41 protein-coding genes and 4 tRNA genes (1 of these 45 running past the window's edge) are annotated in these 57,671 nt (G+C 67.0%); 17 read left to right on the top strand and 28 right to left on the bottom strand.

What is annotated here, in order from left to right:
* Positions 1-230: the 3' portion of a PLD nuclease N-terminal domain-containing protein gene (locus R2N01_RS02790; protein ID WP_316668230.1), read on the top strand. 10 nt of this gene lie to the left of the window's left edge; the window shows 230 of its 240 coding nt (coding positions 11-240); its start codon lies beyond the left edge, outside the window; the stop codon is at positions 228-230.
* 173 nt (positions 231-403) lie between these two features.
* Positions 404-745, top strand: a complete 342-nt coding sequence (locus R2N01_RS02785; RefSeq protein WP_399553225.1) for a PRC-barrel domain-containing protein — start codon at positions 404-406, stop codon at positions 743-745.
* A 10-nt stretch (positions 746-755) separates the two neighbouring features.
* On the opposite strand, the gene R2N01_RS02780 is transcribed toward R2N01_RS02785, so the two are convergent.
* Together R2N01_RS02780 and R2N01_RS02775 are read right to left on the bottom strand one after the other, a co-directional pair.
* Positions 756-1,220 (bottom strand): dCMP deaminase family protein, encoded by a 465-nt coding sequence (locus R2N01_RS02780; RefSeq protein WP_316668228.1) that lies wholly within the window; start codon positions 1,218-1,220, stop codon positions 756-758.
* Between the two features lie 93 nt (positions 1,221-1,313).
* Positions 1,314-2,228, bottom strand: a complete 915-nt coding sequence (locus R2N01_RS02775) for a cation diffusion facilitator family transporter (RefSeq protein WP_316668227.1) — start codon at positions 2,226-2,228, stop codon at positions 1,314-1,316.
* Between the two features lie 129 nt (positions 2,229-2,357).
* On the opposite strand from R2N01_RS02775, the gene R2N01_RS02770 reads away from it, so the two are divergent.
* From R2N01_RS02770 to R2N01_RS02760, 3 genes are all read left to right on the top strand, one after another.
* The gene (locus R2N01_RS02770; RefSeq protein ID WP_316668224.1) at positions 2,358-3,854 is read left to right on the top strand and encodes a patatin-like phospholipase family protein; all 1,497 of its coding nucleotides are present in this window, start codon (positions 2,358-2,360) and stop codon (positions 3,852-3,854) included.
* Entirely contained in the window at positions 3,847-4,200 is a 354-nt protein-coding gene (locus tag R2N01_RS02765) for a hypothetical protein (RefSeq protein ID WP_316668222.1), read from the top strand. Before R2N01_RS02770 ends, R2N01_RS02765 begins: the two co-directional genes overlap by 8 nt.
* Before the next feature lie 269 nt (positions 4,201-4,469).
* Positions 4,470-5,504: an NAD(P)-dependent alcohol dehydrogenase gene (locus tag R2N01_RS02760; protein WP_316668220.1), complete on the top strand. Its 1,035-nt coding sequence runs from the start codon at positions 4,470-4,472 to the stop codon at positions 5,502-5,504.
* A 411-nt stretch (positions 5,505-5,915) separates the two neighbouring features.
* Here the strand turns inward: R2N01_RS02760 and R2N01_RS02755 are convergent, their stop codons facing one another.
* Together R2N01_RS02755 and R2N01_RS02750 are read right to left on the bottom strand one after the other, a co-directional pair.
* The gene (locus tag R2N01_RS02755) at positions 5,916-6,947 is read right to left on the bottom strand and encodes a hypothetical protein (protein WP_316668218.1); all 1,032 of its coding nucleotides are present in this window, start codon (positions 6,945-6,947) and stop codon (positions 5,916-5,918) included.
* Positions 6,948-7,506: 559 nt separating this feature from the next.
* A tRNA-Lys gene (locus tag R2N01_RS02750) sits at positions 7,507-7,579 on the bottom strand.
* A gap of 544 nt (positions 7,580-8,123) precedes the next feature.
* Between R2N01_RS02750 and R2N01_RS02745 the strand changes: the two genes are divergently transcribed.
* From R2N01_RS02745 to R2N01_RS02730, 4 genes are all read left to right on the top strand, one after another.
* Positions 8,124-9,614: an SH3 domain-containing protein gene (locus tag R2N01_RS02745; protein WP_316668217.1), complete on the top strand. Its 1,491-nt coding sequence runs from the start codon at positions 8,124-8,126 to the stop codon at positions 9,612-9,614.
* A gap of 167 nt (positions 9,615-9,781) precedes the next feature.
* Positions 9,782-9,854, top strand: a tRNA-Glu gene (locus R2N01_RS02740).
* A 158-nt stretch (positions 9,855-10,012) separates the two neighbouring features.
* Positions 10,013-10,086: transfer RNA gene (locus R2N01_RS02735), tRNA-Asp, on the top strand.
* Between the two features lie 14 nt (positions 10,087-10,100).
* Positions 10,101-10,174, top strand: a tRNA-Phe gene (locus R2N01_RS02730).
* Positions 10,175-10,254: 80 nt separating this feature from the next.
* Here the strand turns inward: R2N01_RS02730 and R2N01_RS02725 are convergent.
* The 6 genes from R2N01_RS02725 to R2N01_RS02700 form a co-directional block, all read right to left on the bottom strand.
* Positions 10,255-11,241 (bottom strand): alpha/beta hydrolase, encoded by a 987-nt coding sequence (locus tag R2N01_RS02725; protein ID WP_316668216.1) that lies wholly within the window; start codon positions 11,239-11,241, stop codon positions 10,255-10,257.
* A 166-nt stretch (positions 11,242-11,407) separates the two neighbouring features.
* A complete protein-coding gene (locus R2N01_RS02720; RefSeq protein WP_316668214.1) occupies positions 11,408-11,614 on the bottom strand; it encodes a DUF3073 domain-containing protein in 207 nt (68 codons plus the stop codon).
* Positions 11,615-11,764: 150 nt separating this feature from the next.
* Complete coding sequence (gene purM / locus R2N01_RS02715) at positions 11,765-12,823, bottom strand: phosphoribosylformylglycinamidine cyclo-ligase (protein ID WP_316668212.1); 1,059 nt, start codon at positions 12,821-12,823, stop codon at positions 11,765-11,767.
* Positions 12,820-14,349 carry an amidophosphoribosyltransferase gene (gene purF / locus R2N01_RS02710; protein WP_316668209.1) on the bottom strand — a complete coding sequence of 510 codons (1,530 nt, stop codon included), beginning with the start codon at positions 14,347-14,349 and terminating at the stop codon, positions 12,820-12,822. The genes purM and purF overlap by 4 nt, the downstream gene beginning before the upstream one ends.
* Before the next feature lie 64 nt (positions 14,350-14,413).
* Complete coding sequence (locus R2N01_RS02705) at positions 14,414-15,163, bottom strand: hypothetical protein (RefSeq protein WP_316668207.1); 750 nt, start codon at positions 15,161-15,163, stop codon at positions 14,414-14,416.
* Between the two features lie 111 nt (positions 15,164-15,274).
* On the bottom strand, positions 15,275-16,609 hold the full coding sequence (locus tag R2N01_RS02700; RefSeq protein ID WP_316668205.1) for an NAD(P)/FAD-dependent oxidoreductase: 1,335 nt from the start codon (positions 16,607-16,609) through the stop codon (positions 15,275-15,277).
* 256 nt (positions 16,610-16,865) lie between these two features.
* On the opposite strand from R2N01_RS02700, the gene R2N01_RS02695 reads away from it, so the two are divergent.
* From R2N01_RS02695 to R2N01_RS02685, 3 genes are all read left to right on the top strand, one after another.
* Entirely contained in the window at positions 16,866-17,135 is a 270-nt protein-coding gene (locus R2N01_RS02695) for an ACT domain-containing protein (RefSeq protein ID WP_316668203.1), read from the top strand.
* 3 nt (positions 17,136-17,138) lie between these two features.
* On the top strand, positions 17,139-18,488 hold the full coding sequence (locus R2N01_RS02690; RefSeq protein WP_316668201.1) for a PFL family protein: 1,350 nt from the start codon (positions 17,139-17,141) through the stop codon (positions 18,486-18,488).
* 87 nt (positions 18,489-18,575) lie between these two features.
* Positions 18,576-19,223, top strand: a complete 648-nt coding sequence (locus R2N01_RS02685; protein ID WP_316668199.1) for an AAA family ATPase — start codon at positions 18,576-18,578, stop codon at positions 19,221-19,223.
* Here the strand turns inward: R2N01_RS02685 and R2N01_RS02680 are convergent.
* Genes R2N01_RS02680 through purL form a run of 4 tightly spaced genes read right to left on the bottom strand, consistent with a single transcriptional unit; the run spans position 19,207 to position 24,843 of the window.
* Positions 19,207-20,874 carry a formate--tetrahydrofolate ligase gene (locus R2N01_RS02680; RefSeq protein WP_316668197.1) on the bottom strand — a complete coding sequence of 556 codons (1,668 nt, stop codon included), beginning with the start codon at positions 20,872-20,874 and terminating at the stop codon, positions 19,207-19,209. The genes R2N01_RS02685 and R2N01_RS02680 overlap by 17 nt on opposite strands.
* The gene (locus R2N01_RS02675; RefSeq protein ID WP_316668195.1) at positions 20,871-21,173 is read right to left on the bottom strand and encodes a DnaJ family domain-containing protein; all 303 of its coding nucleotides are present in this window, start codon (positions 21,171-21,173) and stop codon (positions 20,871-20,873) included. The genes R2N01_RS02680 and R2N01_RS02675 overlap by 4 nt, the downstream gene beginning before the upstream one ends.
* Positions 21,174-21,216: 43 nt before the next feature.
* Entirely contained in the window at positions 21,217-22,572 is a 1,356-nt protein-coding gene (locus R2N01_RS02670) for a dipeptidase (RefSeq protein WP_316668192.1), read from the bottom strand.
* 6 nt (positions 22,573-22,578) lie between these two features.
* Entirely contained in the window at positions 22,579-24,843 is a 2,265-nt protein-coding gene (gene purL / locus R2N01_RS02665; RefSeq protein ID WP_316668190.1) for a phosphoribosylformylglycinamidine synthase subunit PurL, read from the bottom strand.
* Positions 24,844-25,628: 785 nt separating this feature from the next.
* Here purL and R2N01_RS11390 point away from each other — a divergent pair.
* A complete protein-coding gene (locus tag R2N01_RS11390; RefSeq protein ID WP_399553224.1) occupies positions 25,629-26,228 on the top strand; it encodes a DUF6531 domain-containing protein in 600 nt (199 codons plus the stop codon).
* A gap of 341 nt (positions 26,229-26,569) precedes the next feature.
* Here R2N01_RS11390 and R2N01_RS02660 read toward each other — a convergent pair whose 3' ends face one another.
* The 9 genes from R2N01_RS02660 to R2N01_RS02620 form a co-directional block, all read right to left on the bottom strand.
* Positions 26,570-28,030: an ABC transporter ATP-binding protein gene (locus R2N01_RS02660; protein ID WP_399553223.1), complete on the bottom strand. Its 1,461-nt coding sequence runs from the start codon at positions 28,028-28,030 to the stop codon at positions 26,570-26,572.
* Positions 28,031-28,045: 15 nt separating this feature from the next.
* Positions 28,046-28,699, bottom strand: coding sequence for an energy-coupling factor transporter transmembrane component T (locus tag R2N01_RS02655; RefSeq protein WP_399553222.1), 654 nt, complete (start codon positions 28,697-28,699; stop codon positions 28,046-28,048).
* 65 nt (positions 28,700-28,764) lie between these two features.
* A complete protein-coding gene (locus tag R2N01_RS02650) occupies positions 28,765-29,352 on the bottom strand; it encodes an MptD family putative ECF transporter S component (RefSeq protein WP_316668184.1) in 588 nt (195 codons plus the stop codon).
* A 1,778-nt stretch (positions 29,353-31,130) separates the two neighbouring features.
* The gene (locus R2N01_RS02645) at positions 31,131-36,605 is read right to left on the bottom strand and encodes a non-ribosomal peptide synthetase (RefSeq protein WP_316668182.1); all 5,475 of its coding nucleotides are present in this window, start codon (positions 36,603-36,605) and stop codon (positions 31,131-31,133) included.
* Positions 36,602-37,705, bottom strand: coding sequence for a Gfo/Idh/MocA family oxidoreductase (locus R2N01_RS02640; RefSeq protein ID WP_316668180.1), 1,104 nt, complete (start codon positions 37,703-37,705; stop codon positions 36,602-36,604). The genes R2N01_RS02645 and R2N01_RS02640 overlap by 4 nt, the downstream gene beginning before the upstream one ends.
* Positions 37,705-38,808 carry a saccharopine dehydrogenase NADP-binding domain-containing protein gene (locus tag R2N01_RS02635; RefSeq protein WP_316668178.1) on the bottom strand — a complete coding sequence of 368 codons (1,104 nt, stop codon included), beginning with the start codon at positions 38,806-38,808 and terminating at the stop codon, positions 37,705-37,707. Before R2N01_RS02635 ends, R2N01_RS02640 begins: the two co-directional genes overlap by 1 nt.
* On the bottom strand, positions 38,805-40,616 hold the full coding sequence (locus R2N01_RS02630; protein WP_316668176.1) for a phosphopantetheine-binding protein: 1,812 nt from the start codon (positions 40,614-40,616) through the stop codon (positions 38,805-38,807). The genes R2N01_RS02635 and R2N01_RS02630 overlap by 4 nt, the downstream gene beginning before the upstream one ends.
* Positions 40,609-41,373: an alpha/beta fold hydrolase gene (locus R2N01_RS02625; RefSeq protein WP_316668174.1), complete on the bottom strand. Its 765-nt coding sequence runs from the start codon at positions 41,371-41,373 to the stop codon at positions 40,609-40,611. The genes R2N01_RS02630 and R2N01_RS02625 overlap by 8 nt, the downstream gene beginning before the upstream one ends.
* Positions 41,370-45,956, bottom strand: coding sequence for a non-ribosomal peptide synthetase (locus R2N01_RS02620; protein ID WP_316668172.1), 4,587 nt, complete (start codon positions 45,954-45,956; stop codon positions 41,370-41,372). Before R2N01_RS02620 ends, R2N01_RS02625 begins: the two co-directional genes overlap by 4 nt.
* A 311-nt stretch (positions 45,957-46,267) precedes the next feature.
* Between R2N01_RS02620 and R2N01_RS02615 the strand changes: the two genes are divergently transcribed.
* Positions 46,268-46,948: a hypothetical protein gene (locus tag R2N01_RS02615; protein ID WP_316668170.1), complete on the top strand. Its 681-nt coding sequence runs from the start codon at positions 46,268-46,270 to the stop codon at positions 46,946-46,948.
* A gap of 40 nt (positions 46,949-46,988) precedes the next feature.
* On the opposite strand, the gene pflA is transcribed toward R2N01_RS02615, so the two are convergent.
* The 3 genes from pflA to R2N01_RS02600 are packed head-to-tail and all read right to left on the bottom strand — an operon-like array spanning position 46,989 to position 50,255.
* The gene (gene pflA / locus R2N01_RS02610) at positions 46,989-47,852 is read right to left on the bottom strand and encodes a pyruvate formate-lyase-activating protein (protein WP_316668168.1); all 864 of its coding nucleotides are present in this window, start codon (positions 47,850-47,852) and stop codon (positions 46,989-46,991) included.
* Positions 47,853-47,866: 14 nt separating this feature from the next.
* Positions 47,867-48,118: an autonomous glycyl radical cofactor GrcA2 gene (gene grcA2, locus R2N01_RS02605; RefSeq protein ID WP_316668166.1), complete on the bottom strand. Its 252-nt coding sequence runs from the start codon at positions 48,116-48,118 to the stop codon at positions 47,867-47,869.
* Positions 48,119-48,149: 31 nt separating this feature from the next.
* Entirely contained in the window at positions 48,150-50,255 is a 2,106-nt protein-coding gene (locus R2N01_RS02600; RefSeq protein ID WP_316668165.1) for a pyruvate formate lyase family protein, read from the bottom strand.
* Between the two features lie 439 nt (positions 50,256-50,694).
* Here R2N01_RS02600 and R2N01_RS02595 point away from each other — a divergent pair, with 439 nt between their 5' ends.
* From R2N01_RS02595 to R2N01_RS02585, 3 genes are all read left to right on the top strand, one after another.
* Positions 50,695-51,978 carry a glycosyl hydrolase family 28 protein gene (locus R2N01_RS02595; RefSeq protein WP_316668163.1) on the top strand — a complete coding sequence of 428 codons (1,284 nt, stop codon included), beginning with the start codon at positions 50,695-50,697 and terminating at the stop codon, positions 51,976-51,978.
* A 158-nt stretch (positions 51,979-52,136) separates the two neighbouring features.
* Entirely contained in the window at positions 52,137-53,081 is a 945-nt protein-coding gene (locus tag R2N01_RS02590) for a BadF/BadG/BcrA/BcrD ATPase family protein (RefSeq protein ID WP_316668161.1), read from the top strand.
* A 337-nt stretch (positions 53,082-53,418) separates the two neighbouring features.
* Positions 53,419-53,586 (top strand): hypothetical protein, encoded by a 168-nt coding sequence (locus tag R2N01_RS02585; protein ID WP_316668159.1) that lies wholly within the window; start codon positions 53,419-53,421, stop codon positions 53,584-53,586.
* Positions 53,587-54,447: 861 nt separating this feature from the next.
* Here R2N01_RS02585 and R2N01_RS02580 read toward each other — a convergent pair.
* Entirely contained in the window at positions 54,448-55,374 is a 927-nt protein-coding gene (locus R2N01_RS02580; RefSeq protein ID WP_316668156.1) for a sugar phosphate isomerase/epimerase family protein, read from the bottom strand.
* Between the two features lie 440 nt (positions 55,375-55,814).
* Complete coding sequence (locus R2N01_RS02575) at positions 55,815-57,485, bottom strand: ribulokinase (protein WP_316668154.1); 1,671 nt, start codon at positions 57,483-57,485, stop codon at positions 55,815-55,817.
* Positions 57,486-57,671: the final 186 nt, after the last annotated feature.

Raw genomic sequence — 57,671 nt, 5'->3', positions numbered from 1 at the left:
TCCTGCCGGTGCTGGTCCTGCTGGCACTGACCATCTACGCGATCGTCGACCTGGCCCAGAGCCGCGACGAGAACGTGCCGTTCATGCCCAAGTGGCTGTGGCTGTTCGTGGTGATCTTCATCCCCGCGATCGGCCCCCTGCTGTGGATCGTCGCCGGCTACGGCGCCCGCCGCGAACCGCCCCGCGATGTGCCGCCCGACGACAACGAGGACTGGCTGCGCCGCCACTGACCCGCGCCGGCCGCCGGGCCCGGGCGGCGGCCCCTCCCCCGCCGGCCGGAACCGCACCCGGAGGATCCACCGGCAGTGCCCGCTCCGGCCGTGGACGGCATGACAGGGGCACCCGCTGTGGCATAGCGTGAGCACGGTCACAGGCACAGGCCGTCGCGGCGGAAAGGAAGCTCATGACGGACGACAACTACGACGATCTGTACAACTCGGACGTCGTCGACCGCGACGGGAAGAAGATCGGCGGCGTCGGCCAGGTCTACCTGGATGACAGGACCGGGCGCCCCACCTGGGTCACCGTCAAGACCGGCTTGTTCGGCACCAAGGAGAACTTCGTGCCGCTGTTCAAGGCCGAGATCGACGACGGCCAGGTCCGGGTGCCCTACACCGAGGCCGCCGTCAAGGACGCCCCGACGGTCGACCCCGACCGCCACCTCGACTCCGACGAGGAGGCCGACCTGTACAAGTACTACGGCATCGCCGCCGTGCGCCCGCCCAGGCCGGGCGCCGCCGACTGAGCGGCCGGCCTCAGCAGCCGAAGTCGACCAGCTCGCCCTCGTCCAGCGAGCCGGCGGGCCACACGGCCCGCACGATGCCGGCCGCGGCCAGCGCCTTGCGGCAGCCGGGGCACGGTTCGTCGGTGACGTAGATCGTCGAGCCCTTGGTGTCGCGCGTGCTGAACAGCAGCGCATTGACCTCGGCGTGGATGGCGATGCAGAAGCCGGGCGCGCCGGGACGGTCGTAGTCGCCCAGGCCGGGCACCTCGTCGTAGCCCAGGCGCCCGCGCGGGCACGCGCCCTCGAGGCAGTCGGGGCGGCCGGGGGCCGCACCGTTGTAGCCGGTGGCGATGATCCGATGGTCGGGGCCCACGAGCACGGCGCCGACACGCCGGCGCGTGCACTTGGCACGCGCCGAGACGGCCTGCGCGATGCCCAGGAAGTACTCGTCCCATCCGGGGACGGGGATCTCCCGGCCAGGTTCCGTAACGGCCATGCCAACCAGGGTACGGCCCGCGGCGGGCCGCCGGATGCCTGGAGCCCGACGGCGGGCACGGCAGCGTCCCGCCCCCTCCCGCGCGGCCGGCTCTCAGATGTCGATGTCCTCGTAGGACCTCGCGTCGTGGAGCGGTTCGACGTGCACGCTGACGCGCAGATCCGGCTCGATGGCCCTCAGCTCGTCGACGAGGTCCTCGGCCAGGTCGTGGCCGGCCTTGACGCTCCACTCGTCGGGTACGAGCAGGTGGAACTCCATGAAGCGCCGGTTGCCGCTCTCGCGGGTGCGCACGGCGTGGAAGGCGATCTCATCCGTGCGGTGGGCCTCCAGCACGCCCTCGAGCCGGGTCTCGAGCTCGGGCGGCAGGGCCGCGTCCATGAGGCCGTCGACCGAGCCCTTGACCAGGCCGACGCCGATGCGCACGATGTTCGCCCCGGCGATGATGGCGACGACGGGGTCGAGGCGCGGCCGGCCGGTCAGCGCGACCAGGCCGACGCCCACCAGGACGGCCGCCGAGGTGACGACGTCGGTCATGAGGTGCCGGCCGTCGGCCGCCAGGGCGGCCGAGCGCATCCGCTCGCCGCGCCGGATGAGCAGCAGGCCGACGAGGCCGTTGATCACCGCGCTCACCGCACTGATGGCCAGGCCGGCGCCGAGCTGCTCGGGCATTCGCGGGTGCACCAACCGGCCGATGGCCTCCCGGACGATCAGGACGGCGGCGACCAGCACCATGAGGCCCTCGGCGCCGGACGAGAAGTACTCGGCCTTGGAGTGCCCGAACCGGTGGCCCGCATCCGGCGGGCGGATCGAGATCTTCAGCATGGCCAGGGCCATGACGGCGGCGCCCAGGTTGACGGCCGATTCGAGGGCGTCGGACAGCAGCGAGACCGATCCGGTCATCGCGGCGGCCCAGCCCTTGAGCGCGATGGTCGCGGCGGCGGCGCCGATGGACGCCCAGGCGTAACGGCTCAGGTCGACGGGCGGCGCATAGCGCGACGGAGAGCTCATGACGCCAGTATGGCCGGCGAATCCCCCGAACGCACCCGAGCAAGGCCTTGCTCGCCAGGGCCACGCCCTCTCGCTGGGACGTATCACGTGGCACCGGTCGGCGGGCCGCGGACCCACTAGGCTGTCCGCATGCCACGTCCAGCATGGTTCGGTCTGCTGCCCTTCCTCGGTCACGGCCGCCCCCATGAGGAGCCCGAGGTCCAGGGCCTGGTCATCACCGGCGGCGGCGCGAAGGCCAGTTTCCAGATCGGCGCGCTGCGCTATCTGTACGGGCACGAGCACATCGCGCCCTCGGTGATCACCACCACTTCGGCCGGATCGATCCTGGGCGCGCTGCTCGCCCAGTTCGAGGACCCTGCCGAGCAGGAGGCCGCGCTGCACCGCATCGAGGACCTGTGGATGTCGATGCAGACCAGCGCCGACATGTTCACCGAACGGTCCTGGTTCTCGCGCCTGCTCGCCCATCAGCACATCCTCGACGCCCTGCGCGAGGCGGAGGGGAGGAGGCCGGGGGGCGCCCACCGGACCCGGGCCCGGCACTGGGCGCCCTGGCGCACCGACGATGAGGGCGACGGACCGCGAGCCGCCGCCGAGCGCCTGGAGCGGCTCGCCCCGCAGGAACGCACCCTGGCGCTCGCCATGGCGGAGGAGCCCGGCGAGCCGATGGAGTTCAACGCCAACCTCGTCTACCGGCTCCTCTCCGGACTGCCCCGTTTCGGCCGCATCGGGTCGGACCTGGCCGCGGCCCTCCGAGGCCTCGAGCGCAACCGATCACTGTACCGCCCGGGTCCGCTGCTGGAGCGCCTGCTGAGCCGTGACTTCTTCTGCTCGGAACTGGTGGGCGCCTCGGGCATCGCCTTCCGCTGCGCCTTCGTCGGCCTCAACAGCGGTGAGCTGCGCTACATGCGCGAGGACGGCCGGATCGTCGACCGCGAGGACCGGCCCCTGGACGGTCCCGGTTTCGACGTGACGATGGGCACGCTGGCGTCCTGCTCGGTCCCCGGCGTCTTCAAACCCGTCGAGATGAACGGCGAGTGGTACATCGACGGCGGCATCCGCGAGAACGTCCCGATCGAGGCCGCGGTCAAGAACCTCGGCGTCACCAGGCCCTACGTGATCGTCTCGTCCCCGCCCGGGACCATCCCCGATCCGAAGGCCGGCGAGGGCGACATCCTGTCGATCCTGTTCCGCGTCGAGTCGATCCGCGCCGACGAGTCCGAGCGCGACGAGATCGCCTACGCCCGCGCGGCCGGCGCCACCGTCATCGAACCGGAGGTCCCCGTCCACGACTCCATGACGATCGATCCCGGGCTGCTGACCATCAACCGGGACTACGGCTGGATCCGCGCCGCCGAGGCGGTCGGCGAGGCGTCCTGCGAGCTGCAGGCCGCCCACCGCGAGATCATCCGCACCCGCCTGAGGGCGTGGCGACTGGAGAAGGCCGCCCTGGAGAGGGACCCGCGCATCCTCGACGCGGGCCCCGGCCCGGTGCCCGAGCTGGCCGAGACGAAGGAGGCGCTGCGCGCCATGATCGGGCGCGCCGACGCGAGCTGCCTGCCGGCGGGCCACGAGGAGTGGTGGTCGCGCTTCGAGCGGCACCCGGACGCCGGGGCCGCGCATGTCTGAGCGCGAGCGCCCGGCCGACGAGCCGGCCCCCGAGAGCGCCCTCGTCGGTGCACGGGTGATGGACGAGTCCGGCGCGCTCATCGGTCGCGCGCTGGGCGTCCTGCGCGACGAGCGCACCGATGCCCTGGCCTTCGTGAGTGTGCGCGACGGCATGCTGTACGGCCGCCGCCACCTGGTCCCGCTGGCCGCGGCCGAGATCGGCTACGAGCGGATCGACGTGCCCTACCGCCGCGCGCGGGTGATGGGTTCGCCGTCCTTCGAGGCGGGCCGGCGCATCCTGCCCGAGGAGGAGGCCGCCGTATGCGCCCACTACGGGTTGGCGAGCCCCACCCCGTGGCTGGAGTGAGGACCCGGGCCGGCACCCGTGCGGAGTGGCGCCGGCCGCCCGGCCACGGGCCCCGGGAGCGGGGGGTCTTCGGGTTGCCGGCCCGCACGGACACCCACGCCCGGCCACGGGCCCCGGGAGCGGGGAGGACGGGTCCGTGCGGAGGACGCCGGCTGCCGAGGCCGCGCTATCCTTGTCACCGATCGCCCTGCAGCGGCGAGCGGCCGGGGCCGCCCGTACCCGCCGTCCAGTCGCCGGACCCACGAGACCGAGAAGGAAGGCCCCGAGCCATGACCACCGTCGCATCCCTCCAGGCGACGTCCTCGTCCTTCGACAGCTTCGAGCGCAGCACCGTCGAACGTCGCGCGCCGCGCCCCGACGACGTCGCCATCGACATCGCCCACTGCGGCATCTGCCATTCCGACATCAGTGGCGTCGAAATGGGCTTCGCGCCCTACCCGATCGTCCCCGGCCACGAGATCACCGGCGTCGTCCGTGAGGTCGGCGCCGAGGTGACGGCGTTCCGGCCCGGGGATCGGGTGGGCGTGGGCTGCTTCGTCGATTCGTGCGGGCAGTGCGACTTCTGCCGGGCCGGGCAGGAGCAGTTCTGCCCGCAGGTGGTGGTCTCCTTCGCCGGCGTCGACCACGAGGGCAATCAGACCCAGGGCGGCTACAGCCGGGGCATCGTCGTCAGGGACCGTTTCGTGCTGCGCATCCCCGATGCTCTCGCCCTCGATGAGGCCAGCCCGCTGCTGTGCGCGGGGATCACCACGTACAACCCGCTGAAGCGGTACGGCATCGGGCCGGGCTCGCGGCTCGCCGTCGTCGGCCTGGGCGGTCTCGGGCACATCGCCGTGCAGTTCGCCCGTGCCATGGGCGCCGGTGTCACCGTGCTCGGCCACTCCGAGGCCAAGCGCGAGGAGGCGGCGAGATTCGGCGCCACCGGTTACGAGGTGCTCCGCGACCCCGGCGACTTCGAGCCCCTGGCGGACAGCTTCGACTTCATCCTCAACACCACGGCCGTCCCCCTCGACGTTGACGCCTACCTGTCCCTGCTGCGAGTCGACGGCGTCCTCTGCTCCGTGGGCCTGACAGCCGAGCCGCAGAGTTTCAACGCGATGAGTCTTTTCTCCCGCCAGTTGTCCATCACGGCATCCAATGTCGGCGGCATCGCCATGACCCAGGAGATGCTCGACTTCGCCGCCGAGCACCGGATCAGGCCCGTCATCCAGACGATCACGGCCGACCAGGTGCCCCGGGCCTATCGGGACATCCTCGACTCGAAGGTGCGTTACCGCTGCGTCATCGACATGAGCACGCTGTAGGACACCGGAACAGCCGATCCGCCGGACCGCCCGGGCGGAGAGAACGGAACGCCCCGCCCCGAGAGGGCGGCAATGGCCTGGGCCGGCACGGCACGGCGATCGCGTCTCACGCTCCGCCCCGGGTCCACGTCGGCGGAGTGGCCTGCCACGAGGACCGGAACCGTGCCGCCGCACGGCGCGTCGGACCGTCCGCACCGCCGAAGGGCGGGACGGCGCAGCATCGACGATCCGCAGGATCGGGGCGACCCCCACCGGTGGCGCTCCCGTGATCCGCCGCCGACCCGAGCCGCCGTGCCTGCCACGGACGCGCTCAGAGCACCGGCATGGCCCCACCGCCCCCGACGCACGCGGCGAACCGCGCAGGCCCCCGGCGGCCGGGGACGCCACCGGTATCCGGCGGCGGGGCCGGGCTCAATAGCAGCTCCAGCGGAAACTCCGGTAGTAGCGGTCCCAGTGCCAGTCGCAGTGCGGACCGTGGTGATCGCAATGGGGCGGCCTGTAGTCCGGCCACGGGTAGTCGTCGTCCTCGCCGTCATCGTCATCGTCACCATCATCGCCCTCGTCGTCGGGGTCGGGGTCGTAGACGTCGGGGCTCAGCGAGCTGCTGGGGTCGGCGGTCGTGCCCCCGCTGGCGCTTCCGGTTCCTCCGGAACCGGTGGACTCCTCCGAGGGAGAAGTCGTCTCGGGGGCCTGCGCCGTCTGGGCCTCGGAGCTGCGTCCGGCCGACTCCTGCGAGGCGACGCCGGCGGCCCTCTCGGTGTCGTTCCTCTTGGTGGTCAGCTCGATCCTCTTGGCACCCATCGCCTGCGTCGAGGCGTCGACGGGCACGGCATCGTTGTCGGTCGTGGCCTGCTCGCGGATACCGGGGGCGGCGTCGCGCAGGGCGGTGGCCTCGTCGATCTTCCTCTTGAGCTCGTCGCGCACGCCCTCCTCGGGCAGCTGGCTGGCCGAGCCGTCGTAGACGCTCTGGGCGGCTTTGATCTCGGCCGAGAGCTCGTTGGCCGCGGCCGAGTTGTTGTAGGAGGAGATCGACACAGTCAGGTGAAGGCTGTCGGTGACGAGCGCGTCCTTCTTGGTGTTCAGCTCGGACGTGGAGTCCCGGAGCGCTTCGAGTTGATCGTGACTGGTGCAGGTCAGGTCCATGCGCACCTGGTGGTCGGCGCCGGAGACGACGGCGATGAGATCGGAGGCCCCCGGACTGTCCCTGTAGCCCTCCGTCCGGTCGGCCTTCTCGAGGATCGGCTTGGTGGCGGCGACGGCATCCACGTAGTCGTCGACGGCCTGGTCGGCCGCGCTGACGGCAGCAGCGCAGTCGCTTCCCAGCTCAGTGCTGTACTGGCGGATGCCGAAGACCGTGCCGGAGCCCGCCAGCAGGAGCGCGCAGGCAACGGTGCCGACGATGGCCCGCTGCGGATGCCTCGCCCTTCCTGCCCTGCCTGTCATATGGCTCTCTCGTCCGCTCCGACGGGCCATCGACCGCTGACAGGGCGGGTGCCTTCACCGCCCATCGGTCAGCCTCCGACCCGTACAAGCACTGTGTGAGGTATGCGGGTTGCGTGACGTCCGGGGTTCAGAGCTCGCTCTGAGGCGAACCCAAGCAATCACACAGCTCTTGCGAAGAACCTGATTCCACAGGGTACGGATGACCCGGGCACTGCGTATGACAGACCCCGGGTCCCTGGGATTCCGTGTCCTCAGATGTCCTGCAACTGCAGTCACGATGGGCGAGCGCATTGGACCGCCCGTCGTGAAACAGACCACAGTCATCTTAGTCTATCGCGCGGAGCGCGGCTTCGGCCAAGTGAGACCGCGGATCTGGCAACGCGAGCGTTTTCAGCCGATCGCCGAACACCTGCCGTGACGGCCCTCCGGAGCGCACGGGAGGCCCGTGACCACCGGCCCGGGATCGCGCCCTCGGGGTTCGTTCCCTCCTCGGGCCGCCCGCGCCCAGCGGGCTGACTCGCGCGGGATGCGGCGGCGACCCCGGGGAGGATCATCGGAGTGCCCCCACGGGGGCTCGAACCCCGGACCCAAGGATTAAAAGTCCCTTGCTCTGCCAGCTGAGCTATGGAGGCGGGACTCATACTAGCGCCCCGCGCCGCCGCGATGGGGACGACCCGATGCGGGCACCGGGCCGCATGGCGCCATCGCAGCCGGCGCAGGAGCAGAGCCGGAACCGCCATGGCCCCGGGCCGGGCATCGGGAAGAACCGCTTCCACCAGGGCGGTGGCCCGGCACTGCCCCCAGCCCGCGGCGCCGGGAAGGCTCAACCTCAACCTCGGCTTGAGCCTGCTGCTCGAAGTTTCTTCAGACTGCTTCCAGTACCCCTTGAGTCAACCGGGCAGCGCTCTGCCGGATGACAAGAACCACCTGGTCAGAACCAGATCCAAGAGATCCCTGGCAGGACTCTCGAGGGACCCGGCCCCGAGTTCCCCGGCCTCTTCCCGAAGTCTCAACCGCCCCTTCAGGCGCCTTGTGAAGGGCTCCGCCGCCTGTCTATGTTCCTTCCAGCCCTGGGGCACCGGCGTGGCGACGCGCGTCGCCGGGGAAGACGCCTCGTCCCCGGGGCACACAACGCCAACATCACGCGGCTCAGGAAGGCCGCGGGAAGGACCAGCAGTGAACAACCCCTTCGCGAAGACGGCGCGCATCGCCGTCACCTCGTCGCTGGTGGCTGCAAGTCTGGCCACCGCTGGGCTCGTTCTGAGCCCACTGGCGCAGGCGGACTACTCAGACCTGTCCGTGACGACCGACGTGAACGTACGCACCTCTCCGGACGCGAACGGCGGCATCGTCGCAGTGCTCTCCGCCGGCGACACCGTCACCCAGCGCGGTGTCGAGCAGGACGGCTGGCTGCCGATCATCTACAACGGCACGAACGCATGGGTGCAGGCCCAGTACGTGTCCAGCACCACCGTCATCACGGCGGACACCGCCGTCGGCACCGCCACGACGACTGCCGACGCCTACGTCCGCTCCGCCGCCGACGCGACCAGCTGGATCATGGGCACGCTGAGCGAGGGCACCACGGTCTCGATCACCGGTGACCCGAGCGGCGAGTGGACGCCCGTCAACTACTACGGCCGCGCCGGCTGGATCGCAACGGCCCTCCTGTCGGACGCCGGCGACCCGACCGCCACCATCACCAGCGCCATCTCGCAGGACTACCTGTGGGTGCGCACCGGCACGAGCACGGCCTTCACATCGATCGGCATGCTCTACCCGGGCGACGAGGTCGCCGTGACCGGCGCACCGTTCGCCGGCTGGGTGCCCGTGAGCTTCAACGGTCAGGACGCCTGGGTCGCCGCGAACTATTCGCGTTACGTCTCGGACCCGTCCACGATCGCCCTGGTGGCCTCCACCACCTCGACCGAGAACGCCGCGGCCCCGGCCGAGACGACCGAACCCGCCGAGACGACCGAACCGGACGAAACGACCGAACCCGCCGAGGAGACCACACCGGACGAGGAGACCACACCGGACGAGACGACCGCGCCGACCACGACCACGAAGTGGGCCGCTGACGACATCAACGTGCGCATCGGCCCCGGCACCGAGTACGAGTCCGTCGACGTCCTCGACCAGGGCGACACCATCGAGGTCACCGGCGTCATCAATGGCGACTGGACCGAGATCATCCACAATGGCGCCGCCCGCTGGGTCAACAGCGCCTTCGTCTCCGACACGGAGGTCGCCCCGTACGACGAGACCGAGTCCCAGGATGTCTCGCAGCCCGAGACCACCGGCTACAACAGCGCCGATGCCGTCCAGACCGCGATCGACTTCGCCTACTCCAAGCTCGGCGGCCCCTACGTGTGGGGCGGCACCGGCCCGGTCGGCTACGACTGCTCCGGCCTGATGCAGGCCGCGTACGCCGCCGCCGGCATCTCGATCCCGCGCGTCACCTGGGACCAGGTGAACGCTGGTACGCCGGTCTACTCGACCGACGACCTGCAGCCCGGGGACCTGGTGTTCTACTACGACAACGGTCACGTCGGCATGTACGTCGGCAACGGCCAGGTGCTCAACGCCCAGAGCGAGAGCACCGGCATCATCATCTCCGGCCTGTACGACATGGCCCCGATCTCGGCCATGGTCCGCATCGTCTGATCGGCGGTGCCGTCGGGGACGTCCGGAGGAGGGGGCGCTCCCAGCCGGTCGAGCAGAACGGCGGCTCGGGCCCGCGGGGATTTCACCCCGCGGGCGGCCCTCCCGGGGGGGGGGGCCCGGGGGTTTTACCCCCCGGGGCCCCGGCCCCGCTACCATGTCCGGTGCAGGTCCCCATCGTCTAGCGGCCTAGGACCCCACCCTTTCAAGGTGGTAACACGGATTCGAATTCCGTTGGGGATACCCGCTCGCCGGGGACGGCCCTCGCCCCATGCACCGTGCGGCGCCCCGAACAGGCCCCGGCACGAGGTCCGGGCCTTCGGCGGCCGGCGATTTGGGCTTTCGCGAGGATGCACGCTATTGTTGTGGAGCCCGCTTCGCGCGGCAGACAAATGAATCGAGGCCCTGTGGCGCAGTTGGTTAGCGCGCCGCCCTGTCACGGCGGAGGTCGTGGGTTCAAGTCCCATCAGGGTCGCTCCTCCTGATGAAGGCCAGGTAGCTCAGTTGGTAGTAGCGTACGCCTGAAAAGTGTAAGGTCGGCGGTTCGACCCCGCCCCTGGCCACCCGATGAGAACCGCGGCTCCTCCGGCCCCGATGTCGCGCCCGCCGGGTGCGGCGGCCCCGTCTCGGTCCTTCGTCCTCCTCAGCGGCCCGTGTCCGGCTCGGCCGGGAGTCTCCTGCGCCATGGGAGCCCGCGCTGCCTCCGCCGGGAGTCCGAGTCCCCGACGCCCTCCCCCGACTCGTCGCCCGCCGCAGCGGCCCCGGCCCCATCGGGACCCAGGAACCCGCGGTACTGCCCGATGAGGCCGTCCGGACGCACATAGGCGTCGATCCAGCGGGCCATCTCGTCGAAGATCTGCCGGCGCACCGGCTCGCGCGAGAGCACCAAGTCGTGGACGCCGCCGGCGAAGCGGCGGATCGTCACCATCGGACCCAGGTGCACGGCGGCCGAGCAGATGCGTTCGACGTCGAGCACGAGGTCCTCGCCGTGCATCCGCTCGTCCCAGGTGCGCGAGAAGTCGCTCCTGGCGCTCGTCATGACCAGCACCGGGGTATCGATGCGCAGACCGGCCTCCACGCGCGCCTGCCCCGCCAGGACGGCCCTGCCCCAGCCCCAGCGGTGGACGAAGGCCGGATTGGACTTGAGGTCGAGATCCCAGTCCCATTCGCCGTCCTCGTCGGCGCGCAAGCAGCGTCGGTAGAAGCCGGTGTCGACGACGGCGCCGAGCTCGGCCAGCGGGCTGACGGCGGAGATGGCCGCGGCGACCGGCGAGAGCATGCGCCACAGGGCCGGCGAGCCCTGCATGTCGAGCCACGGGGAGTTCAGGATGAGGCCCGACAGCAGGCCCGGTCGCTGCGAAGCCCACAGAGCCCCGGTCAGGCCGCCGGTGGAGTGCCCGATGAACGTGATCGGCACGTCGGCGTGGTCCTCGCGGATGTACGCGACGGCCCGGTCGAGCTCGGACTCGTAGTGGCGCAGGCTCGTGACGAAGCCCGCGTACAGCCCCGGAACCAGGTTGCGTCCGTAGCGGCGCAGCTCCACCGCGTAGAAGTCGAAGCCCTGCGCATCGAACCAGTCGGCCAGATGCATCTGGAAGAAGTAGTCGTTCCAGCCATGCAGGTAGAGCACCGCGCGCCCGTGACGCGGAGCACCTCTGCGGATGAGGGTCCCGGTGAGAGGCGCGTCAGGTTCTCCCTCCGCGGGACGAGCCCCGGAGATCACCCAGTTGCGCGACTCGTAACCCGTCAGCAGCGAATCGGGGACCCATCCACTCATCGGGGGATCTCAGGCGGCCTCAGTCGGACTCGGCGTCCTGCTCGTACTGGTACTCGGCCGCGAGATCCGCATAGTTGTCGGGGATCCCGTCATGGTTGAACTCGTCGTCGTGATGCTGCTTGCTCCGGAGCTCCCGCTCCAATGAAGCGAAGTCCGTCTCGACCGAACGGTATTTCAGATCCCTGGCCACCTTGGTCTGCTTCGCCTTTTGCCGGCCGCGCCCCATATGGGTCGACCCCCTCGCCTAGTCCCTCGCGGCTGTGCCGCGGCATGGTGAACAACTCTCGTGGGCCCTAGGCTACCCAATAGGTGGAGCGGTCACCAACCGGTCCGTCCCGAGCGCCGCAAGCGCCCAGGGCGCCGGTCCCGTTCGGCCTCAGGTCCCCGGGTGCTCGCCGACCAGCTCGGCGCCAGCCGCACCGTCGTGGGCTTCGACGCGACCGCAGACCCAGTTGCCCAGGCCGAGGCCGCCCAGCACGCGCTGGGCCTCGTCCACCTGGTCGGCGGGCAGCAGGGCGACCATGCCGACACCCATGTTGAGGGTCTCCTCGATGTCGGCCCGGCCGAGGCCGCCGACGGACTGGACGAGCTCGAAGACCGGGCCCGGGCGCCAGCTGGCCCGGTCGATGATCACGCGCATGCCGTCGGGGACGACGCGGACGAGATTGTTGGCCAGACCGCCGCCGGTGATATGGCTCATCGAGTGCACCGTGACGGCCCGCAGGAGGTTCATGATCTCGCCGGCGTAGACGTGGGTGGGCTCCAGGAGCTCCAGGCCCAGACTGCGGCCGAACTCGGGAATCTCCTTGTCGAGCGCCAGCCCGGCCTCCTCGAGCAGGACGCGGCGCACCAGCGAGTAGCCGTTGGAGTGCAGGCCGGAGCTCGCCATGGCCAGGGCGACGTCGCCGTCGCGGACCAGCTCGGGCCCGAGCAGCTCATCGGCCTCGACGACACCGGTCGTGGCACCGGCCATGTCGTACTCGTCGAGGCCCATGAGTCCCGGGTGCTCGGCGGTCTCGCCGCCGACCAGTGCGCAGCCGGCCGCCACGCAGGCATCGGCGATGCCCCTGATGATGGCGGCGATGCGCTCGGGCACGACATGGCCGCAGGCGATGTAGTCGGTCAGGAACAGGGGCTCGGCGCCGCAGACCACCAGATCATCGACGAGCATGCCCACCAGGTCCCAGCCGATGGTGTCGTGGATGTCGAGGGCCCGGGCCAGGGCGACCTTGGTGCCCACACCGTCGGTGCTCGTGGCGAGCAGTGGATGGCGGTACCCGGCCAGCGCGGAGGCGTCGAACAGGCCGGCGAAGCCGCCGATACCGCCGAGGACCTCGGGGCGCCTGGTGCGCGCGACGTGCGCCCGCATGAGCTCGACGGCGGCGTCACCGGCATGGATATCGACGCCCGCGCGGGCGTAGGCGGACTGGTTCATGACTCGTCTTCTCCGCGATCGGATTCAGCGTTGCGGTGGGCGGAGCAGGCCGCGGGGGCCTCCTCGGCGTCCAGACCCATCTCGCCGGCGGCCCCGTGCGGCACCGGGATCGGGTACTCGCCGTCGAAGCAGGCGCGGCAGAGGCTCTCCCTGGGCGTGTGCGTGGCGCTGATGAGACCCTCCAGGCTGACGTAGCCCAAGGAGTCGGCCCCGATCGAGCGGCGGATCTCGTCCACCGACAGGCCCGGCGCGATGAGCTGGGCGCGCGTCGCGAAGTCGAGGCCGTAGAAGCAGGGCCACTCCAGGGGGGGCGACGAGATGCGCACGTGCACCTCGGCGGCGCCGGCCTCGCGCAGCATGCGCACGAGCTGGCGCTGGGTGTTGCCGCGCACGATCGAGTCGTCGACGACGACCAGGCGGCGGCCCTCGATGACATCGCGCAGGGGGTTCAGTTTGAGCCGGATGCCCATGTTGCGCAGGGACTGGGTGGGTTGGATGAAGGTGCGTCCGACGTAGGAGTTCTTCACCAGGCCGTTGCCGAAGGGGATGCCCGACTCGGCCGCGAAGCCGATGGCGGCCGGGATGCCGGACTCGGGCACGGGGATGACCAGGTCGGCGTCGGCCGGCGACTCCGCGGCCAGGATCTTGCCGACCTTGACGCGCACGTTGTGGATACGGCGCCCGGAGATGACCGTGTCGGGGCGGGCCACGTAGACGTACTCGAACAGGCAGCCCTTGGGGCGGGCCGGCGCGAAGCGCGCCGAGTGCAGGCCGGACTCGTCGATGCGCAGCATCTCGCCGGGCTCGACCTCGCGGACGAAGGTGCCGCCGACGATGTCGATGGCGGCGGTCTCGGAGGCGACGACCCAGCCGGTCTCGAGGCGGCCGAGCACCAGCGGGCGGACGCCCTGGGGGTCGCGCACCGCGAAGAGCGTGTTCTCGTCCATGAACACCAGGCAGAAGGCGCCCACCAGGTGCGGCAGAAGCCCCATGACGACGTCCCCGAGGGGTTCGTCGTCCAGGGCCATCAGGGCGCTGACCAGGTGGGTGTCGTTGCTGGAGTCCATCTCCTTCTTGTGCGGGACCCTGCCCTTCGAGCCCTGCCCGAGGCGTTTGGCCAGCAGGTCCTCCAGCTCGTCGGTATTGGTGAGATTGCCGTTGTGCGCCAGCGCGAGCGAACCGCGGGGCGTGGAGGCGAAGGTGGGCTGGGCGTTCTGCCAGACGCTCGAACCGGTGGTCGAGTAGCGCGTATGGCCGACGGCCACGTGGCCGGTCAGGGAGTTCAGGGCGGCCTCGTCGAAGACCTGGCTGACCAGGCCCATGTCCTTGAAGACCATGATCCGGGAGCCGTCGGAGACCGCGATGCCCGCCGACTCCTGGCCGCGATGCTGCAGTGCGAACAGGCCGTAGTAGGTGAGCTTGGCGACGTCCTCGCCCGGCGCGAAGACACCGAAGACGCCGCACTCGTCCTGCGGCCGGTCGTCGCCATGCCGTGTCGGCGGTTGGCCATCCGGACGAAGAACCACGCTCTCAGCCTACCGTGGCGCAGCGGGCGCCCCGCCCCGACCGGTCGAGGATCGGAGCGCGCGGCTAGCGCAGATAGACGACGGCATTGTTGCCGCCGGTGCAGGTGGTGACCGACCCGGTCGCCACCACGCACGACATCGAATAGGTCTGGTTCGTCACCGGGCTGGTCGCCGTGACCTGGACCGTTCCGCCGGTGGTGGCGGCCGCCACGAAGGCGGCCTCGACGTTCAGCGCGAACTGGCAGGAGGTGGACGAGTTGACCGCCGTCGAGTCGCTGCACTGCGTCGCCCCGTCGGGGAAGGCCGCCGGTGTCGCCGACGCGCTCGGGGTGGGGGGCGGCGTGGGACTCGGGGTGGCCGGCGCCGACGCGGAGGGGCTCGCCGACGGGGAGGCCGCGCCCGGCAGGGAGCGCGTGCCGAGCGAGCCGCTGAGCAGAACGACCATCACGACGGCCAGGACGAGCAGGTGGGCCAGCCAACCGAGCAGGAAGGCGCCCCAGTAACGGCCCGACGGGGCGCCAACCTCGCGGGCGCGGTGGGCGGCCCCGGAGGCGGGGGCCGCGCCGAAGGGGCCGAACAGGAAGGAGATGATCGCCGTGAGCCTCACGCTCGGCGGTCTGGTGGCCTCCGGGACGACCGGGATCCCTGGGCTGGTCGGCCAGTCGGCCTCGTCGTCGTGGCGGCGAGGGCCGGGCCACTGCGCCCCGGAGAAGCGGCCGGACGCATCGTAGGGGGCGCCGAACCGGCGCTCGTCGTAGCCGTAGTCGGCGGGCTGCAAGGGTTCGCGCGGCCTCCGGCTGGGGTCAGTCGTCATGACGGCACCCTCCTTCCGCGGCCGCGTCCCGAACCCGCCCGGCTCGTCCCGAGCCCGTCTGCCCAACAGGAACTATACCCAGGCAGCATGAGATGATAACGGCTAGTCAGATCACTTTTCAGCGGGGCGGCCGGCGTCGGCGTCGTCCCTTCCCTCATCGACGATGTCGCCGATGATGCCCGAGGCCTGCCTGCTGAAGGTCAGGTAGCGGGCGGCGAGGTTGATCATCGACTGCAGGCGGTTGCGGCCGCCCAGCAGGAAGTACAGGTGCAGGCCGACCCACGCGACCCAGGCGACGAAGCCGGTGAAGTCGACCCTCAGGCCGTGGAAGCGGGCCATCTGAACGACGGCGGCGTTGCGGCCGATGGTGGCCATCGTGCCCTTGTCGAGGTACGAGAACTTCTCGGTCGGACGCCCGGCCTCCAGGTTGAGGACCTGCTTGGCCGCCCACACGCCCTCCTGCATGGCCGGCTGGGCCAGCTGCGGCAACGGGTTGTCCTCGATGAGGGCGCCGTCGCCTATGGCGAAGACGCGGTCCTGGCCCTTGACGCGCAGATCGGGGCCGACGAGGATGCGGCCGCCGCTGCCGAGCTCCACGCCCCAGCCCGCGACGTCCCCGTGGGCGCCGACCCCGGCGGCCCAGATGACCAGGTCGGCGGGCAGGGTGGAGCCGTCCCTCAGCAGGACGGAGTCCTCGCGGATCTCGGCGATGGCCGAGGTGGTGCGCACGTCGACGCCGCGCCGCTGCAGCTGGCGGCGGGTGTAGTGGCGCAGTCCGCCGTCGAACGGCATGAGCAGGTGCTCAGCCATTTCGACGAGCGTGACGTGGACGCGGTCGATCGCCACGTCGGGAAAGATCGCCGGGATGCCCACTGACTTCATCTCGGCCAGGGTACCGGCCATCTCGACGCCGGTGGGGCCGCCGCCGACGACGACGACGTCGAAGTTCTTCCTCGGGTTGGTGTCGAGGGCCTCGAGGTTCGACAGGATGACGTCGCGCGTCTTCACCGAGGCGGTCCGGGTGTAGATGGTGTACGAGAACTCCTCGGCTCCGGGGGTGCCGAAGAAGTTGGCGCCGACCCCCTGGGCGAGGACCAGGTAGTCGTAGTCGATCGGGCCTCCGTTGTCGCACTGGATCCGGCGGGCCCCGAGGTCGACGCCGGTGACCTTGGCGCGGCGGAAGCGGCAGCCCGGGGTTCGAGCGGCGAAGGAGCGCAGGCGGTAGGTGACGTCACCGGGATTCAGGCCGCCGGTGGCCACCTGGTACAGCAGGGGCTGGAAGGACGTGTAGGGGTTCTTGTCGACGATGATGACGCGGGCGCCGGCCCTGCCGAGTGCACGGGCGGCGTTGGTGCCGCCGAAGCCTCCGCCGACGATGACGACGCGGGGCCCCCGGCCCGGCTCGAACGCATCGCCCGATGTACGGAAAATGGACGGGATGTTCATCGGAGCAGGAAACCCCCTGGTCGAAACTTCACGGGCGCCGTGCGACCCGCGGCCAATCAAATCATTCCGCCGGGCACGGCGAACAGCTGTCCGGGATCCGTTCACCCTCAGCAGATCCGACCATCGATTCAGGTCGGCCTGACCGGCACGAGCAGCGGTCCCGGTGGCCGGGAGGCCCCGGCGCGCCGTCCGGGGCGCCGAGCCGGTCCCCGCGCCGGCGGGCCGGCGGGACGTCCCGCGCCGATAGGCTTGCCCCATGATTGCGATCCTCACCGTGACGGGCCTCGACCACACGGGCATCGTGGCCGCTGTCAGCACCCGGTTGGCCGAACTCGACGTCAACCTGTGCAACATCTCGCAGACGATCATGGGCGACTACTTCACCATGATCGCCCAGTGCGAGTTCGATGAGCAGGCCCATCCGATCGAGTCCCTGCAGGGCGGCCTCAGGACCGTCGGCGATGAGCAGCAGGTGGTCATACGCCTGCAGTCCGAGGCGATCTTCCACGCGATGCACGAGCTCTGAGCCATGGACACCCGGCACGAGATCCTCGAGACCATCGAGATGATCGAGGAGTACCGCCTCGACATCCGCACCGTGACGATGGGCATCAACCTGCTCGACTGCGCCGACCCCGACCCGGGTCTGGCCTGTGAACGGGTCTACGAGCGCATCGTCTCCCGGGCCGGCCGGCTGGTGCCCGTCGCGGAGGGCATCGAGGCCGAGCTCGGCATCCCGATCATCAACAGGCGCATCTCGGTGACCCCCATCTCCCTGGTCGCCGGCGCCAGCCGCGCCGACGACTACGCCTGCTTCGCCAGGGCGCTCGACAGGGCCGCCCACGAGGTCGGCGTCGATTTCCTCGGCGGCTTCACCGCCCTGGCGCAGAAGTCGCGCGGTGCGGCCGACCGCCGCCTCATGGACTCGCTGCCCGAGGCCCTGGCCACCACCGACGTGGTCTGCTCCTCGGTGAACGTCGGCTCGTCCAGGGCCGGGGTCAATATGAGCGCGGTGGCCCGCATGGGCGAGGTCATCCGCGAGATCGCCGATCGCACGGCCGGCCGGGGCTGCGCCAAGCTCGTCGTCTTCTGCAACGCCGTCGGCGACAACCCGTTCATGGCCGGTGCCTTCCACGGGGTCGAGGAGGGCGATGTCTGCATCAACGTGGGCGTCTCCGGCCCCGGCGTCGTCAAGCGCGCCCTCGACAAGGCCCCCGACGCCAGCTTCGGCGGCATGGCCGAGACCATCAAGAAGGCCGCCTTCAAGGTCACCCGCATGGGCCAGCTCGTCGGCACGATGGCCGCCGAGCGCCTCGGCGTGCCGTTCGGCATCGTCGACCTCTCGCTGGCCCCCACCGCCGCCATCGGCGACTCGGTGGCCGAGATCCTCGAGACGATGGGAGTCGGCACCGTGGGCGGGCACGGCACCACCGCCGCGCTGGCGCTGCTCAACGACGCCGTCAAGAAGGGGGGGCTGATGGCCTGCTCGCACGTCGGCGGCCTGTCCGGCTCCTTCATCCCGGTCAGTGAGGATGCCGGCATGATCAACGCGGTCAACAGCGGCACGCTCAGCCTTGACAAGCTCGAGGCCATGACCTCGATCTGCTCGGTCGGCCTCGACATGATCGCCGTCCCGGGAGACACGCCGGCCACGACGATCGCCGCCATGATCGCCGACGAGGCCGCCATCGGCATGATGAACAACAAGACGACCGCCGTGCGGGTCGTCCCCGTGCCCGGGGCCGGGGTCGGCGATGACATCGACTTCGGCGGCCTGCTCGGCCACGCCCCGGTCATGGCCGTGCACCGGTCCGACGCCAGTGCGCTCATCAGCCGCGGCGGCCGGCTGCCCGCCCCGGTGCACAGCTTCCGCAGCTGAGCGGCGGCGGGGCGGACTCGCAAGCTGGGGTGCAGAGTTGCCCGGCTGCATTTCTACTCCGCCCCGGAGCGCTGGCAGACTTGGCCCATGCTCATTGCGATGTCCGGTCTCCAGGCCACCGGTAAGACGTATGTCTCGACCGAGCTGGCATCCCGGATGGACGCGATGCGCATCTCCATCAACGGCATCGAGTCGGCCATGGCGGCCGCCGGCCTGTGGCGCAACCAGGCCACCGGCCTCGCCGCCTATCTGTCGGCGCAGTCGATCGCCCGCGAGAACCTGGCCGCCGGCCACGACGTCATCATCGACGCCGCGAACTTCACCAGGTCCAGCAGGAAGCTGTGGACGGACCTGGGGGACGAGTCCGGCGCCGATGTCCTGTTCCTCATCACCGTCTGCTCGAACCAGAAGCTGCACCACGAGCGCGTCCAGGCCCGCCGCAACGGCGTGCCGGGCGTCGACAGGATCACCTGGGACGACGTGGCCGATCGCAACGCCCACACCGAGATGTGGGGCACCGAGCCGCGCGTGGCGCTCGACACCACCCGCGAGATCGACTTCGACCACGTCATCTCGATGGTGCGCAGCTTCGGCGGGGAGGCCGAGCCGCTGCGCACCGTGCCGCGTTACCGGCCGGCCCGTCGCGCGGCCGAGGAGCCGTCGGCGGGCTCGCCCCTGGTCCCAGGGGAGAATCTGCCGCAGGAGGGGGCGCGCCGGCTCAGGACAAGCCTGTGACGCGGCCCTCGGCGTCGACGTCCATGCCGAGGGCGGCCGGCCTCCTGGGCAGGCCCGGCATCGTCATGACGTCGCCGGTGAGGCCGACGACGAAACCGGCGCCGGCGCGCACGGCCAGCTCGCGCAGGGTGATGGTGAAGCCGCGCGGCGCGCCCAGCAGGGCGGCGTCGTCGCTGAACGAGTACTGCGTCTTGGCCAGGCAGACCGGCAGGTCGTCGAAGCCCTGGGCGCTCAGCCGTTCGAGCTGCCGCTTGGCCGCCGGGCTGTACTCGACGCCATCGGCGCGGTAGATTTCGCGCGCCACCGTCTCGATCTTGCCGCGCAGGCTCGACTCGGCGTCGTAGATCGGGGTGAACTCCCCGGGCTGCTCGCACAGCTCGACGACGGCTCTGGCCAGCTCGACGCCGCCGGCGCCGCCGTCGGCGAAGACGGTCGAGGCGACGGCCCGGACGCCCAGTTCGGCGCAGCGGGCGCGCACCAGGTCGATCTCGGCGGGGGTGTCGGTGGGGAACTCGTTGATCGCCACGACGACCGGGACGCCGTACTTGGCGAGATTGTCGAGATGCTGCTCGAGGTTGGCCATGCCGTCGTCGAGGGTGCCCAGATCCTCGGCGCCCAGGTCGGCCCCGGCCGATCCCCCGTTGAACTTCAGAGCGCGGACGGTGGCCACGAGCACGACGGCGTCGGGCGCGAAACCGGCGCTCGGGCAGACGATGTCGAGGAACTTCTCGGCGCCCAGGTCGGCCCCGAAGCCGGCCTCGGTGATCGTGTACCCGGCCAGCTTGAGCCCCATCCGGGTGGCCAGGACCGAGTTGCAGCCGTGGGCGATGTTGGCGAACGGACCGCCGTGGATGATCGCCGGGGTGTTCTCGGCGGTCTGCACCAGGTTCGGCTTGATGGCGTCCTTGAGGAGCAGAGCCATGGCGCCGGTGGCGCCGAGCCGGGCGACGGTGACCGGCTCCTGGTCGTAGGTGTAGGCCGGGATGATGCGGCCCAGGCGGGCCTTCAGATCGTCGAAACCGTCGGCCAGGCAGAGGACGGCCATGATCTCGCTGGCGACGGTGATGTCGTAACCGCTCCGGCGGGGCACGCCGTCGACGCGGCGCCCCAGGCCGACGACGACATCGCGCAGGGCGCGGTCGTTCATGTCGACGACGCGGCGCAGGACCACGCGCTGCGGGTCGATGCCCAGCGGATCGCCCTGGTAGATCGAGTTGTCGACCATCGCCGCCAGCAGGTTGTGCGCGGCGCCGATGGCGTGCATGTCACCGGTGAAGTGCAGGTTGATGTCGTCCATCGGCAGCACCTGGGAGTAGCCGCCGCCGGCGGCCCCGCCCTTCACGCCGAAGCAGGGCCCCATCGAGGGCTCGCGCAAGGTGGTGACGGCCTTCTTGCCGATCCTGTTCAGTGCCATCGACAGCCCGACGTTGGTGGTCGTCTTGCCCTCGCCGGCCGGCGTGGGGGTGATGGCGGTGACCAGGACGAGCTTGCCATCGGGGCGGTCGGCCAGGCGGTCGAGCAGGCCGAGCGAAAGCTTGGCCTTGTCGCGGCCGTAGGGTTCGTACTCGGTCTCGGCGATGCCCAGCGAGCGCGCGATGGCGGAGACGGGCTCCAGCCTCGTCTCCTGGGCGATCTGGGCGTCGGTCTTCATCGTGTTCCCTCCCCCGGCCGGGACCGGCCGTTTCCTCGTGTGCCGCCCTCCCCCTTGTACCAACCGGCCTGCCGCTCGGCCGCGCGCTCCTCGCGCATCGCCTTGAGCGCGCGCAGGCTCTCGGGCAGGACCCCCGAGAGGTCCTCCCTCCCGAGGCGCTCGACGATCCACGGCTTCTCGGAGCCGGGGCGCCCCAGGTCGACGGGGCGCCCCGCGTACAGGTTGCCGTCGAACTCGCCGCGCTCGATGGCCTCGCGGACGAGGCGTTCGGGGTAGCTCTCGAATCGGGGCGCGCTCACAGTGCCCGCCCGGCCTCACGGAGACGATCCATCGCGGTGCTGCTCAGCGGCCCAGCCGGTCGAGGAAGAGGGCCTCGGCCCTGCAGGCGCGGCCGAAGTCGCCCAGTTCGAGGGACTCGTTGAGGCCGTGCATGCGGCAGTCGGGGTCGGCCACCGCGGTGCACAGCACGGTGGCGTCGGGGAAGGCGTCCCGGAAGGAGGCGATCATGCCGATGGAGCCGCCGGTGCCCATGCGGACGGGCTCGCTGCCGAAGGCCGCGCCGTAGGCCCGGCGGGCCTGCTCCGCGATCGGGCCCTCGAAGGGCACGGTCGAGGGATTGGCGGCCTCGGAGTTGGAGCAGCCGACCTGCACGCCCCAGGGGGCGTGGGAGTGGACGTGCCGGGTCAGGCACTCGACCGCGTTCTCGCGGGTGTCGCCGGGGGCGATGCGCAGGCTGACGCGGGCCCTGGCCGAGTCGATGAGCACATTGGAACTCACCGCGATCGGGGTGGTGTCGAGGCCGATGACGCTGATCGCGGGCCTGGCCCACAGGCGGTCGACGACCGATCCGGTGCCGATGAGCTCGACGCCGTCGAGGACGCCGGTCTCGGCGCGCAGCCGCTCGACGGGGTAGTCGAGTTCCTCGGCGGTCCGACCGCTGACGAGGCCCTCGACGGCCACGTCGCCGTTCTCGTCGTGCAGGGTGGCCAGCAGGCAGCACAGCGAGGTGAGGGCGTCGGGGACGACGCCGCCGAACTCGCCGGAGTGGATGGGCTGGGCCAGGGAGTTGACCTCGATGACCAGGTCGGCGACGCCGCGCAGCGATGTGGTGAAGGCCGGCACGCCGATCCGCCAGTTGCCGCAGTCGGCGATGACGTAGGCGTCGGCCGCCAGCTCGTCCTCGTGGCGGGCGAGCAATTCGCCGAGGCTCGGCGAGCCGATCTCCTCCTCGCCCTCGAACAGAACGGTGACGCCGACCGGGGGCCTGCCGTCGAAGGCGCGCAGCGCGGCCAGGTGCATGGCCAGGCCGCCCTTGTCGTCGGCGGTGCCCCGCCCGTACAGGCGGCCGTCTCTCTCGGTGGCCGTGAAGGGCTCGGTGGCCCACTTGCCGGTGTCACCGGTCGGCTGGACGTCGTAGTGGGAGTACAGGCACACGGTGGGCCTGCCCGGCGGGGCCGGCCAGTGGGCCAGGACGGCGGGTTCGCCGCCGGCCTCGACGGTGCGCACGTCCGACCAGCCGAGGGCCCTGATGGCCTCGACGAGGTAGTCGGCCATGGCGCTCACGTCGCCGGCGTGCTGGGGCTGGGAGCTCACCGAGGGGATCGCGACCATCTCGACGAGGTCGTCGATGGCGGGGCGCACCTGGGCGTCCGCAGCTTCCAGGATCCGGGCGTCACGGGTTCCATCGGTAGTTGTCACGAGGGCTCAGACCTCCTGCATGGCGTTCGGGATGGTGGCGGCCCAGGCATCCCGGATCCGGCTCAACGGCACCGTGAACAGCCCCTCGACGGCCAGCTCGGGGGTCCCGGTGACTTCGCCGATGCGGGCGGCGGGCAGGTCGTGCTCGGCGCACAGCCCGATGAGGGCGTCGTACCGTCCGGGCGCGACCGAGACGACGGCGCGGGCCGGGGTCTCGCTGAACAGTTCCGAGCAGGGGTCCAGGTCGCCGGGCAGGGCGACGGCGGCGCCGAGGCCCCTGCGCAGGCAGCTGTCGACGAGGGACTGGGCCAGGCCGCCCTCGGACAGGTCGTGGGTGCTGGCGAGGATGCCGGACCCGGCGGCCGCCCGGCAGACCCGGGCCAGGGCCCTCTCGGCCGGGAAGTCCGGGAAGGGGGGCAGGCCGCCGAGATGGTGGTCGTGCATGACGTCCTCCCACACCGAGCCGCCGAGCTCCTCCTTCGTCGTGCCGAGCAGGACGATCGCATCGCCGGGGGTCGCGAAGCCCATCGGGATGCGGGTGCGCACGTCGTCGATGACGCCGAGCATGCCGACGAGCGGGGTCGGGATGATGTTCCTGCCGTCGGTCCGGTTGTAGAGGCTGACGTTGCCGCCGGTGACGGGCACGCCGAGTTCGGCGCAGCCGGCGACGAGCCCCTTGACGGTCTCGACGAGCTGCCACATGACCTCGGGGTCCTCGGGCGAGCCGAGGTTGAGGCAGTCGGTGATGGCGACGGGCTCGGCCCCGGTGACGGCCACGTTGCGGTAGCTCTCGCACAGCGCGAGCTGGGCGCCGCGGAACGGGTCGAGGCAGGCGTAACGGCCGTTGGCGTCGGTGGACAGCGCGATGCCGAGGTTGGTGCCCTCGTCGATGCGGATCATGCCGGCGTCCTCGGGCTGGGCCAGGACGGAGTTGCCGCGCACGAAGCGGTCGTACTGGTCGGTGACCCAGCTCTTGTCCGCCAGGTTCGGGCTGGCGACGACCCCCAGCAGGGTCTCGGCCAGTTCGTCGCCGGAGGTCGGGCGCGGCAGGGCGTTGGCGTGGTCGGCGTTGACGGCGTCGATCCATTCGGGGCGGGTCTGCGGGCGGTCGTAGACGGGGCTGCCGTGGGCGACCGTGTGCGGGTCGACGTCGACGATGGTCCGCCCGTGCCAGTCGATGACGAGCCGGTCGCCGTCGGTGACCTCGCCGATGATCGTGGCCTGCACGTCCCACGTGGCGCAGATCGCCATGAAACGGTCGACGTCGCCGGGTGCGACGACGGCCATCATGCGCTCCTGCGACTCGCTCATGAGGATCTCCTCGGGCGTCATCGTGGGGTCGCGCAGCGGAACGAGGTCGAGTTCGCAGTGCATGCCGCCGTCGCCGGCGCTGGCCAGCTCGCTCGTGGCGCAGCTGATGCCGGCGGCGCCGAAATCCTGCAGGGCGGTGACGACGCCGGCGCCGAAGAGCTCCAGGGAGCATTCGATGAGGAGCTTCTCCATGAAGGGGTCGCCCACCTGGACGCTGGGGCGCTTCTGCGGGCCGTCGGCCTCGAAGGTCTCGGAGGCGAGCACCGAGGCGCCGCCGATGCCGTCGGCGCCGGTAGCGGCGCCGAAGAGGATCACCCTGTTGCCGGCGCCGGTGGCCTTGGCGAAGGCGAGGTCCTCGTGCCGCATGACGCCCACGCACAGGGCGTTGACGAGCGGGTTGCCCAGGTAGGAGTCGTCGAAGACGAGCTCGCCACCGATGTTCGGCAGGCCCAGGCAGTTGCCGTAGCCGCCCACGCCGGCGACGATTCCGGGCAGCACGCGCCTGGTGTCGGGGGCGTCGAGCGCGCCGAAGCGCAGGGCGTCCATGACGGCGATGGGGCGGGCGCCCATGGCCATGATGTCGCGGACGATGCCGCCCACGCCGGTTGCGGCGCCCTGGTAGGGCTCCACGTAGCTGGGGTGGTTGTGGGACTCGGCCTTGAAGGTGACCGCGTAGCCCTGACCGATGTCGACGGCGCCGGCGTTGTCGCCGATGCCGGCGAGCAGCGGGCCGCGCGGGGTGGTCTGGGGCAGGGCGGAGAAGCGGGACAGGTGCAGCTTGCTCGACTTGTAGGAGCAGTGCTCGGACCACATCACCGAGTACATGGCCAGTTCGGCGCCGGTGGGGCGACGGCCGAGCAGCTCCCTGATGCGGGCGTACTCGTCGGCCTTCAGTCCGAGCTCGGCCCACGGCTGGTCCGCGTCGGGCGTCGTGCGCGCGTTCTCAACGGTGTCAACCACGGGACCAATCTAGCGGGCCACGGTGGTGGGGCTGCGCAGGTGCCACAGGTGGAGCCGTATCCCCCAGGGCCCTGCTTCATCCTGTTCATCCTGAGGATTTCCCCTGATTCCGCCCCCCGGTCGTGCTGGTCGGGTCCCGTGGCGGGGTGACGGGCGTCTCGGGGTTCGGCGCTCCTGGGCGGCGGCCGTGCGCCCCCCTGTGCGGCTGCCGTGAGAGGTTCTCATGGCTGAGTACTCGGGCAGGCTTGGCGCCTATGACGAGCCGGTCCCGTTCGATGATGCAACGGCTGACACGTCATGGTGACCGGCCCCCGGCCGGTCCGCCTACGAAGCCGGCGGTGAACGCGGAGGCCCCGACAGTCACCACGTGGTCCGAGCCGGCTCCGGGTGCTGCTGGTGCCACGAGTTCGGCGCGGCCCGATGACCTGCGAGCCCACGCGTCGAACGTGACCGGCACGAACGATGCGGTGACGACCCGGAAGGGCGCCCTGGAAGGCGCCATCACCGACTTCGCGGGCACATGCTCCTGGCAGCATCAGCGCCTCCGGTATCACGACCGCGCTGGCCTCATTCGAAACGAACAGCACCAACGAAGTTGTCTGAATGGGCACTGTCGCGGCCGCGTTCGAAGCGGCAGGCGGTTCGGGTGCGGTCAGCGAGGTGTCCGATGCCGCCCTGGCCGCTTCCCTCGGGGCGGTTGGCGTGGCAGAGACTCGTAAGCCGTTGGATGCGACGGCCCCACGATCCAGGGGGATCCGCAGACGTCCGGGTGCGCGGATGACCCGGTGAACACCGCCACAGGGAACTTCATCGAACCGGAGACCGATCTGTCCTTCACGGGCGGCGCCGCGAATCCGGTGTTCACGAGAATGCACGACTCCCCATCTACTAATGCGAGGGTGTTCGGTCCGGGCTGGGCGTCTCCTGCTGATGAGCACCTGGTCATCAACGACGAAGGGGCGGTGCGGGTGCAGGCCTCGGGCCGGCCGGCGTGGTCCAGTCGTGGCGCGGGCACGCGGGTGGACCACCAGTGGGCCGGCGGCCGGCCTGTCGCACGAGTGGGGCCGCAGCATCACCGTGGGATGGAACCCCGGAGGCACCCGCATCACGGGGCCGGCCGCGTCGGATGGGCGCCGGGTCGACCAGCCGGGTCGACTACTCGTGTGACCAGACGGGCCATTTGGTTGCGGCCGCGGCTGACGGCGGGGCTGCCCGCACCTATGGGCGGAACGATGGGTGGAACGGGCAGGGCCTCATCTCGCGCGTCACCGGTCCTGATGGTGTGGTCGAGGTCGACAACACCTGCGACCAGCGGGGTCGGGTCAGCACGCAGCGGTCCGCGTTCGGCCGCATCTCCCGCTGCAGCTGTCTGCCAGGCAACGTGACCCAGGTCGCCGACTTCGGATTACGCCTACGGCCCCTCCGTGCGCCCGCTGAGGCGGGAGGGCGTCCGGCGGGCCGGCCCCCGTCGGCGGCCGCCAGGAGAACAGGGGACCGGGCCGTCACCGGCGCCGGGTTCCTCGCCTGTTCCGGGCCGGACAGGACCGCCGAACCATCCCAAGAACGACCCGCCCGGCGAACCCGGCACCGCATTGATCATCAATTCCTGTGCCGGCACGACCAGACCTCGCCCCGCGCGATGGAACACCATCTTTCGCCAGTACCCAAACCCCAGAGCGCTCCGCTCGGGACCGCCCGGCGCAGTGCGGCGGCGGTCCCGGTCGGTTCATCGGAAGAATTCCCGCAGGTACCGCACCCCGGCCTCATCCACGCGCGAGCTGTGAACGACCCGGCCCCCGGCGAGACAGACGGCGTAGCCGCAGCATCTGAGCACGAACTCGATGTCGTGGGTGATGACGAACAGGGTCCTCCCCTTCGCACTCATCGCACGCAGGACACCGGCGACTCCGATCATCCGCCGGTAATCCAGCCCGCTCGTCGGCTCGTCGAGAACCAGGATCTCCCGCCCGGCCGCGATCGCGCCGCCAATCGCCAACCGCTGCTTCTCGCCCCCGGAGAGGGACATCGGGTGCCGGTCCGCCTTGCCGTCGAGATCGAGCGAGCGGAGGATCTCATCAGCCCGGGCCGCATCGGCATCGGGATCGACGCCATCCATGCTCAGAAGCAGCTCATCGATCGCATCCTCGGCGAAGAGCTGATGGTTCACGTCCTGCATGACCATATAGGCGAGCCCCCGACGTTTCCGGGCGCCGTAGACGACTCCATCGATCTCGACCTCGCCCCTGCCTGACCTCTCCAAGGCGCACAGGGTACGGGCAAAGGTCGTCTTGCCAGCGCCATTCCTCCCGAGCATCGCGATGACCTCACCGCGGGGCAGCGCAAGCTCCGGGATCGACAGCCTCTCATGCCCCTTCGTGACGCACTCGAACGCCTTGACCCGTATGGTCCCAGTACCACTGCCCGCATCGGCCGCGGGCCGCAACCTCCAGGGGTCGGGGGCTCTGAGCCCAAGTGCCGCCAGGGTTTCCGGCGCGAGCTCACGAAGCTCCTCGGGCGCGAACTCCCGCTCAATCCTGCCATCCTTGACATAGACGAACCGATCCGCGACATCGAGGAGGTAGAAGAGCCGGTGCTCCGCGATTACAAGGGTCTTCCCGTCATCCCGCCAGCGTTGCACGACTGCGGCCAGATCGCGGATCGCGGGCAGGTCGAGATTAGACGAGGGCTCATCCAATACCACCACTTCCGGCTGGATGGTGTCCGCCGACCCGCAGGCGATCAGCTGCTTCTCTCCCCCGGACATCTCGAAGAGATCACGGTCGAGGAGACCCTTCAGAGCGAGCCGCCCGGCGGTCCGCGTGATCCGCTGCTCGATCTGCTCGGCGGGAACACCGAGGTTCTCACAGCCGAAAGCGAGCTCGGCAGTGGACTCCACGTTGTAGAATTGGGTCCTGGGGTTCTGAAGCACCGATCCGACGTAGCCGGCCAACTCGTAGAGCTGCATATCGCTGATCCGCCGGCCGTCCAAGAGGACATCGCCTTCCAAGTCGCCCTCGTAGAAATGCGGGACCAGTCCGTTGATGAGCCGTGTCAGCGTACTCTTCCCGCTGCCCGATTCACCGCAAAGCACCACGGTCTCACCCCGTTGGATGTGCAGTGACACATCCTGCAGACCCCGCACGCTCTCCTCGCCGTATGTGAAGGTCACGTTCCGAAATTCAATCATCTGCAGTTCTCCCGTCTAGGTGGCCGCGTAGGCCGTGACGAGCAGGACGGCGGCCAAGACGACAACGACGACATCGACCGGGCGGATTCCGATCTTCGCGATGCTCGTGTGCGCACCGGGTCGCTCCAATCCGCGGGTGAGGGCTGCCGCCGAGAGTTCATTCCCGATCTTCGCCAACGAGATGACAAGAGGGATGAAGCGGTACTCCAAGAGCATCAGCGGGTTGCGCCAGAATTTCTTCGCGCCAAGCCTGATACCGCGCATCCGCATGGCGTCGTTGATCGAGCGGAACTCCTCGCCCATCGTCGGGGCGAACCGGAAGACCACAGAGATCGGAATCGTGACCTTTCGGCTCACCCCGATACGACTGAGGCTCGTGACGCACTCACTGGCGGTGGTCGTCGCGACGAAATACGCCGCCATGGCGAACGCCGGAGCGAGCCGCAGCACGAAACCAGAGAGCAGAACCGCGATCATGTTCACGAGCAACGGCAATTCCAAGCCTCCTTGGAACGTCTTCGACAGCATCGCGAGCGCGAACAGCGCGCTGTACCAGAGCCCCAGCTTGATCTGCTGGTTCTGAAGGAGCAGTGCGATGGGGATCGCAGCCACGGTCGCAGTGAAGAAATTTGATCCGTTCAGCAGCTCCGTGACGGCCACGATTCCCATGAGAAGGATCTTGGCGCGCGGATCCAACCTCAGCGGGGAATACCCACTGCTGGTCTTCGCGGTTTTCAAGCGATCCCAGCCCTCACGAAGTGCTTGCGCAGCATCTTGCGTCCGAGGAATGCGCCGGCAAGGCCGCTGAGAAACAAGACCGGTAAGCCCACATACAGCATCCAAGGCGGCATGAAGCCGCGCAGGGCCTCGGCGTACTCCGACCCCATCGACTCCTCGATCCCATCCCAGTACGCTGGGCCGGCGAGCCACAGAAGCAGCGGAGGGGCTATCAGGGCCAAGCAGAACACCGCGTAGCTGAGTGCATGGAATATGAATCGATGATATCCGCCCAATTTCAGTATCAGATCGGCCGCAAACCCCGCGACGCTGTAGCAGACAAGGGCAACCCATGTGTAACCCACCATGAAGAAGAATGCGCCTACAATGACCCCTGTGATCGTCAGCATGCCGAACTTCCTGATCTTCGTGTAATACAGCATCATAGGAATCGCGCACGCCAATGGCCAGATAACCAATGATATTGGGTACATCGGCGGAAATGCGTTCAGCATCCCGATAACGAAAATAACCCCTATCACAATCGCCGTATACACGCCGATATTGATCAGGTCCTTGCCATTGAGCCTAGACGTCTCAGTCATTTTCCCTCTCTTTGGGGTGAATTATGTTCTTGGGTCCGACGACTGAAAGTTGGACAGTTTAGAAGGCGTCACCAAGCCGCACGGCGCAGTGACTCCGGAGGTTCCGGGGAGGTTGACCAAGAAGCAAACGATCAGCCCTCGGCAGAGCAAAGTCAACCATCACAGAATCGAAAACGGAGAGTTCCCGGGATCTCAATTCCCGGAATGATCTGCATTCAGCCGGTTGAGCAAGCATGAACTTGAGTGAGGCAGAGCACATCAATCATCTCCCATTTTCATTACTTGCCCTGTATTGCGATACGGACAAACAAATATAGCAGCCTTCAAACGGGGAAGCCATCAATTTTCCAAATTGGAGTATAGCACATAGCTTAGGTTAAGCGAAGTGATGCAGCGTTGGAGTCAGGGTATCCAAGGGTTTTTCCTGCACACCCTGTCCGGAAACTCGGCCATGTCCAAGACCGCTTCACCATCACTGGCCCGACGACGTTCCACCACTCGGGGAGTTGGACCCGGCGGCGCCAGACCAACGATCTTGGGGCCGGCGGTACGGGCTGAGGGAAACTGTCAAGAAGGGACGACCGACGTGAGTGGTTCTGCCGTCCATCAAGGCAAGATAAAGCCTTGATGGACGAGGAGGGCATCTTCCCCGAAGAGCTCTCGGGCCATCCCCACCAGGGAACCGGACGTTCCAGATGCTTCCCGGCATGGAGCGATCGTCCCCAGATGATGCCAGATCAAAACAGCACTGTAGCAGCATCCCGACAGCTTATCGACGGCACTGGCCACGCAGGTCATGAGAACCACGCACTGAGCGAGCGGACATCCAAGCCAGAAGAGACACGGGCTGGTCGACCACGGTGGATCGTCCTGGGTGTGGTGGGGGGTGCAATTCCACGGGAGGGTGAGGATCATGCCTGCGCCCGAGAAGTATCCCGATGAGCTCAAAGAGTTGTGCGATCCGGCTGGCGCCGGATGCCCCGACTGACCCGAGGCGGGCCAAGGGCTGTTCCAGACGCATCAGCGAGAAACTGGGGTCGCCCCCGAGGCGACTGGGTTCCCAGGCCCGGATCGACGCTGACGAGCGACTCGGAACGACCACCTCGGGCACTGAGCGCGTCAAGCCTCTGGAGACCGAGGACCACGAGTTACGGCGGGAGGACACGACCCTGAGGAGCGCCTCGGCTCTTTCGCGGCGGAGCCAGATCGTCCGTCTCGGTTCGAGTGCCCTGGAGCAGGTGACCTGGCAAGCACGGACCATCAAGGCCGAAGCCTTGAAAACTTGAGTTGCTGCAGGGATCGCGGCGATCAGGATGGATTCGACCAGTTGCCGCAACGGCCCTGTCGAGGAGGGGGGCCGACGCCTCCGCCGAGGCCGTGGACTCCTCCTGCTGGTACAACGCAGCCGAGGCGTCGAACAAGTCCTGCAAGCGTGAACTGACCCGGAGTGCTCTATGTTCCCGGTCGAAGCCCCCCGCAGCGCTTCGTGCCAGCCGCCGATGACTCGGGCCCGGCCCGATCCATGACGCGAAGGTTCCTTCGGCCCGCCGGCCCCTGAAGAAATTCCCGGACGCACCGATCATCGGACTCCAACCGCAACCAGTCAGATCCGCTGGGGATACCTTGCAAAGTCCACCCCGAACGCGTTCGCCACCACTTTCGCCGACCGCATGCCCGCGGCCAGTACCCGCCAGTAGAGAAACCGCCACTCACACCGATGATCGGATCATACCCCAGCCGGACAATGTCAGTAACACCCCTCATGGGAGCCCCGGCTCTCATGAGTTCGGCGCCGCCGGAAACACCCCCAATCTCATGAGACCCTCGATGAGGGCATTGCCGGTATCAGCGACGTGGTTACCGCTGAGCATCGTGAAATGATCTCCCCCGGTGTGCGCGATGGAGACTGTGCCGATCAGTACGTCCTGCCACATCCGTGCCGCCCATTCGTGCGCGTCTGGCAGGAAGCCATGACTGCTGTGGGGCTGGATGATGACGGCATCGGCGATCAATGGATCAGGGGTCGAAGCCGCAGCCTGCATGACATGTCGATACCGCATCCATTCTCGACGCAACTGATCTGGGGACGTGTGCCGCCGGACGGTGCGGACCACTTCATAGTACTTCTGCCATCGGTAATGCTCATCGAGTGATGTCAAGTACTCGAAGAAACGTTCGACAGAAGCCTCTGCCCCAACTTTTTGCAGGACGGGAACTGATGATCGACGTGGCGCACAGGGGCCCGACCGGGCGCGTAAGGCCCAGTTGAGGACCTCGACCAGCGTGGGTACCTCCATGCCGCTGGGAACGACAGCGTCCAGTGCGACCCCGAATTTGGTGAGGAACATGACTTCGGAGAGCCGGTCATCGGCCAGCAAGGGAACGACTTGGGGATCGATGAGCCCCAGCGGAGTAATCCGGTACCCGGCCTCAAGTAGAAGTCGTGCAGTTTCCATCGCGACCAATGCCCCATAACTGTAGCCGATGAGACTGTATTCCTTGGCCTCGATGTCCTTGAGCGATTCGGCTGTCAAAGTGGCGATTTCTCCCGTCACGACGTCAGTAGGCTGATTGATGAACCAATCGTCATCGGCGAGCGTCACGGCGACAATATTTCCCGAAGCCGAAGGAAGGATCGCGGCGAGCTGAGCCATCGAGACGCTGTCGACCAGAGAATCGCTGAAAAGCACCGTGAGACGTGGGGGCGCCGCCTGACCATCGCTTCGGTCTCGCAGCGGGGTGATCACAACGGTGGACTGCTCGGATTGCGAGGAGGCTGGAGCGTGAGTTCCTCGATCAAGCTCGGCGGCAGCGGTAGCAACGTTCTCCGCGCCGAGCAGGGCCCGCAGCACCGTTTCGAAAGAGACATTCGTCAATTCGGGTGTTTCGTCACGAAGTCTGCCGGCGACCGAAGCCGCGGAGATCGAATTGGCACCGAGATCGAACGGGTTCGCACTATGTGTCAGAGGTCCATCGAGACCGAGCTGCTCGGCCCAGAGCCCGGCGATCCGTGCGGCGATCGTCTCCGCCTCTGCGGGGAGCGATGAGGTCTCGAGGTCGGCAGGGGCAGCATTGCTCCCGCTCCGACCAGCTGCATCTTCACTCGCTACCGACGTCACGTTCGCAGCCAACGTCTTCTTGTCGATCTTCCCATTTCGGGTCAGCGGGAGTTCCGGCACGAACTCGATCTGCTGGGGCACCATCACAGCTGGCAGACGGCAGCTGAGGAATGACGACAGGGCTTCACGGGAGGCGGACGGGCTTCCAGCGCGCACCCGTGCGGCGAAGAACGCGAACCGTTCCGGAGCCAAGGCGCTGTCAGCGTCAGGAAGCGTGGCAATGGCACCACCTGCGCTCCCCAACAGCTGCGAGGCCCACCAGCGAGTGGGCGGGAACAAATCCAGCCGTTGACGACCGGTGTCACCCGGCCTCGTCATCAGGAAGATCTGGGACAGGTACAGCCACCATTGCGGACCAACAGGTTCGGAGAGCACGATCATCCCGTCGTCGGCGGCAAGATTCACGAGGCGCTGGAGGGCGCGGGGGCTGTCCCGAGCATTCTCCAGCACACCAAAGGCGCATACCAAGTCATAGGAGCGGCTTGCGAATCCCTGCCTGACGGGATCATGATCTATGTCGAGCGTACCGAAACGCCAGCGGTCGTCGCCGCCCCAGCGATGACGGGCGGCTGGGAGGAAGTGCTCTGACCGATCGGTGAAAGTGTATCGGAAGTCCGTGTTCGACAGTCCCGCCCTGACGTGTTCGGTCGTGCTCCCCGCTCCGGCTCCGATCTCTAGGACGCGCAGGGGCGCAGTCATCCCACGGTGCGCGGCGGCACGGGAGACGAGTGCTGTGATCATTCTGTTCCCCCACCGTATGCTGGCGCGGTCCTGGTGGATCTGCTCTGCGACGGCCGGGTTGCCTCCGGGGAGCAACAGCTCATGGGCGGAGGCCTGGCCCGACAGCAGCGCCGGGAGCCGGTCAGCGGAACGCCTGACGTAGCTGGTGAAGTGCCGGTAGTCGAACCCATGCGGGCTCAGGTGACTGACGCGCTCCCACAGTCCATGCAGTTCCGAGTCGGTGTGAGACACGAGTTCGCGACCGTCAAGCGCCCGCCGCCACACGTCGATGATCCACTCGTTGGCGGCCAGGACGGGCAACCCGGTCTCGACTCGATCTAGGGTTCGCGTCAAAGTGGCGATACAAGCCTTCTCAAGCGCAGCAGCATAGTTGGCGATACCATCCCTATCACTGGCATCGACGCATTCAGAGGCCTCCTTCGCGGATTCCCGAGCCCATTGCGGCAATGGATCATCACCAGCGATGACGGCGGGGACGACGAAGGCATGCAGCTGACGCTGTGCATCGTCGCCGGTGGCGACGACAGCGACCTGTTCGACGGCTTCATGGTCGACCAGAACACTTTCAATTTCGCCGAGCTCGATGCGGTGACCACGGATCTTGACCTGGTCATCAAGACGTCCGAGAATCTCTATCTCTCCTTCCGGAAGATAGAAGCCACGATCACCCGTTCGATACATTCTTCCGCGCGCAGGGTCATTGATGAAACTCTTCCGCGTCAATTCATGGTTTCCGCTGTAACCGCGAGCAAGACCGGTACCCATGATCACGAGTTCGCCAGGTACCCCAATGGGCGCATCTCGTCCGAGTGCGTCGAGGACAGCGAACCGCTGGTTCGCCAAGGGCCGGCCATAGGGCACACTGGCCATGAGCGGCTCATCGGGTGCAATGGGATGGGCTATCGACCATATGGCCGCTTCCGTGGCTCCGCCCATCGCGATGAAACGAGTTTCGGGGAAGGCGGCCCGCAGATCGCGAACGAGTTCGGGCGGAATGCGATCTCCGGAGAGAATCCACTGCCGGATCGTGCTGGGACAGGCCCCTCCGTTCTTCAACGATGTCAGCAGAAGCTGCGCGACCGCAGGTACCGTGTTCATGATCGTCACGCGATGCTCAGTCGCGACCTCGAGCCAGGTTGACGGAGCGATCACAGTGTCAGCCGGTGGAAGTACTACAGCAGCGCCCACGCTCAAGGGTCCGAAAAGATCATAGACCGACAGGTCGAACCCGAGGTCCGCTATGGCCAGCGTACGATCACCCTGGTCGAGCATGAAACGATTGTTGACGTCCATGATGGTGTTGACCACCGCTCGGTGACTGAGTTCAACGCCTTTCGGCCGACCAGTCGATCCCGAGGTGTAGATCACATAGGCGAGGTCGTCAGGGTCGGCGTCCGGGCGGATGTCGGGCAGGACACCGTTGTTCGCGGATGGAAGACTGTCCATGTCAATGATCGGGACGGCCTCGGTGACTCTGTGCCCGTCCGCGCACAAAAGCGCGACGACCCTGGCATCCTCGCATATGGTCATCAGGCGCGCATGGGGGTGACGGACGTCGAGGGGGACATAGGCCGCGCCGGCGATCAGAACACCAAGAACGGCCGCGATTTGATCTGGGGACTTCGGTACCGCGATCGCAACCCGGTCCCCCCGTCTCACGCCTGCGCCGGTCAATTCTGTCGCGACGGCTCTGGCCCGCCACAACAACTCCTCATAACTCACACGGACATCCCGTCCGAGCACCGCCGGCGCTGCAGGCGCGATCCGAGCCGCATCGATCACGAACTCGTGCAGCATCCCGACAGGCAGCGTGCGTCGTGTGGCGTTGGCCAGTTCGCGTTCTCGTCGCTGCCTCGGTGGAAGGTCAACCGGGGACGCCGACCATGAATCGATGTCACCAGCGAGAGAGCTCAGGGCATTGATGAACGCTGTGAACATATCGGCGGACATTCCTGCCGGGAAAACGCCTTCGCGCGTGTCCCAGTGCACGTGAAGACCATCGGCGTCATCCATCACCTGACAATCGAGGAAAGCCTGGGGCGTCTGGCTGATCGTGTATCTTATCACACCTCGCATCGCTGACTCGTCGCTCCTGTCGTCGTCGCCGACTCCGATGGCGCTGGTGAAGACGTAGGGCATGACTGCGGTCTCGCGGCCCCGTGTACGGGCAATCTCGCGCATCACCTCCACACCACTGAAGGAACGATGGTCCAAGTCGGTGAACAATTGCTCGAGCATTTCGCGGGCACGGACGTCGAACGGCCTCGTGTCTGCCCGGGTTTCGAGCAGAGTGACTGAGGTGAAATCCCCGATCACATCAGCCAGTTCTGGCACTTCCGGGGGCCGGTCAAGTACTGTCAGGTTCAGGCAGAAATGCGGATCCTCCGCCCACCTGCTGAGAACATCGGCATAGCAAGCCATGACTGCCGCGGTCGCGGTGAGTCCGTGCTCACGGGCATGCTGCTCCAGTGCCTGCCACTGCGGGCGCGGCAGGAGAAAGCTCTGGCCGTGCCAACGGGCGGCGGCCGAAGCCGAAGAGACCGTTTCATCGGGGGAATCCATCTGAATTGGCAATTGCGGCGCAGCCGGCAAATCATCTATTCTCTGCCGCCAGTAGCGGCAGGCGCTACGATATGCTTGGCCCTCGCGCCTGGCCAGCTCCCACAGAACGTAATCACGGAACTGAATGGATGATGTTTCGATCGGCGCAGGGCGACCCGCGTATTCCTCCTCCCACTCGCGGATGAGCCTGAGCAGACTGGCCCAGTCACCCACCAAGAAATCGAACGAGATGTGCATGGTGGTCGATGCCTCAGTCTCATCGGCCGCTGGCTGGGTGAGTTCGACCGCGAACATCGGCCATGAGCCGATAGGGTGCACGGAGTGGGAAAGACGGTCTCGGACCCGGTCCAACTGCTCCGCACGATCCTCAGGCGCACTGCTGGTCAGTGTGGTGACCGGAACCTTGAGTGGTGGCACGTCTGGGAGTACTCGCTGAAAGCCGGAAGCGTCGATTTCGACGCGCAACATATCATGCCGACCAATGAGGGCACGCCAAGCGTCTGCGACCCGGACAGGATCCAGTCGCGGATAGTCCACCTCACAGTAGAGATGGCAGGCAACCCCACCATAATCGAAGACGGAGGACCGCCCCATCAGATAGGCACCCTGCACATCCGTGAGTGGGAACGGTTCGAAACGATCATTTGGTTGTGGCTGAGGACCACTTTTGGCGCGCAACTGCTCAAGGATATCATCTTTGTGAATTCGTAACTGGGCGATCAAATCCGTGGTGACGATGCCACGGGGTGCCCGGTAACGCAACTGGCCATCGTCTTCCCACAGTGCGATACCAAGGTCAGCCCACTGATCAAGTAGTTCGCGAAGAGTCATCGTGAGTCCTCGTCCTTCTCCGAGATATGCGAAACACCGACAGCCGATTTGGCAGCAGCACGCAGACGATCCTGGAGAAGGACGCGTTGCGCGCTGTCCGCAGCCCCCTCCTCTGCCGCTGGAAATTCAGCACCGCCAGTGAGGTCCTCCCACAACCGAGCAACTTGGATCATACGCTGCGCATCAGCATGCGACGCCTCATCGAACATCGCAGTAATCTGGCTTGCTATGGCTGTCGGCCAGAGATCCGTGAATATTTCTGCATGTGTATGATTCGACCGGAACAACTCGGTGCTGGCAGCTGTCTTGACGAGACCCTCGCCCTCATACCCAGTGCCGTTCTTCGCTTTTCCTGACAGATGCAGGGTCGGGATCCAAAATACAGGACCGTGCACGCCGGCAAGCGTGAGCGTTCCGGTACTGGTGTGCACCGACACAGAGGGGAACCGTACGTCGTTGTCACTGTCGCAGGCGTCCAGTACGGTGGCGTACCGTACCGCGACCGGTGTGCCGTCGAGCGCGCCGCTTATCAGCTTGCCGTCCTGGCTCGGCTTCAACGAGACCGGCCGCAGGGACAGGCCGATCTCGGTGAGCAGTCGCGCCAACGCATACGCGGGTTGGATCGACAAGTATGCGTCAATTGCGAGCGGCCTGTCGAATGAGAGCAGTTCGCGGGCAGCTGCCCGGAACACCCGCACCGCCGGCAACCAGTGATACAGGTCGGCGACGGCGAACCGAGCACCGCATCGGCGTGCTGCTCGTAGGCACGTAGTGACGTCCTTGGTGCTGGCCGGAAGTTCATGCAGCACCGATATGCCTTTTTCGAGGAATTTCGCGGCAAGAGTGGTTCCTGAACCTCCAATACTGTCCGCCCGTACGATGACACAGACGAGGTCTGTGTCATCCGGGACGTCGTCCGCGGAGGTCAGCAGCGGTACGCCGTGAGCGTCAGCGATGCGTTGTGAACGATCGCTGCCCCGGGCCAGGAGGCCGATCACAACCGTATCCGGGTGACAACGTCGGAGTGCGGTAAGATACATCTGGCCGAAGGTGGAACCGGCGACCACAATTCTTCTGCTGTGCTGGCTCGCCTCCGCCATCACAATGCTCCCTCCTCCATGATGTCCGCCGCTGGATCCTGTGTTGTCACGAGCGTGCAGGCTGCACCGGGTTGCGTCAGCACGGTCAGGACTCGATCGGCGTCCAGGACGCCGGCGGCTGAGGCGCTACCGGCGGGAACCCTTCCGCCGAGGACCTCGAAGGCAGCCGCCGCTGCGACTTCCGCTGCGAGCACGCCCTCGCTCGGTGCATGCAGCATGACCTTCCCCGACTCGCCTTCCACGAGCATGACGACATACGGTCGACGGCCGGCGGCCATGGCCATGCTGGCGTCGTGCAGCCATGAGCTACCCGCCTCGAGGCTCATGCCTGTGGCGAGCATGAGCGTGTCCACGATGCCGTCGCCGACCATGGCGCTGTACCAGACGCCGTCAGAGATACCGGAATCACGGGCAATGGCTTCGGCATCGGCGTCAAGGTATGGAAACAGCGAGACCGGATCAGGAAACTCGTCGAGCATTGCATGCTCCTGCCGATGCGCCCCTCGGGAAACGCGTCGCCCATCGAGCCAGACCGCGAGCGGTTCGACATCGCCGTGTTCAAGACCTGCCAGGTAGTCTTCAGCGCCCGTCCGTGTGAAAATTCCTCTCCCCCCAGCGATGACTGTCAACCTTTGCGTGTCCGGATACCGCCTCAAGAACCATCGAGGTAGAATTCCTGATGCGCCAGGCAGGGCCCCCGCATGGAATAGGGCCGTCTGTCCGCGGGTATCGACCACAGGTAGGCAGCGGGTATCGGCCGGTCCGCCAACGTCCACATAATCCGCACCCATAGCCAGCACGGCTGACGCCATGGTCACTGCTCGGTCGTGTGAAGGGCCGGTTGCATTGACGACGACGTCGAGCCCGTCGGCAAAGCGAGCAAGATCCTCGTGATTCCGCACATCGCAAGCGGATCTTGCGATGTGCGTCTTGGACGGCGCCTCGCCGGCGCCGGCCGGCAGCGTGATCGCGTCGGGCCGGCGCGCCGCCAGTCTCAGCTCCGAGAGGCCTGCTGGGTCATCGGGCGCCCGCAACAAAGCTGCAACGATGTTTCGGCCGATATCGCCACTGGCGCCGAGCACTCCGATCTTGACGCCATTCACAGCACGCCCTCCTCATGCGTCTCGTGACCGGTTTCGGAGATGGCTGCATCGATCCGTCGCGCAACAGTGACAAGATGAGGGCGGGCGAACAATTCACGCATCGCGATGGTGACGCCATAGCGTTTCTGGACGGCTGCGATGAATCTCGTCGCTCGCAGGCTGTCTCCCCCCAGTTCGAAGAAGCTGTCCGTACGATCCTGCGGGGCCGTCCTCAGCAGCTCGGCCCACAGGAGGGCGATCTCGGTCTCGGTACCCGGGCGGATCGGTCCGGCCTGTCCTTCTGAGTGTTCGACGGATTCCGACCACAAACAATCGTTCGAAGTCTTCTGGGCACGAATCAGCACGGCCGGAGTGGGACCGACCGGGGTGCTGTTGGCTGGTAATCCGACAGTATCCAGCAGACGCAGCCAGGTCGCTTCGTCCTGGGTGGGCGCACTGATAGGCCTGCCCCTGGCATCGGTGAACCCGTTCTCCAGCAATCCTGCGATCAACATCCCCAAGGGCATGAGTTCGGTGTTCTCCATCGCGATCAGCGTCCCGCCAAGCCGCAACAGCGAGGATGCGGTTCCTACGGCGTCCATGGGGTCCGCCCACCGGTGCAGGCTGCTCACGGCGAGCACCGCATCGAACGAAGAGTCACCGGGATGCGGACGACCCGCCGGGAGAACAGTGCTAACGGCCCCGGCATGGTCCAGGGCCGCACGCAGGTGGGGGTTCTCCTGGGTTGCCCCACCGAGATCGACCAGCGCCAACGGTCGCCCGATCCGGTCGGTCTCCTCATGGAGGATGTCGCCGATCCGTTGCCAGACCGGCATCAAATCCGGCTCAGCAGCGACGAGGCGATTTGGCCGCAGTTCCGGAACCTCAAGAAGATCGGTTGGAGGCGCATCACCACTCAGCACATGCTGGATGAGGGCCTCATGGGTGATGAGTGCGACCACCATGCCCCGGACAGGCCCGTCCCAAGCGCTCTCACACACGTCCTGGGAAGATCTGAGCTGCCCCAGAGGGCGGAGAACCCCTTCGTCCGGGGCCAGGACGTCATGATCACGTAACCACTGGCACCACGTCGCGAGCAGCGGGCGAGCTCCTGAACCCATCCGAATCCGCGTCCACCACTGTTCCGCAGGTACACCGTCCGATGGCAGATCATCCAGGCGCAACCATCTCGTCAGAATGCGGGCAGCTGCCTCTGTCTCCTGGCTCCGACGTGTTTGCCAGCGCCGATGAAGGCGGTGGGAGGCCGAGGAGCTCCTCCTGGCATCGGGCACGATGGCTTCGACCGGTAGCGGTTCGGTCCACCGCGAGGAAGCGTCGGGGGCGGCCAAGTACTGCAAAGAAAGACGTACGCAATCGGTTACGGCGGTGAGAGGAGCAGCGTCCTGCTTCTTGGCACGGTCATGGTGCAGTTCCAAGGCCATGGAGTCCGCACGAAGAATGATGGACGCCGACAGATGCGCATTCTGGACACCGCCGACCCCGACCATGGTGAGCTCATCAGCAATACCGCAGTTTTCGGGGTCCGAGCCGGTTTCGAAGTCCGTTTCCAGCAACCGGGCAAGGAATGGGGCTGAGCGATCATCCAGCGCACGATGCGACCGGGGACTCACCTCGCGGCCTCCGATCGTCAAAGTGGCTGCGCTTCTGATTGCCGCGAGTGCATCGGCCACGACGATGACAGCCGCCGACAGGGCCGACCGTCCCAGCGGCCGCGTCAGATCGTTGAGCGTCCTCGTAGTCGCACTGTCGGCGATACATGTTTCGCCGTACTGCGGCTCATCATCTCGAGGAACAGGATACTCAACCATGGATCCGTCCTCCTTCCGGCATGGGCTTGAGGGCGGGCATGCGAAGCAGTTCCTGCGCGAGTTGAACGTCGGGGCTGTCCAAGTAGAAATGACCGCCACTGACGACGGAGATCTCCACCGGCTGATTCGAGACCTGCTGCCATCCGGCCACCCGGGATGGGTCAACTTCAGTATCTTGGTCACCAATGACGACTTTGACTTTCTCTATCCGGGTCTTGCTGAATCGATAAGCATTGAGCAGTTGGTAATCAGCCCGGACGATCGGAAGGAAGAATTCCCGCAATTCGACATTCCCCCAGATCGGAGCCGTGGCCGGATTTTGACGGATCACGTCGGCGACGATCTCATCATCGGTTCGTGGGACACTCAGATCCGCTGATCGGTCTGCCAACGGCGGGTTCTGCCCGGAGACGACGACAGTCGTGCGCACCGGATCCAGGAATGTGCCGAGTACAGCGGCCGTCTCGTAAGCGACGAAGGCGCCGAGTGAATGCCCGACCAGAGTCAAGGGTCCGCTCTCGTCGCTGAAACGAGCCACTAACTCGTGCGCTATGCGCATGGCAAGGGTGGTCATCTCGGTGAGCGGTGCCGCATCGATAAGGTGATCGCGCCCCGGATAGGTGACTCCGAACACGCGACAGTGCGGCATGGCCATGGCCAAATGAGTGAAGAAGCGAGGGGATCCGCCCGCGTGCGGGAAGAAGACAACAATTCCACCAGTCTCGGAATCGGCGCAAAGCGGTGTGACCAATCTCATATGTCTCCAGTCCGAATATCTTCGTCTGCCATACTCAGCACTCGTTCAATGAAATCTGTAAATGCCGTTGCGATGAAGTCCTCGGGAATCACCTGCTGCGGATAGTCCCAACGCACTTCCATCCTGTGTCGGCCTATGGGCATGACCTGGCAGTCGACGAGCACGGCCGGTGTTCTCGTATGCGTCCACGTGATACGCACATGGCCTCCTGCGAGATCCTCGGCCAAGGGAGACCCCAGCAAACTGGTAAAGACGACAGGATAACGCTGTCGCTGCGTGGTGGCGCCGAGGGCGTTCGTACCAGCATGAGCAATGGCTGCGCCCAGTTGCGCATGGATTTCACGCAGATTCATGCCAGGACCGCACTCACAGAGCGCGAGTTCACTGAATTGGCCAAGCGCATTCGGAGCCTCGGACGGTCTGTTCGCCGTCGGAATGTTCACTGTAAGCCGCTGCTGATCGGTCGCGGCAGCCAATGCCGCACTGTAGGCGTGGAGCAACACACTATTGAGTGTGACTCCGTGGCGTCGTGCAAGGTTCTGTAGTTTATGGGTGATCTCACCGTCGAATATTTGGCCGCGAGAATCAAAGACAACCGAGGACTCAGGAATGGCATTCATCGGAATGTTCGGAGCAGGCAGCACCGGAACGGCCATGCCATTGGACGCGCTGCTCCGCGTGAGGGCATATCGACGGAAAACATCAATGTCACGAGGAGACTCCGGTGTAGCGCCGTCGCTCATGACGGCTACGGCGAGATCACGAAGGATTGCGGCTACGCTCAAGGAATCAAGAGCGAGATAATTGAACACGAGTCCGAGCTCACCGGGATGCGCTCGTCGGACGAAGGCTCGCACAGCCGGCGCGGCGAAAGCATCGACATCAGTACGTCGCAGCAAGTCACGGAACTGATCGTCCGTAAGATCGAAGGGGATTTCGGCGAACTCTGGAGAGGCAGAGGTGATGATCCGTTGCCGCCAATCTTCGCTGCGCACAAGACGCAGCACCTCATGACAGGCGACAGTCTTGTCCAGTACCCGTTCCCAGCGAGTGGAAGTCGATGGATCATCGCTCCTGATGATCACCGCGATGCACGGGCTCGTGCATACCACTCCGGGGATCCCATCGGATCCGAGGGCATAGGCCAGCTGCAGTGGAGTCAGATCGAAGGACTCTTCACCTTCCACATCCAGGTCGGGTGCGGGGTCGCCTGTTTCGCTTCGCAGAGAGCAGTTGCGCCAGAAGTCATCGAATCGAGGATGCCTGAACAATGTTGCGATAGAAGCCTCAACGCCCGACAGGCGCAGAACGGCGCACACCCGTGCTCCGGTCAGGCTGTCGCCACCCAAGACAAAGAAATCGGCGTCATCGACTATTTCCTCAGAAACATCGTGCATGCCGAGTTCATGCTTCCACACCCAGCGACACCACTCGGCGAGTCCGAAGGAGGACAGCGAAGCGTTTTCAGCTGCGGCGCGTTCACGCCAGCCGATGCGATGCGTGGAAGTCTTGCTGGGAATGGAATCTGCGTCATTGGTCCCCGCGTCGGACCGGCAGGTGTCGGCGAATGCAGTCAGGACGGGGGCGCGGAAGAGATTGGCGAGATCAGCGTGGAGCCCGGTCTCGCGAAGTTGAGCACACATCCGTGTCGCTGCCAGTGAGTCGCCACCAAGGGCGAAAAAATTGTCATCGGCGTCAACCGGACGACCAAGCACCCGTGCCCAAGATTCCGCAATCATCGACTGAATGGAGCCGGCAACGAGACCAGGGGACGGTTGTTCCCCCTGATCCTGCTCAACAAGAGCCGTGACCGCGCCACGGTCCACCTTTCCATTCGCGGTCATCGGAAGATGCGTGATTGGCCGGAACACCGCAGGAACCATGTACCAAGGAAGGCATGAGGCCAAGTAGGCGGTCAACTCTGACGAATCAGGCGTCGGAGGGCTGTCGGCAGGTACATAAAGTACCGCCAACGCCGACCGATCGCGGATCGGCACGACTGCTGCGGACGTCACTGCCGGATGATCGCAAAGCCGGGACTCCACTTCTCCGCACTCGACCCGGTGTCCACGGATTTTCACCTGCGTGTCCTCCCGGCCGACGATGAAGAGCAGTCCCCCGCGCCAAACTCCCAGATCGCCTGTCCGGTACCAGCGGCAACCATCCGGCCCCTCGACGAATGCATTCGCAGTACGTTCAGCATCTCGATAATAGCCCTGAGCCACTCCGACCCCGCCGATCATGAGTTCGCCTATGCATTCATCGGGTTGGTCACGACCATGAGTATCGACCACACGATATTTCTGACCCGCCAAAGGTCTCCCGTATGGCACCGACGGCCAGTCCGCCTGCAAATCTGCCGCATCGCTGACGACATACTCGTTCGACCAGATGCTCGCTTCAGTGGCACCGCCCATCGCGATGAATACCGATCCAGGTGACAGAACGCGCGAACGGGCGGGTAGATCCAGCGAGATCCTGTCACCGGAGATCAGGAACTTACGCAAACTCGGGAGAGTGTCATTGGCGGCAATGAGCATTTCCAAGAGCATCGGCACAGAATTCCAGACAGTGGCCTTGGAACGACGGACGGTCTCTCCCCAGCAGAAGGGGTCACGCGTCTCAGACTCCCCCACGATCACCAGACGAGCTCCTGCATCAAGTGCGCCGAAAATATCGTAGACGCTCAGATCGAAATCGATCCCCGACACCCCGAGGACGGCGTCGTCCGGACCAATGCCGTTGCGTGCATTGATGTCCGTGATCGTATTGGCCGCAGCTCCATGCGCGATCGCAACACCTTTGGGCTCGCCAGTGGAACCCGACGTAAAAATAACATAGGCGAGATCATCCGCGTTTCTCGGGATGGGGTGTTCCAAGGGGAGCGTGTCCTCATCCGCAAGAAATTCTGCAGTCACCAGGAGCGACCACTGGCTGCACCGGCGAATCCGGTCAAGTCTCGCCTGCGGCGCGTCAAGGGCGATTGGCAGATAAGCACACCCCGCGTAGAGCGTGCCAAGGATCGCGACAACCTGGTCGATGCCCCGCGGCAATTGCACCGCGACGAGTCCTCCTGGTCGAACTCGTCGCGCTATGCGCCCCGCGAACACCAGCGCGCGACGGTTCAGCTCAGAATTAGTCAGTACGGCATCCTCGTCGAAGACCGAATGCGTGTACCGTCTGGATTCCTCGATTGCAATAGCTGATGGTCGTTCAGCGACCTGCCGACGGAATCCGGCATAGAGCAGCTCCGAAGATGTCGGAGGAGTCGAATTCAAAATTTTTCGAGCATTCGCCTGTGAATTCGGCAGACTCGTACACGGGCGTCCGCATTCAGCGACTTCGACGAGATTCTGAATGAACAGTTCAAATATCGCCTCAGCGACATGGACAGGAACTGCTGCAGTTCGGATATCAAAAGTGACCTCGACGGTGCTCTCATCCAGGCGAAAGAGTCGACAATCGATCGCGCTCTGCGGCGTCTGGCACCAGCTGCACGGCCGGCCCAGCACCTCGAGAACCAGAGGAGTGAACACTGCCATCTTGGGTGAATAAGTGAATACGCATCGAGAGGCCGCGACCGGCGCGTCAGCAGCCTGTGCCTCTCTCATTTCGGTCATAACATCCCGGTGCTCATCGATTCGCCGACGCAAATCAGTCGCAGCGGACAAAACTTCCTGTTCGAAGTCAGCTGCCGCGAACGCGCGATGCGCATACGCGACCGTCCGATCTGCGACAACGGCCTCAGTTCCTCGAATATCCAATGCCGCCACAGTCACACAGAAATCATCATTGGCGGACCAGCGGCGCAGCGCGTGCTCGTAGACGGCCAGAATCAGGCTGGCCAGCGAAACCCTGAATTCATCCGCCCGCGCATCGAGCTCATCCCACAATTTCCGGTCAAGTTCACGTCGGAGCGTCATCGTCTCCACATCAGTGGTGGCGGTCTCGCTCAGATGTGTCAGCTCAGGACCGGGCAGCAGAGCCGGGGCATTGTTCTCATATCGGCCGACGCGGCGTGGCCTGGAGCCGGCTCGTAACGCATCATGAACTGCTCCGATGGATTGGAGGAATTCACCAGAATGCTTGTCCTCACCGCTGTAGACCTCGGCCAGTTCGTGCAGAACGACACCGATTGCAGCAATATCGACCGCCGCGAGCGAAAACACCAAGTGGAGTACGCAGTCATCCCCGCCCGCCGTACTGAGAGCAACCCCCCAATTGATGCCGCGTCCAATGTCGATCGTGGCGTGCATCAATCGCTCACGGATCTCGTTCCTCCTGTGATCGGGGTCTGTCTGCACGTCGAGGACGGCTACCTGAGGAGCAGGCGCGTCCCCATCCTCGAGCAGGGCCTCATCGCCCAGCACGAAAATGCACCTCAGGGCCGCATGGCGGTGAACCCTGTCAACTGCTTCCTGCAACCGCTCCACATCGAAGCTGCGACCACGGAACTCAAAATAGGCAAGGCACTCCATCCCGCCCAGTGGGAGTTCAGGCATGCGCCCCACGGCATATGCCCTCTGCAACGCGGTCATCGCCGCACCAGGTTCTGTCAGCGCGCACGGCACCCGCTCGCCCATCGCTTCCCCCTCGGCCGTTCTCCTTCGGCCGTTGTGTCCGCGCAACTCTTGCGCTTTGGTCAGCCTAGCCTATTGAAACTTGAACTTCGTGTCCATCCCCTTCGACCCGATTCACAGGCTTCGACCCGATTTCACAGGGTTGTCCCGAAGCCGTCCTCCGACCGCCCGGGCATCACCCGGTCGGATCGTGGGGTTCGCCTCGAGCCGCCCCGGCGGTCGGGGGGCTCGGCGCGGACCGCCCGGCGGGGCCCGGTGGAAGAGAAAAGCGCACGTACTGGCCCGAACCGGCGCCCAGGCCGTAGCCTCGTGCCATGAGCTATGTTCCTGCCGTGCACTCAGTCGACAGCGGCTTGGCGAAGGGGGCTGCCATCGCGGCCATCGTCTACCACGGCCTGCTGCTCCTGTTGACCGAGATCATCGTGCTGTTCGCCAGTACGATCCTCTCCACCGTGATGAGCGAGCTCGGCGCCGAGCTCCCCCCGGACTTCACCACCACTGACCTCACAGGCGTCCTCGCCTTGGTGGCCGTCATCTTCCTCGTCGCCCTCGGCATCCCGATCGGCCTGTCGGTCTGGATGTTCGTCGCGGCCCGGCACGGCCGGGCCGGACAGGTGCTCGCGGTGCTCATCATCTTCTCGGCGTTCACTGCATTCCCCTTGCTCCAAGCGGTGGTGAGCACCTCCTCGGGCACGAGCGATGCGAGTTCCCTGCTGGCGTTCCTGCCCTGGCTGACGATCCTCGCCCTCGGCTGGCTGGGGTGGACGCGCATGAGGCAGCCACCGGTCCCGATGTCCGGCCAGCAGGGCTACAGCCAGCCCTTCCCCGCGCTGCCGCCGCAGCCCGGCGCTTACGGCGCCCCGGCCCGGCCCTACGGCTGGCCCGCCAATGGCCCGTACGGCGATTCGCACGGCCAGAGCGCACACGACCAAGGCTTCGGTGACGCCCAGCCGCCGATCCAGGGCCATGACGACTCGCCACGCCGCGGCTGGTGAGAAGAGGCTGGCCCGCGCCCCGCAAGCCACAGCCTCACTGTCAGAAGACCTTCAGTCCCCGCTCGCGGAAGGTCGCGCGAGCGGCCTCCAGCTCATCCTTCGAGGGGGTCGGCGTGTTCTCGAGCCTGTAATCCAGACCCAGGTCGTGCCACTTGTCGCGGCCCATCTGGTGGAAGCCGAGCACCTCGGTACGGGTGACGTTGGGCCAACCCGCGACGATGTCGGCCACCTTGGCCACATTGGCGGGGTCGTCGGTGAGCCCGGGCACGTCGACGAAGCGGATCCACGCCTCGGTGCCCTTGGCCGCCAGGCGGTCGCCGAAGGCCAGTGTCGGGGCCAGCGCCCTGCCGGTGACCTCCTTGTAGAGGTCCGGGTCGCCGGACTTCACGTCGAGCAGGACCAGATCGATGTCGTCGAGCATCTCGTCGGTGCAGGCGGCGCCGAGGAAGCCGGAGGTGTCGATGCAGGTGTGGACGCCCATCGTCCTGGCCCCGCGCAGCAGATTGGCCGCGAAGGAGGCCTGCATGAGCACTTCACCGCCGGACAGCGTGAGGCCGCCTCCGGTGGCGCGGAAGACTCCGCGGTAGCGGCCGATGCGCCCGAGCATGTCGTCCACCGCCACAAGCTGGCCCCTGGCCATGAAGAAGGTGTCGGGGTTGTGGCAGTACTGGCAGCGCAGCGGACAGCCGGCGAAGAACACCGTCATGCGGGTGCCGGGCCCGTCGACGGCCGTCACCAGCTCCCAGGAATGGATCGACCCCGCGGTGCCGGTGTGCATCGCCTCCAGACGCGCGCCGCGGGGCAGGTCCTCGGTGGTGACCCCATCGAGGCCCGCCCCGTGAAGGCGCCGGATCGGGGACCTGAACGAGTTGTCCCCGACCGGCGCGATCGTGTCAGCGGTCATCAGCTGCCCGGGTGTCAGGCCGACTGGTGGAAGGTGCGGCTCAGCACGTCGAGCTGCTGCTCCCTGGTGAGCTTGACGAAGTTCACCGCGTAGCCGGAGACGCGGACGGTGAGGTTCGGGTACTTCTCGGGATGTTCGACGGCGTCCTCGAGGGTCTCGCGGTTCAGCACGTTGATGTTGGCGTGGTACAGGCCGTCGGTCGTACCGGTCTCTTCGCGGTTGGCCTTCATGTCGGCCACGCGCTGCGCGTAGGTCTTCACGGACATATCGGTATCTCCTAAGCGGTTGGTAGGTCTCTCAGTACTCGGTGCAGTCGTTCGGCAGGAAGCCGGCGTCGAGGATGCCGACCAGGTTGGCGACCTGCTCGTCCTTGTCACGGCCAAGACCGGTTGGGGTGATGGTGTTCGTCAGCGAGATGCCGTCGAGTGCATCGTTGTAGTCCAGCTTGCCTACCGACAGCATAGAGGCGACCATGCCGTGCGTGTCCATGCCGTTCTCCGGGTTCGCGCCGGGCGCAAAGGGCGTGCCCTTCTCGTGGCCGGAGGGGAAGGCGCCGGTGGCCTTGCCGTAGACGACGTTCGAGGTGATCGTCAGCACGGACTGGGTCGGGATGGCGTCGCGGTAGAGCTCGATCTCGCGGATCTTGCTCATGATCGTGTGGACGACGGTCGAGGCGATCTCGTCGGCGCGGTCGTCGTCGTTGCCGTACTTGGGGAAGTCGCCCTCGGTGACGTAGTCGACCACGAGGCCGGTCTCGTCCCGCACCGGGGTGACCGTGGCGTACTTGATGGCGGACAGCGAGTCGGCGACGATCGACAGGCCGGCGATGCCGCAGCCCAGGGTGCGCACGATGTCGGAGTCGTGCAGGGCCATCTCGATGGCCTCGTAGGCGTAGCGGTCGTGGCAGTAGTGGATGATGTTCAGAGCCTCCACGTAGGTGCCGACGACCCAGTCGAGCATCTTCTCGTAGCGCTCCCAGACGTCGTCGAAGTCGAGGGGGCCGTCGCCGGACACGGGCTCGAAGCCGTCCGCGACGAGCTTGCCGCTCATCTCGTCGCGTCCGCCGTTGATGGCGTAGAGCAGGGCCTTGGCCGAGTTCACGCGGGCGCCGAAGAACTGCATCTGCTTGCCCACGCGCATCGGGGAGACGCAGCAGGCGATGGCCGCGTCATCGCCCCAGTGGGCGCGGATGTCCTTGTCGGACTCGTACTGGATGGCGCTGGTCTCGATCGAGATGGCGGCGCAGAAGTCCTTGTAGCCCTTCGGGAGGCTCTTGTCCCAGAAGATCGTGATGTTCGGCTCGGGGGCCGGGCCCAGGTTGCGCAGCGTCTGGAGCAGGCGGAACGAGGTCTTGGTGACCATGGCGCGTCCGTCATCGCCGAAGCCGGCGTCCGACCAGGTGGCCCAGTAGGGGTCGCCCGAGAAGATCTGGTCGTAGTCGATGGTGCGCAGGAAGCGCACGACGCGCAGTTTCAGGACGACCGCGTCGATCATCTCCTGGGCTTCGGACTCGGTGATGAGACCGGCCCTCAGATCGCGCTCGAAATAGCAGTCGAGGAAGGCCGAGAGGCGGCCGATCGACATGGCGGCGCCGTCCTGGGACTTCACCGAGGCCAGGTAGCCGAAGTAGGTCCACTGGACGGCCTCCTTGGCGGTGCGGGCCGGGCCGGAGATGTCGAAGCCGTAGCCGGCCGCCATCTTCTTGAGCTTCTTCAACGCCTTGATCTGCTCGGCGTGCTCCTCGCGGTAGCGGGCCCAGTGCTCGCTGAAGGGCTGGTCGACGACCTTGTCCTTGTCGGCCTGCTTCCACTCGATCAGCTTGTCGACGCCGTAGAGGGCGACGCGGCGGTAGTCTCCGATGATGCGACCGCGGCCGTAGGCGTCGGGCAGGCCGGTGATGATGTGGGAGCTGCGGGCTGCGCGGATGCGCGGCGTGTAGATGTCGAAGACGGCGTCGTTGTGCGTCTTGCGGTACTTGGTGAAGATCTCCTTGACTCTGGGGTCGACCTCCTTGCCGGCCTCGCCGATGGCGGTCTCGACCATGCGCCAGCCGCCGTTCGGCATCATGGCGCGCTTGAGCGGCACATCGGTCTGCAGGCCGACGATGACGTCGTCGTCCTCACTGATGTAGCCGGGGCCGAAGGCGTCGACGTCGTTCGGGGTGTGGGTGTCGACGTCGTAGACGCGGCGCCTGCGCTCCTCGTTCAGATAGTTCTCCTCCAGGTGATCCCACACGCGGAGGGTCTTCTCCGTGGGACCGGCGAGGAACGACGCGTCGCCCTTGTAAGGGGTGTAGTTGCGCTGAATGAAATCGCGCACATCGATGGCTGCCGTCCAAGGGCCCTCGACGAAGTCGTGCCAGGGGTTCTCGGTCCGGACGGAGTCGGCTTCAGTGATTGTCACGAATTGCCTTTCTAGTTGGATCGGTGCACCGCAGGGGATCTTCCCTCGGTCGTACCTCGAGCCGCGAGCGGACCCTGCCAGTATGACATTTCTTCGGGTGGCCCCGGTACTTTTCGCGCCTGCACGCTCGGTACCGGCGTTCGCGCTGATACGTTCAGGTTAGGCTTGGTTGCTTCTTGCGTCCATCGCCCGCCCGCCCTTCGGACGCACGTCCGGGCATGAGGCCCATCTGCCGGAGTGAGAGCCGTTTCGCCCGAGGAGAAGCACCCAGACCGGCGGATGGCCGTCATGACCGACCCACTGGACGGCGGCTCCAGCGGCCGGGAGAGCGGAGAACCGGGCACGCGGCGGCCGCTCCGCAGGATGTGGTGAGGATGAAATACGGTGGGGAGGGGAACCGTTCAGCACCGGCCACGATGTCCCCGGGGCAGGAGGCGCCATGAGTGGGAGCACCCCGAACGAGCGGATCGAGGCCGCAGGCACCGGCCGGGACGCCACAGAGCAGATCCAGCAGGCGATCGATGCCCTCAGCGCCTCCGGTGGCGGCGTGCTGACTCTGGCGGCCGGCACTCACGCGGTGAGCGGTGTGGAGCTGCGCTCGGACGTGCACCTGGTGCTCGCCGCCGGTGCGCTCCTGCAGGCCGTCCCCGCAGTCGATCTGCCCGAGCGGACGGTCTCGGTGGCCGAGGAGTCGCGTAGCGCGATCGTCTACGCCCGCGGCGCCGACAACATCTCGATCAGCGGCACCGGAGTCATTGACGGCGCCGCCGGATTCTACCTGCACGGCCTGGACGGGCACGGCTACATGACCCACGAGCGCCACCGCCCGCGCGTCATCGTGCTGGAGGGCTGCTCGAACGTGGAACTGCGCGGTTTCACCATCCGCAATGCCCCGATGTGGACGCTGCACCTGGTGGCGAGCACCGACTGCCGCCTGAGGGATCTGACGCTGCGCAATGCGCTGGACGTGCCGAATACCGACGGCATCGACATCGACACCTGCTCGCGCGCGCAGGTCATCGGCTGCGACATCGCCGGCGAGGACGACTCGATCTGCCTCAAGACCACCGCTCAGGCCTGCCCGGCGCTGACCCGGGCCTGCGAGGACATCGAGATCCGCGGCTGCCGCTTGCGCTCGCGCTCCAGCGCCGTCAAGATCGGCTCGGAGACCCACGGCCCGATACGCCGCGTGCGCGTGAGCGACTGCGAGATCGTCGAGTCGAACCGCGCGTTCGGCATCCAGTCGCGCGACGGCGGCGAGATCACCGACGTCAGCGTCACCGGCCTGCGCATCGACACCCGCCTGCAGGGCCCCACCTGCTGGGGCTCGGCCGAGCCGGTGCACATCAGTTCCCGCGCCCGTCTGGCGGGCAACCGCCCCGGCCGCGTGGACGATGTGCGCATCAGGGACGTGAGGGGCCGCGCCGAGGGCGCCATCGTCATCGTCGGGGAGGCCGCCGGTGACATCGGCGCCATCGAGCTGAGCGGCATCGACGTGGAGCTCGTCGCCGCCGAAGGCGTCATGGCAGGCACCGCTGATCTGCGCCCTCCTGTGAATCCCCTGGCCAGAGCGGGTACGGGCATGGATAATGCCTACCACGTGGACGAGGGCGAGGACCGCCCGTGGGGTGTGGAGGAGATCCCCGGCTGGCCGGTCGGCGTCTTCACCCGGATGGCCGGGCGGGTGAGACAGGACGATGTGAGGGTGGCCCGCAGGGGTTGATCGCGCCGCCACCGGACGCCGAGCGGGCTGCCCCGTCGCGGCGGCGATGAGCCCGGGCCGTGCGCATCCGGCCGGATCCCGATGCCCCCGTCACGGCGGCGGAATCCGAGCAGCAGGCATCCGGCTGGGCCGGCGATCTTCTCGTTAGACTCGCCGGCATGAGCAATGACGCCCTGACCGGTGGGAACGAAGTCGTTCTGTGCGTGGACGGCGGCCAGACCGGAACCCGCGCCCAACTGAGGTGCGACGGTGTCCCGGTGGCCGAGAAGTCGTATCCCGGCGTGGTGAACGATCGCCCCCAGATCCCTCAGCTGGCCGAGTACGTCAATGATGCGCTGCGCACCTTCAACCGGCCGTGCCCCACGGCCTCGGTGGGTTCGTCCGGCCTGGCCGATGACGCCGATCCGGCCGAGCTGCTCTCGCTCGTGCGCAGCGCGGGCGTGAAACACGTCTTCCTGGCCCACGACTCGACAACGGGCTATCTGTGCGCGGTAGGCGACGAACCCGGGGTCGTCGTGGCGGCCGGCACCGGCGTGGTGACGCTGGCCGTCGGCACCGGAGACGTCGCCCGGGTCGACGGCTGGGGCTATCTCATCGGCGACGCCGGGTCGGGCTACTGGATCGGGCGGGCCGCTTTCGACAGGGTGATGCGCGCCCACGACGGGCGCGGGCGGGCCACGGCGCTGACCGGGTTCATCGAGCAGGACTTCCCCGATCTGGAGAAGGCCTATCTGGAGCTGCAGGCCGACGAGCACAAGGTGAGTCGCATCGCCTCGTATGCCCGAACGGTCGCGGGCCTGGCCACCACCGACCCGGTCGCGCGGGCCATCAGCACCGAGGCCGCCGATGAACTGGCCGTCGCGGCGCTCGCCGGGCTCCACAGGGTGGGACAGGACGAGCGCCCGGACCCGGCAGTGGGCATGCTCGGGCAGGCCTTCCGCAACACGGTACTGCGCGAACGCTTCGAGGAGCTCATCCGCGGACAATTCACCGCGGCGCGAATCATCGATGCCAGTGGCAACGGCCTGGGCGGCTGCTTCGCCATGGCCCGCCTGAGCACCGATTCGGCCCTGCGCCAGCGGGTGCACGAGGCGCACACGTGATTCCGGACCGGCGTTTCCGGCACCGGTAAACCCGCTCGCCAGGCCCGGCCCCGCTACAGCGAACCCACCGGTTGCCGCGTCGGGCGACCGTCCCGATGACGGCCGGGCGCGGCTGCCCGTGCATGGACGAGGCCGTCGAGCTCGTCCAGACGGCCGGTTGAGCGTCCCGGCCGGCCCGGGTGCGGGTGGTCCCGGGGTCCGCCGGAGGCGGCGGGTTCTCCCCGGTTCTGCCGGGACAGCGGCCCGACCGGGGCTCCGCGCGTGCCCGTAGCGGCTCGCGGGGACGTGGCGGGCCGGTGGTGGCCGGCGGGTGGTGCCGGTGTGCCGGTTCGTCCCGGTGCCGGTGGGTCGGGCGCTGTGCGACACGGACAACCGGGACGGGCCGCTGGCCGACCAGTTCCGCAGCGAGACGTGGCCGTCGGCGAACGCGGTGAAGCAGATGGTCGAGCAGGGCAACGAGCTCCAGCACAAGACGATGCAGGCCTTCAGCGCCGGCGGCACCTGAACAAACCCGACAGACGAATAACGAAGGCGGCCCCGGGGGTTGTGATCGATTCGACATGCGACCACCCGAGGCCGCCCCGTGGAAGGCATCCATCGAGGCGCCACTCCCCTCTTTCATTCTCTTGCATGGCCGGCATGAAACAGAATCGTATTTTGATGGATTCAGTGCCACCTCTCGGATGTGATTGGGACACGTGGGCTGATGTCGTCCCGGAAGGGACCGCTGTCCGGATCAGCCGGAAGAAGCGTTCCAACATCCTGTGCCGGCCAGAACGAGGGCCGAAGCGATCCTGCGCGCCTCCCGCGGCGTCGACGTGGGCATCATCGCTGAGATGGTCGAGCGGAGCGGGAAGACCGTTCGGGAATGGTCTTGCCGGCTGGCGGACCAGCAGGATGTACCGGATGCCGACGGGGCACGCGGGGAACCAGAACACGGGCGGAACCCCCGATCCCAGGAAGAAGACCCCAGGAGTGCTCTCGCCCGGCCGCCCCTCCCGGGGCCGGCATCCGCACAGGGCTCTGGGGGGATGTCCCGGCCCCGTACGACGCGGCCAGGATCCGGCTCGACGCCGAGTACCGGTCCGGCTCCTCCCATCAGCTTCTCCTGAAGTCCTGCAGGATGAGTTTCAGGCCGTTCGATCCGTTCGTACATCACCGGCCGCGCCTCCGACCACGACCTCGAACACCTCCCCACCCTCGAACCAACAACCGATCCTGTTCCAGGACGACCATGGCACAACCGGCAGACGGACCACCCGGGCTGACACGTACCCCCGATTCATCGAATCATCTCAGCTGTGAACAGAACAGCAAGCACCCGAGCGAGATCGTTCTGTCCAGAAGATCTCGGCTCTCGCAGGCACTACCCGAAAGAACGTAGGGCGCCTCGCAGAACCTGTCGGATGTACTCGGCATTCTCGGCCCCAACACCCAGCCAGTCAGAACCATAGTGCTCAGTCATGAAAGGTCCTCGGAAGCCCACTTGGATCGCCCGACGAATCACGGCACGATAATTTATCACGCCATACTTCAGGGGAACCGGCGCAGAAACATATACGCCATGCTCCTCATCCTCGTCACGGATATAGCTCTTGATGTGCCAGTAATTCATGTATGGGAGAAGCTTCTCATACATCTCCTCGCCCTTCGGCATCGGACGATGCAAACGGATCAGATTGCCGAGGTCGGGGTTGATGCCAACGGCGGGATGATCAACGTCCCGGTGGAACTGCAGAGCACCCTCAACCGTACCGATGAAGGTGTCTTCGTACATCTCAAGAGCGATCTCAAGACCCAGGCGCTGGGCATGATCACCGAGTTCACGCACGCGCTCCACCGCAAGATCATAAAGCGCCGGGTCGTCATGGTGCCCCTCGGCCAGCCAGAACCACAGAGCCTTCTTCTGAGGCTCCGTGAGATCCTGTTGGAAACCGATGTTGACGATCGTGGCACCGAGGGCCGACGCGCGATCGATGGTCCGATGCACCAGGGCAAGGTTGTCATCGCCGCGGTCGGCATCGATCACGCTGTTGCGCCCGATCGACATGGCCGGACATGCCAGGCCGGTCTCATCGAGAAGCCCGCGGAACCGAGCGAATCTCTCCTCGCTGATATCAGCCAGTGGGATCCAGTCATCCATGGGATCGAAGTGCTTGAACCCGAGTTCGGCAACCTGGATGAGCTGGTCGCGCCACACCTCGGGCGGGGCCTCAGCCATCGGAGTGCCGTCCTCGGCGAACGAGCCGAAGTTCATCTTGCATGCGATGGGCCATGCCTCTGCTGTGTACATGTGGTCCTCTCCGACCCTAGTCTCGTGACTGTTGATCAATACCCGTATCATAGATCATATAGGAAAAGTACGCGAGCCTCCGCCAGAAGTTTGAGCACCTTGTCACCCTGCCGTCCCCGACGCAGAAACCATGGAGGTGGTGGGTGAGACGCCGCCCGCATCGATGCTGCACACTCGCGCAGGCAGTCCCGGCGGCCTTGGGATCCAGCCGATCAGCAGCCCCACCTGACTGACCGTGCCCTTCGGCGGCGCCGTGGTGCTCGTCGGCGTCACCGCCCTGTCCCCCGACCGGTTCGGTCAGGCGCGAGGCGACCGCCCGACCCGTCCCCGCCCGATCTTGATCATGCTGTGGGCCCCGCGCCCTCCAGGCGAGGGGCCCACCGCCCGACCGCCCGTCAAGGGCCGACGGGCGAACGCACTTGTCGGCCGCCGTCCGGGGATCATCCCCCGATGGGTGCGCGCGCCTGCGCGCGCACCCTCTTCAGCCGGTGCATGACCTCATTGGCGCCGCGGCCGAAGTAGTCGTACAGGGCGCTGTACTCCTTGTACAGCTGGTCGTACCGGTCGGCGCGGGTCTCATCGGGCAGGTAGACGTCCTCCTCCTTCGAGCCCATGGCCGCCGAGGCGTCCTTGACATCGGTGTACCGGCCCGCCGCGACAGCGGCGAAGATCGCCGAGCCGAGGGCGCCCGGTTGATCGGCCGTGCCGACCGACAGCGGACGACGGCAGACATCGGAGAGGATCCGCATGAACAGGCGGTTCTTCGTCAGCCCGCCGGCCACGACGAGCTCCTTGATGTCGATGCCCACCGAGACGAACGCGTCGATGATCGTCCTGGCGCCGAAAGCGCAGGATTCCAGCAGCGCGCGGTACTGGTCCTCGGGCGTCGTGGTGAGCGTCTGGCCGAGCATGAGGCCGGACAACTGCGCGTCCATGAGGGTCGAGCGATTGCCGTTGTGCCAGTCCAGGGCCACCAGGCCGTGGGCGCCGACCGGCTGGTCCTCGCACTTGCGGGTGAGCAGTTCGTGGACCGGGATGCCCAACTCGTCGGCCTCGGCCTTGTAGCCGGCGGGCACGCAGCTGTCCACGAACCAGGCGAAGATGTCGCCGGCGGCCGTCTGGCCGGCCTCGAACCCCCAGGAGCCGTCGACGATGCCGCCGTCGACGATGCCGAAGATGCCGGGCACCGGAACCGGGTCCGGCCACGACAGCAGATAGCAGACCGACGTCCCCATGATGGCCGTCATGACGCCGTCCTCGACGCCCCGAACGGCCGGGCCCGTGACGTGGGCATCGATGTTCCCGCTGGCCACGGCGATGCCTGCCGGCAGGCCGAGTCTCTCGGCCGCCTCCGCCCGCAGCCCGCCGACGTTCTCGCCGAGCGGGAGGACCGGCGCGTTCATCTTCTCGTCGTAGACGTTCTCCAGCCCCGGGTTCACCTGGCGCAGGAACTCCCTGGACGGATACCTGCCGTTCTGGAGGATCCGCTTGTAGCCGGACGATCCCGCGGCGAAGGTCAGGCGGCCGGTCAGATGCCAGGTGAGCCAGTCCATGGCCTCGCAGAAGACATCGGTTGCGGCGTACACCTCGGGCGCGCGTTCGAGGGTCTCGGCGACCTTCGGCAGCAGCATCTCGGAGTTGAGCACGCCGCCGTAGCGGCGCAGCCACTCCTCGCCGCGCGCAACGGCCACCTCGACGATGCGATCGGCCTGCTCGACGGCGCCGTGGTGCTTCCACAGCTTCACCCAGGCGTGCGGATTGCCGGCGAACTGCGGCAGCGCGCACACCGGCGTGCCGTCCGCCTTCGCGGCGACGACGGTCGCCGAGGTGAAGTCCAGGCCCACCCCGATGATGTCGGCCGGGTCGACGCCCGAGGCCTCCACGGCGGCGGGCACCGTCGCGTAGAGGGCCTCGAGATAGTCGCCGGGGTCCTGCAGCGCGAAGTCCGGGGGCAGCGTCTGCCCGCCGGCCGCGGTCAGCTTCGTGTCCATCACGGCATGCGGGTACTCGCACACCGCCGTGCCGACCAGCTCGCCATCGTCGACGCGGACGACGGCCGCGCGGCCCGAAAGGGTGCCGAAGTCCAGGCCCACTACGTACTTGTCTGTCATCTGCTGTGCTCTCCTCGTTGAGCGACGCGGGGCGGAGCCCCTGGACGGCCCGGCCGTCCTAGGAATGGGAGGGGGAGGCCGTGCCGGGCCCCTGGGCCCCGCACGGGCGGCCGGCGGGCGAGGCCTGGGTCCCGGGGCGCCGGCCCCGGCAGCCGTGGGGGGCGCCCAGCCGGGCGCCCAGCGCGG

The sequence above is a fragment of the uncultured Propionibacterium sp. genome (assembly GCF_963539965.1).
Taxonomy (GTDB): domain Bacteria; phylum Actinomycetota; class Actinomycetes; order Propionibacteriales; family Propionibacteriaceae; genus Propionibacterium.
Note: the sequence above shows the minus strand (reverse complement) of the source record. Positions and strands in the feature narration are given on the sequence as shown.

What these genes read in the sequence shown, in the direction of transcription:
- R2N01_RS02590 (WP_316668161.1), top strand. Translation starts at nt 52,137, where the DNA reads ATGAGCAATGACGCCCTGACCGGTGGGAACGAAGTCGTTCTGTGCGTG.
- R2N01_RS02575 (WP_316668154.1), bottom strand. Translation starts at nt 57,485, where the DNA reads ATGACAGACAAGTACGTAGTGGGCCTGGACTTCGGCACCCTTTCGGGC.
- R2N01_RS02705 (WP_316668207.1), bottom strand. Translation starts at nt 15,163, where the DNA reads ATGACGACTGACCCCAGCCGGAGGCCGCGCGAACCCTTGCAGCCCGCC.
- R2N01_RS02720 (WP_316668214.1), bottom strand. Translation starts at nt 11,614, where the DNA reads ATGGGGCGCGGCCGGCAAAAGGCGAAGCAGACCAAGGTGGCCAGGGAT.
- R2N01_RS02785 (WP_399553225.1), top strand. Translation starts at nt 404, where the DNA reads ATGACGGACGACAACTACGACGATCTGTACAACTCGGACGTCGTCGAC.
- R2N01_RS02765 (WP_316668222.1), top strand. Translation starts at nt 3,847, where the DNA reads ATGTCTGAGCGCGAGCGCCCGGCCGACGAGCCGGCCCCCGAGAGCGCC.
- R2N01_RS02655 (WP_399553222.1), bottom strand. Translation starts at nt 28,699, where the DNA reads ATGGGAATCGTGGCCGTCACGGAGCTGCTGAACGGATCAAATTTCTTC.
- R2N01_RS02615 (WP_316668170.1), top strand. Translation starts at nt 46,268, where the DNA reads ATGAGCTATGTTCCTGCCGTGCACTCAGTCGACAGCGGCTTGGCGAAG.
- R2N01_RS02695 (WP_316668203.1), top strand. Translation starts at nt 16,866, where the DNA reads ATGATTGCGATCCTCACCGTGACGGGCCTCGACCACACGGGCATCGTG.
- R2N01_RS02640 (WP_316668180.1), bottom strand. Translation starts at nt 37,705, where the DNA reads ATGGCGGAGGCGAGCCAGCACAGCAGAAGAATTGTGGTCGCCGGTTCC.
- R2N01_RS02645 (WP_316668182.1), bottom strand. Translation starts at nt 36,605, where the DNA reads ATGACTCTTCGCGAACTACTTGATCAGTGGGCTGACCTTGGTATCGCA.
- R2N01_RS02660 (WP_399553223.1), bottom strand. Translation starts at nt 28,030, where the DNA reads ATGATTGAATTTCGGAACGTGACCTTCACATACGGCGAGGAGAGCGTG.
- grcA2 (WP_316668166.1), bottom strand. Translation starts at nt 48,118, where the DNA reads ATGTCCGTGAAGACCTACGCGCAGCGCGTGGCCGACATGAAGGCCAAC.
- R2N01_RS02780 (WP_316668228.1), bottom strand. Translation starts at nt 1,220, where the DNA reads ATGGCCGTTACGGAACCTGGCCGGGAGATCCCCGTCCCCGGATGGGAC.
- pflA (WP_316668168.1), bottom strand. Translation starts at nt 47,852, where the DNA reads ATGACCGCTGACACGATCGCGCCGGTCGGGGACAACTCGTTCAGGTCC.
- R2N01_RS02700 (WP_316668205.1), bottom strand. Translation starts at nt 16,609, where the DNA reads ATGAACATCCCGTCCATTTTCCGTACATCGGGCGATGCGTTCGAGCCG.
- R2N01_RS02650 (WP_316668184.1), bottom strand. Translation starts at nt 29,352, where the DNA reads ATGACTGAGACGTCTAGGCTCAATGGCAAGGACCTGATCAATATCGGC.
- R2N01_RS02580 (WP_316668156.1), bottom strand. Translation starts at nt 55,374, where the DNA reads ATGTACACAGCAGAGGCATGGCCCATCGCATGCAAGATGAACTTCGGC.
- R2N01_RS02685 (WP_316668199.1), top strand. Translation starts at nt 18,576, where the DNA reads ATGCTCATTGCGATGTCCGGTCTCCAGGCCACCGGTAAGACGTATGTC.
- R2N01_RS02680 (WP_316668197.1), bottom strand. Translation starts at nt 20,874, where the DNA reads ATGAAGACCGACGCCCAGATCGCCCAGGAGACGAGGCTGGAGCCCGTC.
- R2N01_RS02775 (WP_316668227.1), bottom strand. Translation starts at nt 2,228, where the DNA reads ATGAGCTCTCCGTCGCGCTATGCGCCGCCCGTCGACCTGAGCCGTTAC.
- R2N01_RS02625 (WP_316668174.1), bottom strand. Translation starts at nt 41,373, where the DNA reads ATGAGATTGGTCACACCGCTTTGCGCCGATTCCGAGACTGGTGGAATT.
- R2N01_RS02690 (WP_316668201.1), top strand. Translation starts at nt 17,139, where the DNA reads ATGGACACCCGGCACGAGATCCTCGAGACCATCGAGATGATCGAGGAG.
- R2N01_RS02595 (WP_316668163.1), top strand. Translation starts at nt 50,695, where the DNA reads ATGAGTGGGAGCACCCCGAACGAGCGGATCGAGGCCGCAGGCACCGGC.
- purM (WP_316668212.1), bottom strand. Translation starts at nt 12,823, where the DNA reads ATGAACCAGTCCGCCTACGCCCGCGCGGGCGTCGATATCCATGCCGGT.
- R2N01_RS02770 (WP_316668224.1), top strand. Translation starts at nt 2,358, where the DNA reads ATGCCACGTCCAGCATGGTTCGGTCTGCTGCCCTTCCTCGGTCACGGC.
- R2N01_RS02630 (WP_316668176.1), bottom strand. Translation starts at nt 40,616, where the DNA reads ATGGTTGAGTATCCTGTTCCTCGAGATGATGAGCCGCAGTACGGCGAA.
- R2N01_RS02755 (WP_316668218.1), bottom strand. Translation starts at nt 6,947, where the DNA reads ATGACAGGCAGGGCAGGAAGGGCGAGGCATCCGCAGCGGGCCATCGTC.
- R2N01_RS02760 (WP_316668220.1), top strand. Translation starts at nt 4,470, where the DNA reads ATGACCACCGTCGCATCCCTCCAGGCGACGTCCTCGTCCTTCGACAGC.
- R2N01_RS02620 (WP_316668172.1), bottom strand. Translation starts at nt 45,956, where the DNA reads ATGGGCGAGCGGGTGCCGTGCGCGCTGACAGAACCTGGTGCGGCGATG.